Genomic DNA, 57,671 nt, shown 5'->3' with positions numbered 1-57,671 from the left:
CCTGCTGGAGCTGACGCTCCTGCGACTGCGCGCGCTGCAGCTGGATGAAGATCTGGCGCTGCTGGTTCGTCGAGTTGACGACCGACAGCGCGCAACCCATCACGATGATCAGCAGGAAGATATTGAAGCGGCTCATGGCGTGACGCGCTCCGCGATGCGCATCACGGCCGACCGGGCGCGCGGATTCGCGACGACTTCCGCTTCGCTCGGGAATTGACGGCTGATTATCTTGAGCGGCGGGCTCGGGAGGTCGACGGCACGGATCGGCAGGCGACGATCGACCGCGGGCGCACTCGCGTGCGCCTGCATGAATCGCTTGACGATCCGGTCCTCGAGTGAATGAAAGCTGATGACCACCAGCCGCCCCCCTTGCTCCAGCAACGACAATGCCGCGTCTAGTACGACTTGCAGGTCCGCAAGCTCTTGATTGACGTGAATCCGTATAGCCTGAAAGGTGCGGGTTGCCGGATCCTTGCCCTTCTCACGGGTTTTGACGACGTGACCCACGATTTGGGCAAGCTCGCCCGTGGTGTCGAGAGGCCCAAGACGGTCGGACTCTGCCCGGCGAGCAACAAGCGCCTTTGCAATCTGAAAAGCAAACCGTTCTTCCCCATAATCCCGTATCACCTCCGTCAATTCCTGCACCGAAGCCCGCGCGAGCCATTCGGCCGCCGACTCCCCACGCGTCGGATCCATTCGCATGTCCAGCGGACCATCGGCGCGAAAGCTGAAACCGCGCGCCGGATCGTCCACCTGCGGCGAGGACACGCCCAGGTCCAGCAACACACCCGACACCTTCTCGATACCGCGCGCCGCAAGCGCGTCGCGCATCGATGCAAAGCTGTCATGCACGATCGAGAAGCGCGCATCCTCGATGCGCTGCGCCGTCTCGATCGCCCTCGGATCCTTGTCGAACGCGATCAGCCGGCCGCCCTCCGCCAGCCGCGCGAGTACCGCGCGACTGTGGCCGCCGCGCCCGAACGTGCCGTCGACATAAATGCCGTCCGGCCGCGTCACGAGCGACTCGACTGCTTCGTCCAACAGCACGGTCCGATGCTGCAATTCATTTCCCATCGCGGGCGTCTCCGTCACCGCAATCAGAACGTAAAGTTCTTGAGCGCATCGGGCATGCCCTGCGCCATCGCTGCCTGCTCCTTCGCGATGTAGGTCTGCGAATCCCACAGCTCGAAGTGACTACCCATTCCCAACAACATGACTTCCTTTTCCAGTCCGGCTGCCATCCGCAGCTCGGGCGATACGAGAATCCGGCCCGCGCTGTCGAGATCGACATCCATCGCATTGCCGAGAAAAATCCGCCGCCACCAATGGGCGTCCATCGGCAGCGCGGCGATCTTGGCGCGGAATACTTCCCATTCGGGGCGCGGAAACAGCAACAGGCAGCCGTCCGGGTGCTTGGTCACAGTCACCCGTCCTTCTGCCTGTCCTTGCAGCGCTTCGCGATAGCGAGACGGCACCGACATCCGCCCTTTCGCATCGAGCGTCAGCGCCGACGCCCCTTGGAACACTTTCCGCTCTCCCGTTCAGGGCACCGAAGCACCCGCCCAACGCTCAAGAATTTAGCCCGAACAGCCCGCCAAATCACACAAAAATACACTTTCTCACACTGTCTCCCACTTTAGAGGAAGGGTTTGGCACGGTCAAGGGAGCGGCCCGCTTTTTTGACGAATTTTGTTAGTTAGAACAAGGACTTACGCGCACATGCTCATGCCACCCCTCATACCAAAAACCGTTATAAATGAATGGGCTAGGGAAGCTTGTGAAGGTGATACGTGAGAAAGGCGGGCCAGACTGGCGTGCGGACGGGACTTTCGGGGGCGGGAAAACGCGGAAAAAACGGGCGGTATCGGGTTCGGCGGACCGGCGCGGCGTCGTGCGTCGCGCCGGCCCCGGATGTCAGAGATAGTACGCTGTGCGCGTCATGACTTTCGACGCGGCGCGCATCAGCATCCGCGCGGGCAGCGGCAGTTCGATGCCGCCGGCGTCGGTCGCGGCCTTGCCGTGCTTGACCTCGTCGACCCGCATCTGCTCGACGATCGCGCGCGACGCCGTGTCGGTGGCCGGCAACTCGGAAAGGTGGCCGTCGAGGTGGCTTTCGACCTGACGCTCCGTCTCCGCCATGAAGCCGAGGCTGACCTTGTCGCCCAGCGTGCCGGCCGCGACGCCGATCGCGAGCGCGCCGGCATACCACAGCGGGTTGAGCAGGCTCGGACGCGAATCGAGTTCCTTCAGCCGATGCGCGGTCCACGCGAGGTGATCCTCCTCCTCGCGCGCGGCTTCCTCGAACATTGCCTTCGACGACGCCGAGCGCGCGGTCAGCTTCTGCGCCTGATAAAGCGCTTGCGCACAGACCTCGCCGACGTGGTTCACGCGCATCAGCCCGGCGGCATGCGCGCGCTCCGCGGGCGTCAGTTCGCCGACGGTCGGCTCTGCCGGCACGGGCACCGGGCGGCTCATCCGGCTAATGCCGGTCAGCGAGCGCAAGCCGCGATCGAATTCGCTGATCAGTTCATCCAACACCATCCTGTTCTCCTGGCTGCGTGTGCCGCCGCGGGCGGCAAAGGCACGTGCTCCGCTGCGTAACCGACTTGATTATTCAGCGGAAATTGCGGTTAACCCGTGATTTTAACCATTGTTGCATAAAGGAAACATGGCGACCTTGAGCGACGGCATTTCGCTTTGTCCGAAAAATCGGTTTTGCTACATTACGTGCGACTTCTTGCGAAGTTGGTGGGGCCCGTCAACAGAACATAACTATCCGCCCCGCCAAAAAAATTCAGTGATTCTTGGAGATCCGTTAATGAAAAAGTCGCTTCTCGCGCTCGTCGCGCTGGGCGCGTTCGCTGGCGCAGCTCATGCGCAAAGCAGCGTGACGCTTTACGGCATCATCGATGAAGGCTTCATCTTCAACAACAATGCGAAGGGCGGCCATCTGTACGGTCTGTCGAGCGGCGTGATGCAAGGCAGCCGCTTCGGCCTGCGCGGCACCGAAGATCTGGGCGGCGGCCTGAAGGCGGTCTTCGTGCTCGAGAACGGTTTTGACGTCAACTCCGGCAGGCTCGGCCAGGGCGGCCTGATGTTCGGCCGCCAGGCTTACGTCGGCCTGTCGAGCCAGTTCGGTACGGTCACGCTGGGTCGTCAGTACGACTCCGTCGTCGACTTCGTCGGCCCGCTCGAGGCAGGCGACCAGTGGGGCGGCTACATCGCTGCTCACCCGGGCGACCTCGACAACTTCAACAACGCATACCGTGTGAACAACGCGGTCAAGTACACGAGCCCGACCTACGGCGGCTTCTCGTTCGGCGGCATGTACAGCTTCGGCGGTCAGGCCGGCCAGTTCTCGCGGAACCAGGTCTGGTCGCTCGGCGCCGGTTACAACAACGGCCCGCTGGTGTTGGGTGTCGGCTACTTGAACGCACGCACGCCGGCGAACTTCGGCGGCATGTTCAACACCGGCGCGTCGGCTGCCACGACGGCCGTGTCGTCGCCGGTGTACGGCGCGTACGCGAACAGCGCGAACACGTACCAGGTCATCGGTGCGGGCGGCGCATATACGTTCGGCGCGGCGACGATCGGCGCGACGTACTCGAACACGAAGTTCAAGGGCTTCTCGGTGGGTCCGTTCGTGAACCAGACCGCGACGTTCAACAACGGCGAAATCAACTTCAAGTATCAGTTGACCCCGGCGCTGATCGTCGGCGCCGCGTACGACTACACGCAAGGCAGCAAGATCGACGGCAACTCGGCAGCCAAGTACCACCAGGGCTCGCTGGGCGTCGACTACTTCCTGTCGAAGCGCACGGACGTCTACGTGATCGGCGTGTATCAGCATGCATCGGGCAACGCGCTCGACGCAGCAGGCAACGTCGTTCAGGCACATGCTTCGATCAACGGTCTCGACCCGTCGACGACCAGCAACCAGGTCGCAGCTCGCGTCGGCATCCGTCACAAGTTCTAATCAGCTTGCCTGACAAGCCGCAGCATATTGAAGGCGCCTTCGGGCGCCTTTTTCTTTGTGGAGCCGGGAAGCGAAGCGGTGAGCGGGACGGTCGCAGCACATCGCGTTGACTGCAATGTACCGTTTGGGATGCTCCATCGACGCGCACGCCTTAGCCGATTGCTCGCGGAATGCACCGAGCGGCATCTGCGCGCTGGCACCCCCGTTAAGGCGTTCCGTCGGCTGCGACGCGCCCGGTCGAGCGCGCGTCGTTCTGGCAATAGCCGCATCGGTGCGTGGCAGCCCTCATGCCGGCGTCACAAATAAAAACCCGGCACAGGCCGGGCTCGTTGTTCGACTTCGGTGTTACGCGCGTCCGTCGCGCAATTCGCGCCGCAGGATCTTGCCGACGTTCGTCTTCGGCAGCTCCGTGCGGAACTCGACGAGTTTCGGCCGCTTGTAGCCGGTGAGCCGCTCCTTGCAGTACGCGAGGATGTCCTTGTCGGTCAGTGTCGGATCCTTCTTCACGACGAACAGCTTCACGGCTTCGCCCGAGTGCTCGTCCGGCACGCCGACCGCCGCCACCTCGAACACGCCCGGGTGGGACGCCACCACGTCCTCGACCTCGTTCGGATACACGTTGAAGCCGGATACCAGGATCATGTCCTTCTTCCGGTCGACGATCTTCACGTAACCGCGCGCGTCCATCACGCCGACGTCCCCGGTCTTGAAGAAACCGTCCGGGAACATGACCTTCTCGGTTTCATCCGGACGGTTCCAGTAGCCGGCCATGACCTGCGGTCCGCGGATGCAGATCTCACCCGGCTCGCCGAGCGGGACGTCCGCGCCGGCATCGTCGCGGATGGCAACCTCGGTCGACGGCAGCGGCAAGCCGATCGTCCCGCTGTACTCGGTCGCCGTCACGGGATTGCAGGTGGCGACCGGCGACGTTTCGGACAGGCCATACCCTTCGACGATCGCCGTATGGGTCTTCTCATACCAGCGCTTCGCGACGCTTTCCTGGATCGCCATGCCGCCGCCGTTGGCGATCGCGAGCTTCGACAGGTCGAGCTGGTTGAATTCGGGATGGTTCAGCAGCGCGTTGTACAGCGTGTTGACGGCCGGGATCGTCGAGATCTGGTAACCCTTCAGCTCCTTGATCATGCCGCCGATGTCGCGCGGGTTCGGAATCAGGATACCCATACCGCCCGTGCGCATCGTCAGGAACCCGCAGACCGTCAGCGCAAACACGTGATAGAGCGGCAGCGCGACGACCGTCACGAACTGCTTCACGTCGGGGTACTTCTCGTGCGCCGGATGGTGCCACGCGCCGGCCTGCAGCACGTTCGACACGATGTTCCGGTGCAGCAGCGTCGCGCCCTTCGCGACACCCGTCGTGCCGCCCGTGTACTGGAGGAACGCGACGTCGTCGGGGCCGAGCTTCTGCGGCTTGAAGGTCTGGCGCGCGCCTTCCGACAGCGCGGCCTTGAAGCGCGTAAACGACGGAAGCTGCCAGGCCGGCACCATCTTCTTCACGTTGCGCACGACGTAATTGACCACCCAGCCCTTGATGCCCAGCAGGTCGCCCATCGACGCGACCACGACATGCTTGACCGCCGTATTCGCAATGACGGCCTGCAACGTCGACGCGAAGTTCTCGAGGATGACGATCGCCTCCGCCCCGCTGTCCTTCAGCTGATGTTCGAGCTCGCGCGGCGTATAGAGCGGGTTGACGTTGACGACGGTGTAGCCCGCGCGCAGCACCGCGACGATCGCCACGGGATACTGCAGCACGTTCGGCATCATCAGCGCCACGCGCGCGCCGCGCGCCAGACCGCGCGACTGCAGCCATGCGCCGAACTGGCGCGACAGCGCATCGAGCTCGCCGTACGTGATGCTCTTGCCCATGCAGACGAACGCCTTGCGGTTGCGATACTGCTTGAAGCTTTCGTCGAGGAGATCCGGAATGGAGGGGTATGGGGACGCGTCAATTTCGGCTGGAACGCCGGGTGGGTATGATTTCAGCCAAATTTTTTCCATACTGCGCGTCTCCTCACAGATTTTCGAATGGTCGTGCTAAAACGCATCGTAACGGCTCGCAGGTCCCGCGACAACAGGGTTAGATGCTCACTTCCAACTTTCGAGCGATTTCGTCTGATCATATCTCGAAGTTCGGTCAAATCCGCTCAACTTCGACCAGACAATCGTAGAACGTCGCCGAGTTACCGAGATCGGTCAGCGCCTGGCTTGTCACTTCATTCGCGTTGCGCCCATCCGTCGATAGCTTCTTCCACCAGATCGACAGCCCGACGACGAGCCCTGGTCGCGCGCGGTCGGTCACTCTCGCAACTGCCTGCATCGAGCCGCGATCGTTGAAGATGCGTACGACATCGCCCTCCTGGATGCCGCGCGCATCGGCGTCGGCCGGATGCAAGTCGAGGTGCGGCTGGCCTTCCGTGCTGCGCAGGCTGTCCACGTTGACGAACGTGCTGTTCAGGAAGTGCCGCGCCGGCGGCGAAATCATCGCGAGCGGATAGCGGGCGGCGAGTTCAGGCGCGGCCTCCGCCGATTCGAACGGCGGCAGGTAATCGGGCACCGGGTCCATGCCCATCTGTTCGAGTCGCGCGCTATGGAACTCGCATTTGCCGGACGGCGTACGGAAGCCACCGTTCGCGAAAGGCGCGTCCGCCACCTTGAGCTTCAGCCAGCCGGCACGCTTCAACGTATCCCAATTGCTGTCGAGCGCCGGGTCGTCCCAACGGAGGGCGGCCTGCGCGACCTCTTCATCGCTGTGAAACAGCGCGGGCTCGTCGAGCCCCATGCTGCGGGCAATGCCACGAAAGATTTCGGTGTTTGGCCGTGCGTCGCCGACCGGCGGAATCGCCGGCAAATTTGCCATCACATAGGTGTGGCCGTACGACTTGTGGACGTCGAGATGCTCGAGCTGGGTCGTGGCCGGCAACACAATGTCGGCGAAATCGACCGTATCGGTCTTGAAGTGCTCGAGAACGACGGTGAACAGATCTTCGCGCGCGAAGCCCGCCGCTACTCTCGACGAGTCGGGCGCGACGGCGACCGGATTCGAATTGTAGACAATCACCGCTTCGACCTTCGGCCCGAAAGCCGCGTCGCCAGGATTCAGTAACGCATCGCCGATCGTGTTCATGTTGATGCTGCGCGGCAGCTTGTGCGGCCAGCCGGGCATGAGATCGGGGCGTAGCAGCGCCGCGTGATTGACCGGCGCCGATTCCGACGACGACAGCAGCAGGCCCCCTGCCCGGTCGCGCCACGCGCCCGTCAGCGCAGGCAGGCTCGCGACCGCGCGCACGGCATTGCCGCCGCCGCGGACGCGCTGCATCCCGTAATTGAGCCGGATCGCTGCCTTGCGAGTCGCGCCGTAACGACGTGCGAGTTCGATCAGCTCCGACGCTTCGATGCCGCAGATCCGGGCGACACGTTCCGGCGGATAGGACAGGGCTCGCGCCTTGAGTGCCTCGAAGCCGAGCGTATGACGCGCGATGTAGTCGTGATCGAGCAGATCTTCGGTAATCAGCACATGCATCATCCCGAGCGCGAACGCACCATCGGTGCCGGGTTTCAAGGCGATGTGCTGGTGACATTTCTCCGCCGTCAGCGAGCGGTACGGATCGATCGCAACGAGACGGGCACCGCGACGCTTGGCTTCCTGCGCGCGGGTCCAGAAATGCAGGCTCGATGCGATGGGATTGGCGCCCCAGATCAGGATCAGCTCGCTTTCCTCGAAATGCTCGAGATGCATGCCGACGTTTCCGCCGTACGTATAGCGCAGCCCGGCCGCGCCGGCCGCGGAGCAAATGGCCCGCTCGAGCCGCGACGCGCCGATTTTGTGGAAGAAGCGCTGCGCAATGCCTTCACCCTGCACGAGCCCCATCGTTCCCGCATAGCTGTACGGCAGGATCGCCTCCGGCGCGCGCGCTGCGATTTCACCGAGCCGACGGCCGATCTCGTCGAGCGCTTCGCTCCAGCTGATCGGCGCGAATCGCCCTTCTCCCTTCGCACCGACGCGCTTGAGCGGAACGGTAAGACGGTCCGGATGATGAACGCGGTCCGCGTATCGGCTGACTTTCGTACACAACACGCCTTGCGTGGGCGGATGGTCGGGATCGCCCGTGACCTTGATCGCCCGGCCGTTTTCGACGGTCACGCGCATTGCGCAGGTGTCCGGACAATCGTGTGGGCATACGGCCCGAGCTATCTGAGTGGCGGCGTTCATCGTTTCGGATGCGACTGCGTGGAGGGGATTCGCAAATTTTACGTGGACGGGCCGAAGAAGACGTCAATTCGTATGAATTTCCCGTCTATTTTGGAGAAAAGCAGAAGCGGGGGATGGTGGATATCGACGGTTGAGCGGCTTCGAACGGCCGGTGCGGCGGTACGGGTGTAGATGCAACCGTGATGGCGGCTTCGCTGCGCCGGCGCTGATCGCAGGTTTGATCGGAGATAGAGACGAATAGGCCAGTACATTGAGCTGGATCCATCGCGTTTCCGCCGCGCCAATGCAAAAACCCCCGCCTTGTCGGGCGGGGGTTTCTGGCTTAGGGAGCCTGACGATTACCTACTTTCACACGGGAATCCGCACTATCATCGGCGTAGAGTCGTTTCACGGTCCTGTTCGGGATGGGAAGGGGTGGGACCGACTCGCTATGGTCATCAGGCAAAGGGGGTTGTTCTGCTGGCGTGGCCAACAGAACCAATCTTGGAAGAAGCAGTAATTTAGGTTGTGAGCTGTATCTCACACATACGCGGTAGTTCAACCGCAGTACGTCGAGTGCCTGGCACTCGACGCTCGATATCCGTAAGCGCTGAAGCGCTAACGGCTATCGAGACAGACTTGTTATAGGATCAAGCCTTACGGGCAATTAGTATCAGTTAGCTGAACGCATTACTGCGCTTACACACCTGACCTATCAACGTCCTGGTCTCGAACGACCCTTCAAGGGGATCTAGTCCCCAGGGATATCTCATCTTAAGGCGAGTTTCCCGCTTAGATGCTTTCAGCGGTTATCTCTTCCGAACATAGCTACCCGGCGATGCCACTGGCGTGACAACCGGTACACCAGAGGTTCGTCCACTCCGGTCCTCTCGTACTAGGAGCAGCCCCCTTCAAATATCCAACGCCCACGGCAGATAGGGACCAAACTGTCTCACGACGTTTTAAACCCAGCTCACGTACCTCTTTAAATGGCGAACAGCCATACCCTTGGGACCGGCTACAGCCCCAGGATGAGATGAGCCGACATCGAGGTGCCAAACACCGCCGTCGATATGAACTCTTGGGCGGTATCAGCCTGTTATCCCCAGAGTACCTTTTATCCGTTGAGCGATGGCCCTTCCATACAGAACCACCGGATCACTATGACCTGCTTTCGCACCTGCTCGACTTGTCGGTCTCGCAGTTAAGCACGCTTATGCCATTGCACTATCAGCACGATTTCCGACCGTACCTAGCGTACCTTCGTACTCCTCCGTTACGCTTTGGGAGGAGACCGCCCCAGTCAAACTGCCTACCATGCACTGTCCCCGACCCGGATCACGGGCCAAGGTTAGAACCTCAAACAAACCAGGGTGGTATTTCAAGGACGGCTCCACCGAAACTAGCGTTCCGGTTTCATAGCCTCCCACCTATCCTACACAGATCGGTTCAAAGTCCAATGCAAAGCTACAGTAAAGGTTCATGGGGTCTTTCCGTCTAGCCGCGGGTAGATTGCATCATCACAAACACTTCAACTTCGCTGAGTCTCGGGAGGAGACAGTGTGGCCATCGTTACGCCATTCGTGCAGGTCGGAACTTACCCGACAAGGAATTTCGCTACCTTAGGACCGTTATAGTTACGGCCGCCGTTTACCGGGACTTCAATCAAGAGCTTGCACCCCATCATTTAATCTTCCGGCACCGGGCAGGCGTCACACCCTATACGTCCACTTTCGTGTTTGCAGAGTGCTGTGTTTTTATTAAACAGTCGCAGCCACCAGTTTATTGCAACCCCTTCACCCTCTGCGCGCAGGCGCATCAAGCTACAAGGGCGTACCTTATCCCGAAGTTACGGTACCAATTTGCCGAGTTCCTTCTCCCGAGTTCTCTCAAGCGCCTTAGAATACTCATCTCGCCCACCTGTGTCGGTTTGCGGTACGGTCATCATTAGACTGAAGCTTAGAGGCTTTTCTTGGAACCACTTCCAATTGCTTCGCTCCCTAAGGAGCTCGCGCCACACCCTTGAATTACGCACCCGGATTTGCCTAAGTGCCTTCTCCAATGCAGCGACCGGGACTTCCAACACCCGGACAACCTTCCGCGATCCGTCCCCCCATCGCATCTAACAATGGTGCAGGAATATTGACCTGCTTCCCATCAGCTACGCATTTCTGCCTCGCCTTAGGGGCCGACTCACCCTACGCCGATGAACGTTGCGTAGGAAACCTTGGGCTTACGGCGAGGGGGCCTTTCACCCCCTTTATCGCTACTCATGTCAGCATTCGCACTTCCGATACCTCCAGCACGCTTTTCAACGCACCTTCGCAGGCTTACGGAACGCTCTCCTACCATGCGAGCATAGCTCGCATCCGCAGCTTCGGTATATAGCTTAGCCCCGTTACATCTTCCGCGCAGGACGACTCGATCAGTGAGCTATTACGCTTTCTTTAAAGGGTGGCTGCTTCTAAGCCAACCTCCTGACTGTTTTAGCCTTCCCACTTCGTTTCCCACTTAGCTATATTTGGGGACCTTAGCTGGCGGTCTGGGTTGTTTCCCTCTTGACACCGGACGTTAGCACCCGATGTCTGTCTCCCGTGATTGCACTCTTCGGTATTCGGAGTTTGCTATGGCGGGGTAATCTGCAATAGACCCCCCAACCATGACAGTGCTCTACCCCCGAAGGTGAGACACGAGGCACTACCTAAATAGTTTTCGGAGAGAACCAGCTATTTCCAAGTTTGTTTAGCCTTTCACCCCTATCCACAGCTCATCCCCTAACTTTTCAACGTTAGTGGGTTCGGACCTCCAGTACGTGTTACCGCACCTTCATCCTGGCCATGGATAGATCACTTGGTTTCGGGTCTACGCCCAGCAACTGAACGCCCTATTCGGACTCGCTTTCGCTACGCCTGCCCTATACGGTTAAGCTTGCTACTGAACGTAAGTCGCTGACCCATTATACAAAAGGTACGCCGTCACCCCTTACGAGGCTCCGACTGTTTGTATGCATGCGGTTTCAGGATCTATTTCACTCCCCTCCCGGGGTTCTTTTCGCCTTTCCCTCACGGTACTGGTTCACTATCGGTCGATCACGAGTATTTAGCCTTGGAGGATGGTCCCCCCATCTTCAGACAGGATTTCACGTGTCCCGCCCTACTTGTCGTACACTTAGTTCTTTCATACTGTTTTCGCCTACAGGGCTATCACCTGCTATGGCCGCACTTTCCAGAGCGTTCGGCTAACAATACAAATAAAGAGTACAAGGCTCATCCCATTTCGCTCGCCACTACTTTGGGAATCTCGGTTGATTTCTTTTCCTGCGGTTACTTAGATGTTTCAGTTCACCGCGTTCGCTTCGCATGGCCTATGTATTCAGCCATGGATACTCCAAAAGGAGTGGGTTTCCCCATTCGGACATCTACGGATCAAAGCTCGTTTGCCAGCTCCCCGTAGCTTTTCGCAGGCTACCGCGTCCTTCATCGCCTGTGATCGCCAAGGCATCCACCACATGCACTTGTTCGCTTGACCCTATAACGAGTCTGTCTCATCGACAGTCGCTACAGGTTGAGTTCTCGCGTTGTGCCGTATTCCAATTGAGTCAAACATAGAGTTCGAATCATCTTGAGATACATCGATACAATCACAACCCGGATAGTTTCCACGTCCATCTCAAGACGCTTCCGCTATCCAAATTACTTACTTCTTCCAGATTGTTAAAGAACGACAGCCGATATCTGTTGATATCACTCTGACTGGCTCAATCGCCAATGCAAAATTCTCGGTTCAGTGTCTGAACCAAGCCCTTAGCGTTGGTGATTGGTGGAGGCAGACGGGATCGAACCGACGACCCCCTGCTTGCAAAGCAGGTGCTCTCCCAGCTGAGCTATGCCCCCATGTACAGATGACCTCAGGTTTCAGCCTAGCGGTAGAGGTACTCGTAAGCGCTGAAGCGCTAACGACCACCGACACGTCAGACAATGGTGGGTCTGGTTGGATTCGAACCAACGACCCCCGCCTTATCAAGACGGTGCTCTAACCGACTGAGCTACAGACCCCTGAGTCTGTCTTTAATTTACAGCCGATAAGCGTGAGCGCTCAATTTTGCGAGAAGCTCTGGAAAGGAGGTGATCCAGCCGCACCTTCCGATACGGCTACCTTGTTACGACTTCACCCCAGTCATGAATCCTACCGTGGTGACCGTCCTCCTTGCGGTTAGACTAGCCACTTCTGGTAAAACCCACTCCCATGGTGTGACGGGCGGTGTGTACAAGACCCGGGAACGTATTCACCGCGGCATGCTGATCCGCGATTACTAGCGATTCCAGCTTCATGCACTCGAGTTGCAGAGTGCAATCCGGACTACGATCGGTTTTCTGGGATTAGCTCCCCCTCGCGGGTTGGCAACCCTCTGTTCCGACCATTGTATGACGTGTGAAGCCCTACCCATAAGGGCCATGAGGACTTGACGTCATCCCCACCTTCCTCCGGTTTGTCACCGGCAGTCTCCTTAGAGTGCTCTTGCGTAGCAACTAAGGACAAGGGTTGCGCTCGTTGCGGGACTTAACCCAACATCTCACGACACGAGCTGACGACAGCCATGCAGCACCTGTGCGCCGGTTCTCTTTCGAGCACTCCCACCTCTCAGCAGGATTCCGACCATGTCAAGGGTAGGTAAGGTTTTTCGCGTTGCATCGAATTAATCCACATCATCCACCGCTTGTGCGGGTCCCCGTCAATTCCTTTGAGTTTTAATCTTGCGACCGTACTCCCCAGGCGGTCAACTTCACGCGTTAGCTACGTTACTAAGGAAATGAATCCCCAACAACTAGTTGACATCGTTTAGGGCGTGGACTACCAGGGTATCTAATCCTGTTTGCTCCCCACGCTTTCGTGCATGAGCGTCAGTATTGGCCCAGGGGGCTGCCTTCGCCATCGGTATTCCTCCACATCTCTACGCATTTCACTGCTACACGTGGAATTCTACCCCCCTCTGCCATACTCTAGCCTGCCAGTCACCAATGCAGTTCCCAGGTTGAGCCCGGGGATTTCACATCGGTCTTAGCAAACCGCCTGCGCACGCTTTACGCCCAGTAATTCCGATTAACGCTCGCACCCTACGTATTACCGCGGCTGCTGGCACGTAGTTAGCCGGTGCTTATTCTTCCGGTACCGTCATCCCCCGGCTATATTAGAACCAAGGATTTCTTTCCGGACAAAAGTGCTTTACAACCCGAAGGCCTTCTTCACACACGCGGCATTGCTGGATCAGGCTTTCGCCCATTGTCCAAAATTCCCCACTGCTGCCTCCCGTAGGAGTCTGGGCCGTGTCTCAGTCCCAGTGTGGCTGGTCGTCCTCTCAGACCAGCTACTGATCGTCGCCTTGGTAGGCCTTTACCCCACCAACTAGCTAATCAGCCATCGGCCAACCCTATAGCGCGAGGCCCGAAGGTCCCCCGCTTTCATCCGTAGATCGTATGCGGTATTAATCCGGCTTTCGCCGGGCTATCCCCCACTACAGGACATGTTCCGATGTATTACTCACCCGTTCGCCACTCGCCACCAGGTGCAAGCACCCGTGCTGCCGTTCGACTTGCATGTGTAAGGCATGCCGCCAGCGTTCAATCTGAGCCAGGATCAAACTCTTCAGTTTAAACCTGTTACTGTTTTCGGTTCGGTTAAGAACCGGTCGCTCACTCAAAGCTGACAGGAATATGAATCACTTCATAAACCTGACTTACTTTAGTGTGAGACTCTTGATACTTTCGCTATCTGATCCGAGGATCAGCTCGCTGCCATCAAGCGCCCACACTTATCGGCTGTTAATTTTTAAAGAGCATTTCTGCGAGAAACCTTCTGTTTCCCAGCAGCGCTGCGTTTTCAGCAGCAGAGAAGCGAGATTATGAACCGTCTTTCTTCGCTCGTCAACAACTTTCTGAACTGCTTCGTTGCGACGGCGAGGGGCTCAACTTCGTGTGCGCCAGGGCTTCTACAACCTTCCCCGTCAGCACCGCGTCCCTTCCTTCCCGCACCGCGTTTCCGTTAGCGCGAAAGAGGCGTGATTCTAAGCACCCGCCCCTGCCTATGCAACCCCTTTGTGAAAATATTTTGAAAAAGCCCTCGTGCGCTGCCGCGCACGGGGGCTTGGGGTCCGTTGCACCAGAAGATCCTGCCGGCGACCGACACCCGTCGCCACCGGATCAGCGGTTCTTGAATACCGGCTTCCGCTTCTCGACGAATGCCGCCATCCCTTCCTTCTGATCTTCGGTCGCGAACAGCGAATGGAACAGCCGACGCTCGAAATGAACGCCCTCGGCCAGCGTCGTCTCATACGCACGGTTCACCGACTCCTTGACCATCATGACCGCCGGCAGCGAAAACTCGGCGATCGTCGTCGCCGCGGCAATCGCTTCGTCGAGCAACTTGTCGGCCGGCAGCACGCGCGAAACGAGCCCGGCCCGCTCAGCCTCGGCCGCATCCATGAAGCGCGCGGTCAGGCACATGTCCATCGCCTTCGCCTTCGACACCGCGCGCGGCAGGCGCTGCGTGCCGCCCGCACCCGGCATCACGCCCAGCTTGATTTCGGGCTGGCCGAACTTGGCTGTATCCGCCGCGAAGATGATGTCGCACATCATCGCGAGCTCGCAGCCGCCGCCGAGCGCGAACCCCGCCACGGCAGCAATGATCGGCTTGCGGATCTCGCGGACCGTCTCCCAGTTACGCGTGATGTAGTCGCCGCGGTACACATCCATATAGGAATAGGTCGCCATCATGCCGATGTCGGCCCCGGCCGCGAACGCCTTCTCGCTCCCCGTCACGACGATCGCGCCGATCTCGTCGTCCGCGTCGAACGCTTTCAGCGCAGCGCCCAACTCATCCATCAACGCATCGTTCAGCGCATTGAGCGCCTTCGGGCGGTTGAGCGTGACCAGCCCGACACGCCCCCGGGTCTCCACCAGGATGTTCTCGTAAGACATCTATTTCTCCTCGATCAATGAAATGAGAAACGCCTCGCACACGCGAATAGATTGATGCTACCATTCTCCGACCAACCGGTCGGTTAATTAATCGATCCGATCCCTCTCAACGTCCATCAGGCTGCCGTCATGACCCATGCACTGTTCACGAAGCACGAAGACACGCTGAAACACGCCCTCGCCGCCATCGAGAGCCGCGGGTACTGGAGCCCGTTCGCGGAGATGCCGAGTCCCAAAGTGTACGGGGAAAGCGCCAACGCCGATGGCGAAGCGGCGTTCAAAGCACACCTCGGCAACACGTTCGTGCTCGACCAGCCGGCGTCCGCCGGGACCGTGGGCGCGGAGCAGTCGCCGTACGGGATCGCACTCGGCGTCCGCTATCCGAAATCGACGCCCGACGAGCTGATTGCAGCGGCCGCAGCTGCCCAGCGGGCATGGCGCGAAGCCGGCCCGAGCGCGTGGATCGGCGTCAGCCTCGAAATCCTTGCGCGGCTGAACCGTGCAAGCTTCGAGATTGCCTACAGCGTGATGCACACCACGGGCCAGGCGTTCATGATGGCGTTCCAGGCCGGCGGCCCGCATGCGCAGGATCGCGCACTCGAAGCAGTCGCCTATGCGTGGGACGAACTGCGTCGCATCCCTGCCGATGCGCACTGGGAAAAGCCGCAAGGCAAGAACCCGCCGCTCGCGATGCACAAGCGCTATACGATCGTCCCGCGCGGCACCGGCCTCGTGCTCGGCTGCTGCACGTTCCCGACGTGGAACGGCTACCCCGGCCTGTTCGCCGACCTGGCGACCGGCAACACGGTGATCGTCAAACCGCACCCGGGTGCGATCCTGCCGCTTGCGATCACGGTTCGCATCGCCCGCGACGTGCTGCGCGAGGCAGGCTTCGATCCGAACGTCATCACGCTCCTCGCAACCGAACCGAACGACGGCGCCCTCGTCCAGGACCTCGCGCTGCGTCCTGAAATCAAGCTGATCGACTTCACGGGCAGCACGCAAAACGGCACGTGGCTCGAACGCCATGCCCATCAGGCCCAGGTGTATACGGAGAAGGCCGGCGTCAACCAGATCGTGATCGACTCGACCGACGACCTGAAGGCCGCGGCGAAGAACATCGCGTTCTCGCTGGCGCTGTACTCCGGCCAGATGTGCACCGCGCCGCAGAACATCTACGTGCCGCGCGACGGCATCCGGACCGCGGACGGCCACGCAAGCTTCGACGAAGTCGCGCAGGCGATCGCCGTGTCCGTGCAGAAGCTGACCGGCGACCCGGCTCGCTCGGTCGAACTGATCGGCGCGATCCAGAACGACGGCGTGACCGCGCGCATCGGCGATGCCCGCAAGCTCGGCCGCGTGCTCGCCGACAGCCAGACGCTCCAGCACCCGGCGTTCGCCGACGCGCGCGTGCGCACGCCGCTGGTGCTGCAGCTCGACGTGGCCGACCGCGCGAAATTCACGCAGGAGTGGTTCGGCCCGATCTCGTTCGTGATCGCGACCGACTCGACCGCCCAGTCGCTCGATCTCGCCGGCGAAATCGCCGCGGAGCATGGCGCGCTGACGCTCTCCGTCTACAGCACCGACGAGAAGATCCTCGACGCCGCGCACGATGCGGCGGTGCGTGGCGGCGTCGCACTATCGATCAACCTGACGGGTGGTGTGTTCGTCAACCAGTCGGCCGCGTTCTCCGACTTCCACGGCACCGGTGCGAACCCGGCCGCAAACGCGGCGCTGGCCGACCCGGCGTTCGTCGCCAACCGGTTCCGCGTGGTGCAAAGCCGCGTCCATGTTGCGCCGAAGGCAGTGCCCGCGGAAGTCAGCCAGACTGCATAACCCGAATGGCCGACGTGCAAACGCCGCCACATTCCCTACCATGAACGAATCCGCCACCCGGCGGGTTCGTTGCACATCGACATATCCATGACCGACGCCTACATCTGCGATGCGATTCGCACACCCATCGGCCGCTACGGCGGCGCCCTGAAAGACGTTCGTGCCGACGATCTCGGCGCGGTGCCGCTCAAGGCGCTGATCGAACGCAACCGGAACGTCGACTGGTCGGCGATCGACGACGTGATCTATGGCTGCGCGAACCAGGCCGGCGAAGACAACCGCAACGTCGCGCGCATGTCCGCGCTGCTCGCGGGCTTGCCGACCGCCGTGCCGGGCACGACGCTGAACCGGTTATGCGGCTCGGGCATGGACGCCGTCGGCACGGCCGCGCGCGCGATCAAGGCGGGCGAGGCACGCTTGATGATCGCGGGCGGCGTCGAAAGCATGACGCGCGCGCCGTTCGTGATGGGCAAGGCCGCCAGCGCATTCGCGCGCCAGGCTGCGATTTTCGACACGACGATCGGCTGGCGTTTCATTAATCCGCTGATGAAACAGCAATACGGCGTCGATTCGATGCCCGAGACGGCCGAGAACGTCGCGGTCGACTACAACATCAGCCGCGCCGACCAGGATCTATTCGCGCTGCGCAGCCAGCAGAAGGCCGCGCGTGCGCAGCAGGACGGCACGCTCGCCGCCGAAATCGTCCCCGTCACGATTGCGCAGAAAAAAGGCGACGCGCTCGTCGTATCGCTCGACGAGCATCCGCGCGAAACATCGCTCGAAGCGCTCGCGAAGCTGAAGGGCGTCGTGCGTCCCGACGGCTCGGTCACGGCCGGCAACGCGTCAGGCGTCAACGACGGCGCATGCGCACTGCTGCTCGCCAACGCGGAAGCCGCCGATCAATATGGGCTGCGCCGCCGCGCGCGTGTCGTCGGCATGGCGAGCGCCGGCGTCGAGCCGCGCGTGATGGGTATCGGCCCGGCGCCGGCCACGCAGAAACTGTTGCGCCAGCTCGGCATGACGATCGACCAGTTCGACGTGATCGAGCTGAACGAAGCGTTCGCGTCGCAGGGTCTCGCGGTGCTGCGCATGCTCGGTGTCGCCGACGACGATCCGCGCGTGAACCCCAACGGCGGTGCGATCGCGCTCGGCCATCCGCTCGGCGCATCGGGTGCGCGGCTCGTGACCACGGCGCTTCACCAACTCGAGCGTACGGGCGGCCGCTTTGCGCTCTGTACGATGTGCATCGGCGTCGGCCAGGGCATCGCGATCGCGATCGAACGCGTGTAACCGACGCGCCGCGCGCCTATAACGAAGTCATGAAGGAGACTCTGCATGTCATATCAGGCGATCCAGCTGGATATCGATCAGGCGGCCCGCGTGGCCGCGATCACCCTCAACCGTCCGGACAAGCTGAACAGCTTCACGCGGGCGATGCACCGCGAACTGCAGTCGGCGCTCGATGAAGTCGACGCGAGCGGCGCGCGTGCGCTGATCCTGACGGGTGCGGGGCGCGGCTTCTGCGCGGGCCAGGATCTGGCCGACCTCGACTTCACGCCAGGCGCGTCCACCGACCTCGGCACGCTGATCGACGAGCATTTCAATCCGCTGATCCGCCGCCTGCAACGCATGCCGATTCCGGTGATCGCCGCCGTCAACGGCACGGCGGCCGGCGCCGGCGCGAATCTCGCGCTCGCATGCGACATCGTATTTGCCGCGCGCTCGAGCAGTTTCATCCAGGCCTTCGTCAAGATCGGGCTCGTACCCGATTCGGGCGGCACCTGGTTCCTGCCGCAACGCGTCGGCATGGCCCGCGCGCTCGGGCTCGCCCTGACCGGCGACAAGCTCGGGGCCGAACAGGCCGAACAATGGGGCTTGATCTGGCGCGCGATCGACGACGATGCGCTCGCCGCGTCGGCCCGTCAGGTCGCCAACCAGCTCGCGCAGCAGCCGACGCTCGCGATCGCATCGATCAAGCAGGCGATGCGCGACAGCATGACGAATACGCTCGACCAGCAGCTCGACCTCGAGCGCGACCTGCAGCGCAAGCTCGGCCAGTCGGCCGACTACGCGGAAGGCGTACAGGCGTTCATCGAGAAGCGCGCGCCGCGCTTCGAGGGGCGTTGACATGACCACGTCCACCGACACGCTCGCCCCCGATGCGCTCGCCCGTGCGACGGCGCAGGCCATGTACGATGCGGACGCCTGCAGCCGCGCGTTCGGCATGGAAATCGCCGAAGTGCGCGCCGGCTACGCTCGCCTGCAAATGCGCGTACGGCCGGAATTCCTGAACGGACACCAGACCTGCCACGGCGGCATCATCTTCACCCTCGCCGATTCGACGTTCGCGTTCGCGTGCAACTCGTACAACCTGAATACCGTCGCGGCGGGCTGCTCGATCGAATACCTGCGCCCTGTATACGGCAATGACCAGCTGACGGCCGAGGCGATCGAACAGACGCGCAACGGCCGGTACGGCATCTACGACATCCGCGTCACGAACCAGACAGGCGAAACGGTCGCCATGTTTCGCGGCAAATCGGCCCAAATCAAGGGCACGGTCCTCCCGGAAGACCGCTGACGCGCACGGCTCGCTCATAACAATCACTGGAGACACGCATGACCACCCCGCTACCGCTCGAGCCGATCGAGACCGCCTCACGCGACGAGTTGACCGCGCTGCAACTCGAACGCCTGAAATGGTCGCTCCGGCATGCGTATGAGCACTCCCCCGTCTATCGCCGCAAATTCGACGAAGCGGGCGTGCATCCCGACGACCTGAAAACGCTCGCGGATCTGTCGCGCTTCCCGTTCACGACCAAGAGCGACCTACGCGACAGCTATCCATTCGGGATGTTCGCGGTGCCGCAGGATCAGATCTCGCGCATTCACGCGTCGTCGGGCACGACCGGCAAGCCGACCGTCGTCGGCTACACGGCGCGCGACATCGACACGTGGGCGAATCTCGTCGCGCGCTCGATCCGCGCGGCCGGCGCGCGCCGCGGCGACAAGGTTCACGTCAGCTACGGCTACGGGCTATTCACGGGCGGGCTCGGCGCGCACTACGGCGCCGAACGCGCGGGGCTGACGGTGATCCCGTTCGGCGGCGGCCAGACCGAGAAGCAGGTGCAGCTGATCCAGGATTTCCGCCCCGACATCATCATGGTGACGCCGAGCTACATGCTGTCGATCGCCGACGAGATCGAGCGCCAGGGCCTCGATCCCGCGCAAAGCTCGCTGCGCATCGGCATCTTCGGCGCGGAACCGTGGACCAACGACATGCGCGTGGCCATCGAGCAGCGCATGGGCATCGATGCGGTCGATATCTACGGGCTGTCCGAAGTGATGGGTCCGGGCGTCGCGTCGGAATGCGTCGAGACCAAGGACGGCCCGACCATCTGGGAAGACTACTTCTATCCGGAAATCATCGATCCCGAGACCGGCGAAGTACTGCCGGACGGCGAACTCGGCGAGCTGGTGTTCACGTCGCTGACGAAGGAAGCGCTGCCGATCGTCCGCTACCGGACACGCGACCTCACGCGTCTGCTGCCCGGCACCGCGCGCACGATGCGCCGGATGGAAAAAATCACCGGGCGTTCGGACGACATGATGATCGTGCGGGGCGTCAACGTCTTTCCGACGCAAATCGAGGAACAACTGCTGAAGCAGCGCGCGCTCGCGCCGCACTATCAGATCGTGCTGACGAAGGAAGGGCCGCTCGACGTGCTGACGCTCAACGTCGAGCCGTGTCCCGAAACGGCCCCCGACACCGCGGCGATCCATGCGGCCAGGCAAGCGCTCGCGCACGACATCAAGTCGCTGATCGGCGTGACGGCCGTGATCAACGTGCTGCCCGTGAACGGGATCGAGCGCTCGGTCGGCAAGGCGCGCCGCGTGATCGACAAGCGCAAGGGCTGACACCCGCCGCGGCCCCATCGCCTCGCGAAGCAGGAATCGCTTGCACAAAAAAACAGTCCGACCGGCCACCAAACCGATCGGGCTGTTTCGTTCGATGCCCGGCTACACGTGCACGCCGGCACCGCCGCGCATCACGAATTCGGGAACAGCAGCCACATCCGGCCGGTCTGCTTCATCCGCCCGGCCTGATCGCCGGCGTCGTCGCCGAGCCCCCAGAAATAGTCGGCCCGCACGCCGCCCCGGATCGCGGAGCCCGTATCCTGCGCGAACACGAGCCGGTTCATCGGCGTATTCGTCAACGGACGCGTGGTCTGCAGGAACACGGGCGTGCCGAGCGGGATCGACGACGGATCGACCGCGATCGAACGCTCGGGCGTGAGCGGCACGCCGAGCGCGCCGATCGGGCCGTCCGCGCCGCCGTGCGGCGCATCTTCCTTGGTCGGCATGTCACGGAAGAACACGAAGCGCGGATTCGTGTCGAGCAACGCGTCGACGCGAGTCGGGTTCGCCTTCGCCCACGCCTTGATGCCCTGCATCGTCGCCTGTGCAGGCGTCAACTCGCCGCGATCGAGCAGCCACTTGCCGATCGAACGGTACGGCTGGTTGTTGGTCCCGCCGAAACCGACCCGCATCACCGAGCCGTCGTCGAGCAGCACGCGTCCGGAACCCTGCACCTGCAGGAAGAACGCCTCGATCGGATCGTCGACCCACACGAGTTCGTTGCCGTTCAGGATGCCGGCGCGCTCGAGCTGCGCGCGAGCGGGCAGCGCGGCGCCGGCGCGATAGCCTGCCGGCCAGCGGTACAGCGCGTACTGGTAAGGACCGCGACGCACGCGCGAGCCGTGCAGCAGCGGCTCGTAATAGCCGGTCACGAGCCCGTCGAGCGTGCCGTCGGTGTTCGCCAGCTGGAACGGCGTGAAATACGTTTCGAAGAATGCACGCGCGCCGCTAACGTCGAGTTCGTCGAGGCGATCGGCCGCCGCGCACGCGCGCTGCCACGCCGGCTGGCGCGCGAGCCGCACGCAGTTCTGCCGCAGCGCGGCCGCCGCGCCGATCAGCGAATCGTCCTGCCAGCCGGGCACCTGCTGCCAGGCGACCGGCGTCAGCCGCTTCGCGGCGATCTGCCCCGGCACGATCGCCGTGCCGGTCGGCGGCTTGAGCGTCGACGTCCGCGTCGGCGCGCCGCCGCACGCGGCAAGCAGTGCGGCCGTCGCGGCCGCCGCAATCCAGCCGGCCAGCCGGGGCCCAAACCACATACAATGTCCGTTCTTGATGGAAACCGCCATGTCAGATTTTCTCGACCAATATCCGATGCTCATCTTCGCGCTCGAAGCTTTCGTAGCGCTCGCCCTGCTGATCTTCATCGTCGTGTGGACGTCGTCGGGCAGGAAGAAGCACGCCCGCGGCAACGACCGCCAGCCGCGCTGACCGCCCTCGCACGCTCAATGCAGCGTGCGCGGCATGTGCAGCGCAAATTCCTCGACCGGCGCCTCGAACCGCTCGCCGTCCTCCGCCACGCAGAAGTACGCGCCGCGCATCGTGCCGACCGGCGTCGCGATCACTGCCCAGCTCGTGTATTCGAAGTGTTCGCCCGGCTGCAGCAGCGGCTGGTGCCCGACGACGCCGAGCCCCTTCACTTCCTGCACGTGGTTCTCGCTGTCCGTGATGATCCAGTGACGCGCGATCAGCTGCGCCGCGACCTGCCCGGTATTGCGGATGGTCAGCGTGTACGCGAATGCGTATTGACGTCGATCGGGGTCGGATTGTTCCGGCAGGTAGCTGGTTTTCACCGAAACGGTGAACTGATACTGACTCATGATGTTTCCGCTGTAGGTAAGCGCCCGCGCCGATTCGAGCGGCCGGGCCGCGGGCGCGCCGCATTGGTTCGGCATTCTATGCGCAATCGGGCCGCCACCGCACGGCCTGTCGCCGCGCAGCGGGTCGCCGGACGGTAGAATGACGGTTTTGCGCCGCAGCGTCCCCGCTCCCCTGTCATGACTCAATTTCGCATCGCTCCCAGCATCCTGTCGGCCGACTTTGCACGGCTCGGCGAAGAAGTCCGCAACGTGGTCGCCGCCGGCGCCGACTGGATTCACTTCGACGTGATGGACAACCATTATGTGCCGAACCTGACGATCGGCCCGCTCGTGTGCGAGGCGATCCGCCCGCACGTGCAGGTGCCGATCGACGTGCACCTGATGGTGCGCCCGGTCGACCGGATCGTGCCCGATTTCGCGAAAGCCGGCGCGAACCTGATCAGTTTCCACCCGGAAGGCTCGGACCACATCGATCGTACCCTGTCGCTGATCCGCGATCACGGCTGCAAGGCCGGCCTCGTGTTCAATCCGGCCACGCCGCTGAACTATCTCGACCACGTGATGGACCGCCTCGACTTCGTGCTGCTGATGTCGGTGAACCCCGGCTTCGGCGGCCAGTCGTTCATTCCGGAAACGCTGAACAAGCTGCGCGAGGCCCGTGCCCGCATCGACGCGTACACCGAGCGCACCGGCCGCGAGATCCTGCTCGAGGTGGACGGCGGCGTGAAGGCCGACAACATCGCGGAAATCGCGGCAGCCGGCGCGGACACCTTCGTCGCGGGTTCGGCGATCTTCGGCAAGCCCGACTACCGCACGGTGATCGACGAGATGCGCGCCGCGCTCGCGACCGTCGAGCGGAGCTGACGCCGTGGCCGATTCCTCGCTGGCGGGCCGGGCACCGGCCGAAGCCGACGGCCCGATCCGTTTCGCGGCGCCGCGCATCGACGCGGCGCTGATCGACCTCGACGGCACGATGGTCGATACGGCCGACGATTTCACGGCCGGGCTGAACGGCATGCTCGCGCAGCTCGGCGCGCCGGCCACGTCGCGCGACGAGGTGATCGGTTACGTCGGCAAGGGCTCCGAGCATCTGATCCAGAGCGTGCTGAAGCCGCGCTTCACGCCCGACCAAGCGCACGCGCGCTTCGACGACGCGCTCGCGATCTATCAGACCGAATACGCAAAGATCAACGGCCGTCACACGCGCCTCTATCCCGAGGTCGCGGCCGGCCTCGACGCGTTGCGCGCGGCCGGCATCCGGCTCGCGTGCGTGACGAACAAGCCGCACCGCTTCGCGGTCGAGCTGCTCGAGCAATACGGGTTGATCGATCGCTTCGGCATCGTGCTCGGCGGCGACAGCGTCGCGCGCAAGAAGCCTGATCCCCTGCCGATGCTGGCGGCCTGCGACGCGCTCGGCGTCGCGCCGGACGCGGCGGTCGCGATCGGCGACTCGGAAAACGACGCGCTGGCGGGCCGTGCGGCCGGCATGGCGACGCTGACGGTGCCGTACGGGTACAACCACGGCAAAGCTATACAAACGATAAATTCGGATGGTATAGTCGATTCGTTGCTGGTCGCAGCACGCGCGATCACCGCGCACAACGCCGGCCGGCCAACCATCTGATTATTTCTTCCATCCGCATGTTTCTGAATAAAAAACGGAGTCTGAGCAGCATCGACCGGGGAGCCTGGCCCTGGCGTCGCTGGTCGCGCTAACCTCTTCGATGAGGTACGCTGAGGCACGTCTTCAGCGCCGTTTTTTATCTCGCTGCGCATCCGCGCGCCGATCGTCGCACCACCTCGAGTTCCACCGCGCCCGAACGCTTGCGTTCAGGATCGGCCGCAGGCTCGCGACGCTCACGCCCGGAATGCCGGCCGGCAACAGGCACTTCTCGATCGACCGCCCTTTCGCCGACGGCAGCCCGCGCAGCGTCAAGTGATCCCTGGCGCACACCGCCGCTCGTCCCGAACAGGACCGGAACATGACCGAACTCGAATTCCAATCGCTCGCGAACGAAGGCTACAACCGTATCCCGCTGATCGCGGAAGCGCTCGCCGACCTCGAAACACCGCTGTCCCTCTACCTGAAGCTGGCCCAGCCTGAACGTGCGGGCGCCAACTCGTTCCTGCTCGAGTCGGTGGTCGGCGGCGAACGCTTCGGCCGCTATTCGTTCATCGGCCTGCCTGCACGCACGCTGGTGCGCACCCGCAACGGCGTGTCCGAAGTGGTGCGCGACGGCGAGGTCGTCGAGACCCACGACGGCGACCCGTTCGAATTCATCGAGTCGTTCCAGGCGCGCTTCAAGGTCGCGCAGCGCCCGGGCCTGCCGCGCTTCTGCGGCGGCCTCGCCGGCTATTTCGGCTACGACGCGGTGCGCTACATCGAGAAGAAGCTCGCGAACACCGCGCCGCGCGACGATCTCGGCCTGCCCGACATCCAGCTGCTGCTCACCGAAGAAGTCGCGGTGATCGACAACCTCGCCGGCAAGCTCTACCTGATCATCTATGCGGATCCGGCCCAGCCCGAGGCCTATACGAAGGCGAAGCAGCGCCTGCGCGAGCTGAAGCAGCGCCTGCGCACGACCGTGCAGCCGCCCGTCACGTCGGCGAGCGTGCGCACCGAGACGTTCCGCGAATTCAAGAAGGAAGACTATCTGGCCGCCGTGCGCCAGGCGAAGGAATACATCGCGGCCGGCGAACTGATGCAGATCCAGGTCGGCCAGCGGCTGACGAAGCCGTACCGCGACAATCCGTTGTCGCTGTATCGCGCGCTGCGCTCGCTGAATCCGTCGCCGTACATGTATTACTACAACTTCGGCGATTTCCACGTGGTCGGCGCGTCGCCGGAAATCCTGGTGCGCCAGGAAAAGCGCGGCGAAGACCAGATCGTCACGATCCGTCCGCTCGCCGGCACGCGCCCGCGCGGCAATACGCCCGAACGCGACGCGGAACTCGCGACCGAACTGCTGAACGATCCGAAGGAAATCGCCGAGCACGTAATGCTGATCGACCTCGCGCGCAACGACGTCGGCCGCATCGCGCAGATCGGCTCGGTGCAGGTCACCGACAAGATGGTGATCGAGAAGTACTCGCACGTGCAGCACATCGTCAGCTCGGTCGAAGGCAAGCTGAAGCCCGGCATGACGAACTACGACGTGCTGCGCGCGACGTTCCCGGCCGGCACGCTGTCCGGCGCGCCGAAGGTGCGCGCGATGGAACTGATCGACGAGCTCGAGCCGGTCAAGCGCGGGCTGTACGGCGGTGCCGTCGGCTACCTGTCGTTCTCCGGCGAGATGGATCTCGCGATCGCGATCCGCACGGGCCTGATTCACAACGGCAACCTGTATGTGCAGGCGGCGGCCGGCGTCGTCGCCGACTCGGTGCCCGAATCCGAATGGCAAGAGACCGAAAACAAGGCGCGCGCGGTGCTGCGTGCGGCCGAACAGGTCCAGGACGGCCTCGATAGCGACTTCTGACCGGAGACTGACCATGCTGCTCATGATCGACAACTACGACTCGTTCACCTACAACCTGGTCCAGTATTTCGGCGAACTGGGCGAGGACGTGCACACGTACCGCAACGACGAAATCACGCTCGACGACATCGCGCGGCTGAACCCCGACGCCATCTGCCTGTCGCCCGGCCCGAGCAACCCGCAGCACGCGGGCATCACGCTCGACGTGCTGCGCGAATTCGCGGGCAAGAAGCCGATTCTCGGCGTCTGCCTCGGCCACCAGGCGATCGGCGAAGCATTCGGCGGCCGCGTTGTGCGCGCGAAGACCATCATGCACGGCAAGGTGAGCCGGATCGAAACCGACTGCCGCGGCGTGTTCGCCGACCTGCCGAAGCATTTCGACGTCACGCGCTACCACTCGCTCGCGATCGAACGCGAGTCGCTGCCCGACTGCCTCGAGGTGTCCGCGTGGACCGACGACGGCGAGATCATGGGCGTGCGCCACAAGACGCTGCCGATCGAGGGCGTGCAGTTCCACCCGGAATCGATCCTCTCCGAGCACGGCCATGCGCTGCTCGAGAATTTCCTGAAGCAGAATCGCGCAGCGGCCCACGCGGCCGCGCCGGCCGCCTGACGGGAGACGCACGATGACGATTACCCCGCAGGAAGCGCTGCAGCGCACGATCGAGCACCGCGAAATCTTCCACGACGAAATGCTGCATCTGATGCGGCTCATCATGCGCGGCGACATGTCGCCCGTGATGGCGGCCGCGATCATCACCGGGCTGCGCGTGAAGAAGGAGACGATCGGCGAGATCGCCGCCGCCGCGACCGTGATGCGCGAATTCGCGAATCACGTCGAGGTGCAGGACAACTCGAACTTCGTCGACATCGTCGGCACGGGCGGCGACGGCTCGCACACGTTCAACATCTCGACCGCGTCGATGTTCATCGCGGCAGCGGCCGGCGCGAAGGTCGCGAAGCACGGCAACCGCGGCGTGTCGAGCAAGTCCGGCAGCGCCGACGTGCTCGACGCGCTCGGCGTGAACATCGACCTGCAGCCCGACCAGGTTGCCGCGTCGATCGCCGAAACCGGCATGGGCTTCATGTTCGCGCCGAACCACCACCCGGCGATGAAGAACATCGCGGCCGTGCGCCGCGAGCTCGGCGTGCGGACGATCTTCAACATTCTCGGCCCGCTGACCAATCCGGCCGGCGCGCCGAACCAGCTGATGGGCGTGTTCCACCCCGACCTCGTCGGCATCCAGGTGCGCGTGATGCAACGTCTCGGCGCGCAGCACGTGCTGGTGGTGTATGGCAAGGACGGGATGGATGAAGTGTCGCTCGGCGCCGCGACGCTCGTCGGCGAATTGCGCGACGGCAAGGTGCACGAATACGAGATCCATCCGGAAGACTTCGGCCTGCAGATGGTGTCGAACCGCACGCTGAAGGTGGAAAATGCCGAGGAATCGCGCACGATGCTGCTCGGCGCGCTGGACAACCAGCCGGGCGTCGCACGCGAAATCGTTACACTGAACGCGGGCACCGCGCTCTACGCGGCCAATATCGCCGAATCGATCGCGGACGGCATCCAGCTCGCCCGCGAAGCGATCGCGAGCGGCAAGGCGCGCGCGAAGGTCGACGAACTCGTGCGCTTCACGCAGCAGTTCAAGCGCTGACTCCCCTTACGAATCAAGCAGGAACCCACATGAGCGACATTCTCGACCGAATCATCGCCGTCAAGCGCGAAGAAATCGCGGCGGCCATGCGCAGCGCGCCGCTCGAGGCACTGAAGCTGGAAGCATCGGCGCGTGACCTGCGCGACTTCGTCGGCGCACTGCGCGCGAAGCAGGCGGCCGGCCACGCGGCGGTGATCGCCGAAGTGAAGAAGGCGAGCCCGTCGAAGGGCGTGCTGCGCGAGCATTTCGTGCCGGCCGACATCGCGCGCTCGTATGCGGCACATGGCGCCGCGTGCCTGTCGGTGCTGACCGACGAGCAGTTCTTCCAGGGCAGCGTCCGCTACCTCGAGGAAGCGCGCGCGGCCTGCACGCTGCCGGTGCTGCGCAAGGACTTCATCGTCGACGCGTACCAGATCCTCGAAGCACGCGCGATGGGCGCCGACGCGATCCTGCTGATCGCGGCCGCGCTCGACACGCCGCTGATGCAGGATCTCGAGGCGTATGCGCACTCGCTCGGCCTCGCGGTGCTGGTCGAAGTCCACGACCGCGACGAGATGGAACAGGCGCTGACGCTGAAGACACCGCTGCTCGGCATCAACAACCGCAACCTGCGCACGTTCGAGACGTCGATCCAGACCACGCTCGACATGCTCGACATGATTCCGCCGGAACGCATCGTCGTGACCGAGTCTGGGATCCTGTCGCGCACCGACGTCGACACGATGCGCGCGGCGAACGTGAACGCGTTCCTCGTCGGCGAAGCGTTCATGCGCGCCGACCAGCCGGGCGAGGAACTCGCGCGGATGTTCTTCTGATGGCGATCGAAACGGAAATCAAGCTCGCGCTGCCGGCCGGTCAGGCCGATGCCGCCCGGCGCTTTTTCGAGACGCTGACTGGCGAAGCCGGCGACGTCATCACGCTCGCGAACGTCTACTACGACACGCCCGATCTCGCGCTGGCCCGTTCGAAGAGCGCGGTGCGCGTGCGCCGCACGCCGCATGGCTGGCTGCAGACCTTCAAGACCGTCGGCAGCGCGCAAGACGGCCTGCATAGTCGCCATGAATGGGAGTTGCCCGTTGCCGGCGATGCGCTCGAAATCGACGCGCTCGTCGCCGCGTGCGACGTGCCGGACGCTGCCGCCGCACTGCGCGACGCGGCGCCGGCGCTGCACGCACTGTTCCGGACGGATTTTTCGCGTACGCTGTGGCGCATCGCAATCGGCGGCGCAACCGTCGAGGCCGCGGTCGACGTCGGCGAGATCGTCGTCCAGACGGAAAACGATACGCGCCGCGAACCGATCAGCGAAATCGAACTCGAACTGATCGACGGCCCGGAAGCGGCGCTCGCGACGCTCGCCGCCGAACTGCAGCAGGCGCTGCCGGGCCTCGCCCCCGAAAACATCAGCAAGGCGCAGCGCGGCTACCGGCTGCGCGCGCAATAAACACGCATCACGCATGGCAACCCGCAAGACTCTCCGCACGCCGCAGCAGGCGTCGCTGTTCGACGATCCCGTGCCGGAAACGGCGCAGGACGATGTTTCCGCTACGGCGCCCGCGCCGGCCGCAGCCGGGCGCAAACCCGCGAGGAAGGCCGCGGCAACCGCCCCGGTTTCCGCCGCGCCGCAGCCCGCGCGCCCCGTTGTCGCGAACATTCCTCACCTCGCCGCGCAGTTCGACGCGCTGCCGGCCGCGTGGCGCGACGTGTTGAAACCGTTCACCGACAGCGACGCATATGCGCCGCTGTGCCGCTTCGTCGACGACGAGCGCGCGGCCGGCAAGACGGTCTACCCGACCGACGTGTTCCGCGCGCTGCGCCTGACGAGCCCGGACGACGTGAAGATCGTGATCCTCGGCCAGGACCCTTACCACGGTGACGATCGCGGCACACCGCAGGCGCACGGCCTCGCGTTCTCGGTGCCGCCGGCCGTCCGCACGCCGCCGTCGCTGCGCAACATCTTCAAGGAAATTGCCGCGAATTTCGGCCACGACACGCCGCGTCACGGCTGCCTCGACACGTGGGCGCGCCAGGGCGTGCTGCTGCTCAACACCGTGCTGACGGTCGAGCGCGGCGCGGCTGCGAGCCACGCGAAGCGCGGCTGGGAGCAATGCACGGACACGCTGATCCACGAACTGGCCAATCGCCATCGCGGGCTCGTGTTCATGCTGTGGGGCGCGCACGCGCAGGCCAAGCGCGCGCTGTTCGATGCGAGCGCCCACTGCGTTCTCGAGGCGCCGCATCCGTCACCGCTGTCCGCGCACCGCGGCTTCCTCGGTTGCCGCCACTTCGCGCTCGCGAACGACTATCTCGTCGAAGCGGGCCGCGAGCCGGTCGACTGGCGCCTGCCTGAAGTGGCCGAAACGCTCGCGTAATCGCGTTCCTCTTTTACCCGCACCACGCAAAACGCCGCGCCCTTTCGGGACGCGGCGTTCTTTCATCCGGCGACGCAACGCGGGTGCGATGCACCCGCGCGGGCCTTACGCGGCAGCGATCGCTTCGCGTGCGCTGGCGAGTGCCGCGCTCTGCGAATCCGGCCCGAGGTTCAGGCCTTCCGCGTGGATGAAGCTCACGTCGGTCAAGCCGATGAAGCCGAGGAACGTGCGCAGGTACGGCGTATGGCTGTCATTCGGGGTACCGAGGTACTTGCCGCCGCGTGCCGTCACCACGTAAACCTTCTTGCCCTTGATCAACCCTTCCGGACCGTTCTCGGTGTAGCGGAACGTGACGCCTGCGCGGGCGATCCAGTCGAAATACGCCTTCAGTTGCGACGAGACGCCAAAGTTGTACATCGGCGCACCGATCACGATGATGTCGGCGGCTTGCAGTTCGGCGATCAGCGCATCGCTCTTCGCGACGATCGCATTCTGTTCCGCGCTGCGCTGGTCGGCCGGCGTGAAGAATGCGCCGAGTACCGATTCGTCGAGGTGCGGCAGACCGTCGGCCAGCAGGTCGCGAACCACGACGTTGGCGCCGGCGTTCGATTGTTGCAGCTTTGCCGTCAGTTCGTTGGCCAGCAGCGTGGATTGCGCACCTTGCGAGCGCGCCGCGGAATTGATTTGCAGAATGGTCGTCATGTCAGGCTCCAGTTGGGCTGCGCTTCGGTAGCGCGAGTGACGCCATTGTGCGTGGCCGCATCGTCGTGAAAAAGCGGCTCAGGGGCGACGGATTGTTGCACCAGCAGAACAATCGATGGTCGCGCCCCTAAAGCCGCTCGTGCAGGATCAGCCCTTGAGCCAGATTTCCCGGGACTTGCGTGCGGCGGCCGGTTTCGCGTCCGCTGTAAGCCGGTAGCGCATGATCTCAGGCCCGTCCAGCTTCAGCTTCGCGGTCCGCAGCTCGTCGCGGCGGAATGCGTGCACCTCGACCTTGTCGCCCGGCCGGTAGCGCGCGAGCAGCGTGTCGAGATTCGTGCCGGTGACGCGCAGCCCGTCGAGCGCGATCAGCGTGTCGCCGGCCGACAGCCCCGCGCGATGCGCGCCGCCGCCCTCGTACACCGCCGCCAGCGTGCAGTCCGCGCCGCCGCGCAGGCGCGCGCCGATCGTCGGTTTCGCGGCCGCGCCAGCCGCGACCTCGGGCGCGAGCGTCACGCCGAACGGCGCGAGCAGTTCGGCGAGCGGCAGGTCGCGCGTGCCGTGCACGGCGTCGGCGAACAGTCGGCCGAGGGCCACGCCCGTCGCTTCCTCGATCAGCGCCTCGACCTCGTTTTCCTCGACGCCCGCCTGCTTGCCACGATAGAACTCACGGCCGTAGCGCTGCCACAGCAGACGCATCACGTCGTCCAGCGACTTGCGGTCGCGCGTCTGTGCGCGGATCGCGAGATCGAACGCGAGCGCGACGAGCGAACCCTTCGTGTAATAGCTGACGATCGCGTTGGTCGCGTTCTCGTCCTGGCGGTAATACTTGATCCACGCGTCGAACGAGCTGTCCGCGACGCTTTGCTTCAGGCGCCCCGTGCCGCGCAGCACGCCGCCGACGGTACGGCCGAGCGCCGCGAAATAGTCGTCCTGCGACATCAGCCCGCTGCGCACGAGCATCAGGTCGTCGTAATACGACGTGAAGCCCTCGAACAGCCACAGCAGCGACGTGTAGTTCTCCCGCGCGAGGTCGTACGGCACGAACGCGGCCGGCTTGATGCGCTTCACGTTCCACGTGTGGAAATACTCGTGGCTGCACAGGCCGAGATAGGTGCGATAGCCTTCCGTCGTTTCCGACCGGCCCTTCACCGGCAGATCGGTGCGGTTGCAGATCAGCGCGGTCGACGCACGGTGCTCGAGGCCGCCGTAGCCGTCGCTGACCGCGAGCGTCATGAACACGTAGCGGTCCATCGGCGCCTTCTTCGATTTCGGCTCGAACAGCGCGATCTGCGCTTCGCACACGCGCTTCAGGTCGGCGCGCAGCCGCTCCATGTCGAGCTGCGTCACGCGCCCGGCGATCACGATGTCGTGCGGCACGCCGTGCGCGTCGAACGTCGCGAGCGCGAATTCGCCGATCGTCACCGGATGGTCGGTGAGTTCGTCATAGTTCGCGGCCCGATATGCGCCGAACCCGTAACGCCTGGTGCCGCGCGCCTCGGGCAGCGACGTGCCGACGCGCCACGTGCGGAACGCCGCGCCCGCCGGTTTCGCGATGTCGACTTCGCACGGTGCATCCTCGCGACCGGCGACGCTCAGGAACACGGCCGTGGCGTTGAAGAAGCCGCCCGATTCGTCGAGATACGCGGAGCGGACCGACAGATCCCACGCGTACACGTCGTAGCGCAGCGTCAGCGTGCCGTTCACCGGCGCGGCCTGCCACGTGTTCTTGTCGGTTTTTGCGATCCGCACCTTGCGGCCCGCGTCGTTGAACGCGGCGAGCGTCACGATGTTGCGCGCGAATTCGCGCACGAGGTAGCTGCCGGGAATCCATACCGGCAGCGAGAAGCGCTGGCCTTCGGGATCGGGATCGGTGACCGTCACCGACACTTCGAACAGGTGCGCGGCAAGATCTTTCGGGGCAATCGAATAACGGATCGGCTGGGTCATCGTGGCAATCGGTCGGAAATCGGACGGAATATGGCGGCGGAAACGAAGAGAGGCGCCGGCAGATACCACGGGCGCCCCTCGCTGGCCGGGCCATGCGGCCCGGCGTGCCGGTCGGTTACTTGCTCGACGCGAGCGCCTGGTTCAGCTGATCGGCCGACACCGCGCCCGGCAGGCGACGGCCGTCGGGCAGGAAGATCGTCGGCGTGCCCGTGACGTTCATCCCGCGGCCGAGCGCGAGGTTCTTGTCGAGCGCGCTCGTATCGCAGTTGCCGGCGCCGGACGGTGCGCGATGGTCGAGCATCCAGCCCTCCCAGCTTTTCGCGCGGTCGGTCGCGCACCAGATCGCCTTCGACTTCGTGGTCGAATCGGGCGACAGCACCGGGTACAGGAACGTGTAGACGGTCACGTTGTCGACCGACTGAAGCGTCGTCTCGAGCCGCTTGCAGTACGGGCAGTTCGGATCGGAGAACACCGCGATCTTGCGTGCGCCGTTGCCCTTGACGACCTTGATCGCGTTCGCGAGCGGCAGGCTCGCGAAGTCGATCTTGTTCAGGTCGGACAGGCGCGCGTCGGTCAGATTCTTGTGCGTCTTGGTGTCGACGAGGTCGCCGAGCAGCACGTAGTCGCCGGCTGCATCGCTATAGATGATCTGCGTGCCGAGGTTGACTTCATACAGGCCCGCGACCGGCGATTTCGACACGCTCTTGATCGGCGCGTCGCTGCCCAGACGCGCTTGCAGCGTGGCTTTCAACTTGTCGGTGGTCTGGTCGGCCTGCGCGGTGCAGCCAAGCGTCGCCATCGTGACGGCCAGCGCCAGCGACGCGATGCGGATCGTTTTTTTCATCCTGTTGTTCCTTCAGCTCAATCGGAGTGCACGTCACAGTGTACGCCGTAACGGAGCCCTGTCCGACAGGCCGGGCGCGCGAAGGTTCGATCAGCCGAGCGCGGCCGATACGAGCCAGCGCTTCACGAGCGGCTGCGCGCCGACGAACGCCATGCCCGCGTTGCGCACCGCCTTCGCGAACGAGCCGGGCACCGCGAACAGCCGCTGCAGCCCGTCGGTCGCGACCATCAGCGCGCGGATGTCCTCGCGGCGCGAACGCTCGTAGCGGCGCAGCAGCACCGTGTCGCCGAGGTTGCGGAAGGATTCCTTGTTCGCGATCGCATCGGCGAGCGCCGCGACGTCGCGCAAGCCGAGATTCATCCCCTGCCCCGCGAGCGGGTGGATCAGGTGTGCGGCATCGCCGACGAGCGCGACGCGCGGGGCGATCAGCTTGTCGACGGTCTGCAGCGCGAGCGGGAAACCGGCGGCCGGCGTCACGCATTCGAGCGTGCCGAGCTGCCCGTGCGATACGCGCTCGACTTCGGCCGCGAGTTGCGCGGGATCGAGCGCGAGCAGTTCGTCCGCGTGCGCGGTGTGCGCGGACCACACGAGCGACACGTGACCATCCGGCAGCGGCAGCAGCGCGATGATCTCGCCGTCGCGGAACCATTGGGTGGCGGTCTCGCGGTGCGGAAGCGATGCCTTGAAGTTCGCGACGACGCCCGTCTGACGGTAATCGCGCCGCTCGATCCTCGCCCCCATCTGGGAACGCACCCAGGAATGCGCGCCGTCCGCGCCGACCACGAGGTCCGCTTCGAGCACTTGCCCCGACGACAGCGTGAGCACGGCTGCATCGTCGCGCACGTCGAAGCCTTGCGCGCGCGCATCGAACCACGTGAGGTTCGGCTGGAACCGCAGCGCGGCGTCGAGCGACGTCTCGATCAGCGACGATTCGGCGATCCAGGCGAGTTGCGGAACGGACGCCTGGTAGGCGGAGAAATGCAGTTCCGCATGCGCGTCGCCGTACACCCGCATGTCGTAGACCGGCGCGAGCCGGCCATGGTCGAGCGCCTGCCAGACCCGCAGCCGCTCCAGCAATGCCTGCGAGCTGGACGACAGCGCGTAGATGCGCGTGTCGAACGCGAGATCGGCGGGGCGCGGCGCCGCCGGCTGGGCGAGCAAGGCGGTCTTGTAGCCGGACTGGGTCAGCGCGAGCGCGGCCGTCTTGCCGACGAGCCCGCCGCCGACCACGGCGACGTCGAAGGTGTGGTGGGCAGTCATGGCGGGCATTATAGCCGCGGGGCCAATCCCTTACGCGGCCGGACTTTGCGGGAAATCAGCAGAATCGCGGGCCGGCCCGGCGGCGCGGCGGCCCGTCGCATCGGGCGTTCGGGGGAAGGCCGGAAACCGGGGCGTCGGCACGGTACAATAGCGGCTTCGAACATCGGCCCGCCGCATCGCAGGCGCCGGCCGTCCCTATTTTTCCCGCGCCGCCGCGCTTTGTCCGGCCGCGCCGCCTCACCGGTCCGAAGGATTCCATGAGCCTCAAATGCGGCATCGTCGGCTTGCCCAACGTCGGCAAGTCCACCCTGTTCAACGCGCTGACCAAGGCCGGCATCGCCGCCGAGAACTACCCGTTCTGCACGATCGAGCCGAACGTCGGCATCGTCGAAGTGCCCGACACGCGCCTGAAGGCGCTGTCCGAAATCGTGAAGCCCGAGCGCGTCGTGCCGGCCGTCGTCGAATTCGTCGACATCGCCGGCCTCGTCGCGGGCGCGAGCAAGGGTGAAGGCCTCGGCAACCAGTTCCTCGCGAACATCCGCGAAACCGATGCGATCACGCACGTCGTGCGCTGCTTCGAGGACGACAACGTCATCCACGTCGCCGGCAAGGTCAGCCCGATCGACGACATCGAAGTGATCAACACCGAGCTCGCGCTCGCCGACCTCGCCACCGTCGAGAAGGCCCTCACGCGCTACTCGAAGGCCGCGAAGTCGGGCAACGACAAGGAAGCGGTGAAGCTCGCCGCAGTGCTCGAGAAGGTGCGCGCGCACCTCGACCAGGGCAAGGCCGTGCGCGGCCTCGATCTGTCGGACGAAGAGCAGGCGCTGCTCAAGCCGTTCTGCCTGATCACCGCGAAGCCGGCGATGTACGTCGCGAACGTGAAGGACGACGGCTTCGAGAACAACCCGCACCTCGATGCGGTGCGCAAGTACGCGGAAAGCGAGAATTCGCCGGTGGTCGCGGTGTGTGCGGCGATCGAAGCGGAAATCGCCGATCTCGACGATGCGGACAAGGAAGCGTTCCTCGCCGACATGGGCATGGAAGAGCCGGGCCTCGACCGCGTGATTCGTGCGGGCTTCAAGCTGCTCGGCCTGCAGACCTACTTCACCGCGGGCGTGAAGGAAGTGCGCGCGTGGACGATCCACATCGGCGACACGGCGCCGCAAGCGGCCGGCGTGATCCACACCGACTTCGAGCGCGGCTTCATTCGCGCGCAGACGATCGCGTTCGACGACTTTGTTTCCTACAAGGGCGAACAGGGTGCGAAGGAAGCCGGCAAGATGCGCGCGGAAGGGAAGGAATATGTCGTGCACGACGGGGATGTGATGAACTTCCTGTTCAACGTCTGAACGTTGCGTGATCGCTTCAGAGAAAAGCCCGCTCATGCGGGCTTTTTTCTTTTCGGCACACCGGCCGCGTCGTAACAGGCTCGTCGGGTTTCGATCCGGCTATGCCAGCGGCATGCTGACTACTCGACGCTGTCGCATTGGATTGCGCGAACCGACGCGTGCTCGATACGGTTGCGCGGATGGTATTTCGACCAGACAAACTGACTGAAATAGCTTTCCGCCACCTCCGTCCATGTCCGGAGCCCGTCGTCTTCCTTCAGTACATGTCTGGCGTTGACCAGCAACCAGGAAATCACGGCCTGACTGTCGCGACACTTCGCGCATTCTCCTGACGTACAACAGCGCGCAAGCGAGGCAAAATCGGCGCGATACGCATTGAAGCTCGGTAGTGCGGGCCACCCTGATGCGAAACGATCCACGTTTTGCGGATGATCCTCACTGACGCTCGGACAACTCGCAGCATTGAATACTCCCCAAGCGGTCTCGCCCCGCATCAGGGCAGCCAGATAATAGGGATGGCTTGCAATGGTTTCAGGGTATTTCGCCTTCAAGTCGAGCAGCACGTCCAGCAACTGCTCCTCCCCCCGCCGCCGCAGCGGACCTTCAATGTCGTAGGGGCTGTAGTAATTGAACAGCAACCGATTCCCATTATCTCGAATCTTGCGCACCGTTTCCTCGATGTACGCAATACCGTCAATCGTCACTGCGTAGACAAAACCCGCACGCTCGTCGTCGCGATAGTTTGCCAATGCCTTGCCGAACAAGCCGGTGAAGCGCTTTCCGTTCGGGCCGATCGCACGCAATTCGTCGTCGAGTGGCCCACCGCCAAATACGGAAATCGCGATGGTGATGTCCTCGAAACCTTCATACGGGATTCTTCGAAGCCCGTTCGTCGATACGGATACCTTCGGCATGTGTTTCCGGAACATCCGTATCCGATCGAGATGCAATGCGGGCTCGCCGCCGATCAACAGCGGCGCATTGATCCCGCGCGCAGCCTCCTCCCTCACACGCTGCTCAAAGCGAAGCGCATCGTTCAACTCGTGTGATGCCGTATCGAATTCGTTCTCGAAAAACCAGCACCCTTTGCAACGAAGGTTGCATTGATTCGTGAGATGGTAAAGCGACGCACGCGTCTCCTTCGCCTCGTTTCTGACGGCCTTGAAGCGCGATTTCATTTCACTTGAATCATCCATCGTGGTCTCCTGATGAGAGGGTGAAAGCGACACGTGCTGTCAGCGCAGCAATCCCCTGGTGAGTTCCGGCCACAGCGACGAATGCTCGCGCCGGAACATGCCGACGTGCCCGATTGCTCGGCCGTCGGGGTTGTCGGGATGGATGAAGTGGACGTCGGACTTCGCTCTCGGCAGCAGGCGCAGCCAGTCTGCGATATTGGCTGGCGTGGCAAGGGGGTCGTCGGTTGCGGCCACAACGATGACGGGAGCGGTAAATTCGTCGTAGTAGTGGCGCGCCACCCCTGATCCGAATTCGTTTGCCACATATCCCGGCCGACTGCACCATCGGGCCCACTGAATTCCGACGCGCGGCGGCAGATCGTCACCCCAGCCGAGTGCTTTAGCCGGAACGTACCCGAGCAAACGAATGGAAAGCGGCACATACATATGCGCAAGCAGCAAGGCCGCGAAACGTTTTGGCCAGCGAATGTTGCCGACATAGCCGGAAGACGCGGAGATTGCGCACAACGAACGAACCGACGCATGATTCGGCATCAGGCCGACCAGTTGTGCGCCTGCGCTATGTCCGATCAAATGTGCGCCGCGCGCACCGGTTTCGCCAAGGAGCCAGTCGAGCGCCGCCGGCATGTCGAGTTGCCCCCAGTCCTGTTTCCGCGCACGGGAATCGCGGACGTGACCGGTATCGAGCGACGCGCCGATCCCTCGGTAATCGAATACGAACGTCGAATGACCGGCTTTGCTCAGCCAATCCGCGAACGGGAAGTAAAAAGACTGCCGGATTCCTGTCGCAGGGCAGATGAGCACGGGGGAACGATCGCCGTCGGCCGCCGGGAAATAGGTGCCGTTGAGCCGGAATCCGTCGTGGGCGGAGAAAGCGATGCTGACGCGAGTTGTCGAACGCCCAGTCATTGTTTCGACTTCGACACGGTCGACGAATGAAAAAGCGTATCGCTCGCGCAATTGGATATCAGGCCCTGCCCGATAATGCCGACCATCGACAAGGCGCCCCAAATTGATTCATTCATCGATTCACCTCGGTAATCGAAGCGATCAATGTAAGAGCAAGTCTTTGTCGATGAAATCAGACGAGTTCGATTATTACGCGCTAATTACGGCTTGCTTCTCGTCTCTCACAACGTGTCACACGTTACCTTCAGCCGCCGCATTGGATAAAAAAACGGCCCGACCGGAAAATTACCGATCGGGCCATGTTTCGCGACGCGGGCTTTCCGCCCGCCATCACTTCACTCCATCACATCGCCGACACGCGCCGCCCTTCACTGACCCGCGCATCACGCCCCCGCTTGTTCAGCCACGCGGCAAACAGCACGATCAACGCCAGCACGGCCGTCGCCCCCACTTCCATCCGGTGTTCCTCGCTGACGAACATCACGGTCAGCGTACCGCAAATGAACAGGATCACCGCCCACGTGAGCCACGGGAACAGCCACATCCGCAGCGGCAGGTCGGCGCCGCCCGATTCGAGCGTCTTGCGCATCCGCAGCTGCGAGATCGCGATCACGAGATACACGAGCAGCGCGATCGCGCCCGACGTCGCCAGCAGGAAGCCGAACACCTGTTCCGGCATCAGGTAGTTGGCGATCACGGTCAGGAAACCGAACGCCGTCGATGCGAGCACGGCCGCACGCGGCGTGCCGGTCGAATCGGTGCGGTGCAGGAACGCGGGCGCGTCCTTGCGCCGGGACAGCGAGAACAGCATCCGCGACGCGGTGTACAGCGCGGAATTCAGGCAACTCGCGACCGACACGAGCACGATCACGTCGATGATCGCCTTTGCGTTCGGCACGCCGATCAGCTCCATCGCACGCTGATACGAGCCGTGCTTCGGCAGCAGCGGATCGTTCCACGGCACGATCGCCGCGACGACGAGGATCGAGCCGAGATAGAACAGCGTGATCCGCCAGATCACCGAATTCGTCGCACGCACGATCTGGCGTTGCGGGTTATCCGATTCGGCGGCCGCGATCGTCACGATCTCGGTGCCGAGGAACGAGAACATCGTCGTCAGCATCGCCGCGAGCACCGCGCCGGCGCCATGCGGCATGAAGCCGTCATGCGCAAACAGGTTCGACACGCCCGACACGGCCGGCGCAGGCACGATGCCGACGATCGCCGCACCGCCGATGCACAGGAACACGACGATCGCGACGACCTTGATCAGCGCGAACCAGAATTCGAATTCGCCGTAGTTCTTGACCGAGAAGAGATTGGTGATCGTCAGCAGCAGCGTGATGCCGAGCGCGAAGATCCAGGTCGCGACGCCGGGGAACCACGCATTGAGAATGGTCGCGGCGGCCGTCGCCTCGATCGGGATCACGAGCACCCAGAACCACCAGTACAGCCAGCCGATGGTGAAGCCTGCCCAGTGGCCGATCGCGCGATCGGCATAGGTCGAGAACGAACCGCTGTCCGGATGCGCGACGGCCATCTCGCCGAGCATGCGCATCACCAGCACGACCAGCATGCCCGCGATCGCATACGCGAGGATCGAAGCCGGGCCGGCCTCGGCGATCGCGTGGCCGGAGCCGACGAACAAGCCCGCGCCGATGACGCCGGCAATCGACATCATCGTCACGTGACGCTGCTTCAGGCCCGTGCCGAGGCCTGTGTTGCTTCCACTCATATGTCTCTCTCCAAAAAACGATTCCGGTACGACCGGGGGTCTCGTGAAGGCGGCGCGGGGAGTTGTCGTTGTTGAACCCGGCAGCCCGCCGCGCGTGCGCGGCATGCGGGCAAGGAAGCCGGATCGAGCCTGTTTCGGTCGGTGCGCGACGCAGTCTGCGAAGCTGCGGGTGCGATGCGGCACGCGGGGATGCCGGCGCATCGCGTGCGCCCTTTCCGTCGGCTGTCGGTCAGCCGCCTTCGAAGCGAACGAGTGTAAGCATCAAACGGTTCTTCACTAAGAACCAATTGAAGAATTTCGATGGAACCACTTGTTGCATCGATGTGAATCGATGCAACGGTTGGTCCGGTTAGGCGTCCCTCGGCGCGCCCGCCGGGATCAGGCAATCGAAGGCGAGGCTGCCCCCCCGGCGTGGCGGCGGACCGATCCGCCGAAGAGCCCGTTTGCCGCGCACCGGCCCCGCGCCGGACGCTCAGTTCGCGCCGCCTGGCGCTTCGTCCCGCCATTTGGCCGGCACGATCGCCTGCCATTCTCGCAGAAGGAGATTTTTCACGGCGTCGGGATGCGCGGCCGACAGGCGCACCAGCACGATGGGCCAGCCCGCGTAGTGGTCGGTCACGTAATACACGTCGGGCTCCGATTCGATCAGCCACGCGCGCTCGTCGGGGCCGACGCCTTTCACGACGAGCGTGTCGCCGTCCTCGCGCAGGCGCGCGAGCATCTTGCCCTTCACCTTGAGTGCGGGCGTGCCGTACGACGTGCCCTCCTCGACACCGCGCCATGCCAGCGCGATCCGTCGAACTTCGTCGAATGTCACGATGCGCCTCCGTCCGTCGATGATCGACGCCCCGCACACCGTAGCGGAAATCGTGGATGACGCCTAGCCGCAAGCGCGTGGCCGCGCGGCCGGCCACGTGTGCCTAGCGGCCGGCCGCGCGCGCCATCAGCGGCGCGCGCCCAGTGGTGGCGACGATCGCGAACGCGATCGCATTGGCGGCCGCGCTGGCCAGGATCGGCACGAGATAACCGCCGCCCGCGTCATAGATGAAACCGGCCGCGGCGGGCCCGATCAGCGTGCCGAACGCAACGCTCGTGTACAGCACGCCTATGATCGCGCTCACGTTGCGGCCGCCGAAGTAGTCCATTACGACGGCGGGCAGCACGGCGACCCAGCCGCCGTAGAACACGCCGAACACGAGTGCGAACGCGGCGAGCGTCGCGACGCTCCCGGCACCGGCCCATGCAACGAGCGCGACGGCCATGCCCGCGAACATCGCGAGCAGCGACGCGCGGCGGCCGAAGCGATCGGCGAGGCCGCCGAGGAAGAACCGTCCTGCCGTGCTGCCGACGCCGATCGCGCCGAGCAGCAGCACGGCCGTCGACGGCGCGACGCCATGATCGAGCGCGTACGGCACGAGGTGCACGAACGGCACGAAGACGCCGAACGAGCACACGAGACACGCCGCGTAGAGGCTCGCGAACGGCCGCGACGCGACGGCCTCGCGCACGGTCGCACCGGCCGGCACCGCTGACGCGGCACCGGGCAGCGCATCGCCCGCTTGCTTACGCGCCACATCGCCGTCGGGCAGCAAGCCGCGCCCGCGCGGGTCGTTCTCGATCAGCAGCGACATGCCCGCGCCCACCACCACCGCGATCGCCGCCAACGTGACATACGCGCCTCGCCAGCCGACGTGCGCGATCAGCGCGGACGCGAGCGGCGGCATCACCAGCGTGCCGACGCCGATCCCTGCGACCGCGAGCCCCGACGCGAAGCCGCGCCGCCGCACGAACCAGCGTTGCACGGCACCGACGGCCGGCACATACGCGCAGCCGACGCCGAAGCCGACACCCAGCCCGTACGCGACATAGACCTGCAGCAGCGTATGCGCGGCACCGGCTGCGGCGAGACCGGCGGCCGTCAGCAACATGCCGGCGACGGCGAGCCGTCGGGAGCCGAAGCGATCGGCAAGCGGGCCGCTGACGATGCCGAAGCCGAAATAGAGGAAGCCGGCCAGCGAGAACACGAGCGAGATCTGCCCGCGCGACGCGGCGAAATCCCGCTGCAGCGATTCGACGAACGCGCTGAACGTGTACGCACTGCCGAAGCCGACGAACGTGACGGCGAACGCGGCCGCCACCACATACCAGCCGTAGAAGACGCGCGATGCGCGCGGGCCGCTCATGACGATGCTCCTCCCGGGTTCCGCCGGACGCCGCGCGGCGCCCGGATTGCCTGATGGATATAGTTGAACTATGTTGATCGCCTCGATCGCCGCAAGTCGGTCGCGGCGAATGCGATCCGATGCGACAACGGTACTCGCGCGTACTCATTGCCTCAAACGATATTTCATCGGCCTTTCGCTTTAGAAAAACTGAATGAACCGTTCCCGCCTGCCGCCCCTCAACGCGCTGCGTGCGTTCGAGGCGGCGGCCCGCCACCTGTCGGTGAAATCCGCGGCGCAAGAGCTGTCGGTCACGCCCGGCGCGGTGAGCCAGATGATCCGCACGCTCGAGCGCCACCTCGGCGTGCAGCTGTTCGAGCGCGTGAACCGCGGCATCCTGCTGACCGCCGCGGGCCGCGACTACCTGCCGCCCGTGCGCAACGCGTTCCGGCAGATCGCCGACGCGTCGCAGCGCGTGTCGGGGGCCGCCGACAGCGGCGTGCTGACGGTGAGCGTCACGCCGTTTTTCGCGTCCGCGTGGCTCGTGCCGCGCCTCGCGCAGTTCCGCGACGCGTGCCCGGACATCGACCTGCAGATCGTCACGAGCCATGCACTCGCCGATTTCTCGCGCGACGGCGTCGACGTCGCGATCCGCCACGGTCTCGGCCGTTACATCGGCTTGTGCAGCGAACGGCTGCTGACGGTGGAGATCGTCGCGCTGGCGGCACCGGCCCTCGTCGCGCGGCTGGGCATGCCGGCCACGCCCGCCGACCTGGCCGGATGGCCGCATCTGCACGACGCGGAGCGCAAGGGCTGGCACATCTGGTTCGACGCGCAGCGGATCGACGATTTCGGTCCGCCGCGCGGCCCCGCGTTCGACGATTCCGGCCTGTTGCTGCAGGCGATCCTCGCCGGCCAGGGCGCGGGCCTGCTGCCGGCGGCGATGGTGCGCACCGAGCTCGCGAGCGGCCGGCTCGTGCAGCTTGCCGACATCGCGTGGCTCGACGACTTCGCGTACTACCTCGTCTATCCGCCGCATCACGCGGAACGCACGAAAGTCGCAGCGTTCCGCCGCTGGATTCTCGCGGCCGCGCAAGCCGACGGCGCGGCATCGATGACCGGCGCGGCGTAGCGTCGTCGCACCTCGGCGCAGCGGCACCGATCTTCGGCCGATCGGCTAACATGCGGCCCGGGATCGACAGCAGATAACAACATCCGGAGAGAGACCATGCCTGCCCAGCTCCGCCGCGCGATGCGCATCGCGACCCTGTCCGCCGCGCTGTTCGCCGCGTGCGCCGCCGTGCCGCCTGCGGCGCACGCGTATCGCGCGCCACCCGGCTACGGCTACAGCAACGAAGCCGACCTCGACCGGCACGACACGTACCGCAATCGCGACGGCGACACCGTCCATGCGCCGGCCCATTCGAAATCGGGCCGCGTGCCCGAGGGCGCGAGCGCGCGCTGCCGCGACGGCACGTACAGCTTCAGCCGCCATCGGCGCGGCACCTGTTCGGGGCACGGCGGCGTCGCCGCGTGGCTGTGAACGCGGGTCGGCCGAATGGCCGGCGCGGTGCCAGCGGCAGCCGGCGGCGAAGTACAATACGCGCTCGCGCCGCCAACCCGCGGCGACACCGCCACGCCCCGCGCGGCACGCTCCGTACCGAATCACCCGACGCCACGCAGGCCCATGCGCCGCGAGGCAGTCTCAACCCATTCTGACTTTCACACCCAAATGGCCCAATACGTTTTCACGATGAACCGGGTCGGCAAGATCGTGCCGCCCAAGCGCCAGATCCTGAAGGACATCTCGCTGTCGTTCTTTCCCGGCGCCAAGATCGGCGTGCTCGGCCTGAATGGCTCGGGCAAATCGACGCTGATCCGCATCATGGCGGGCGTCGACAAGGACATCGAAGGCGAAGCGACGCCGATGCCGAACCTGAACATCGGCTACCTGCCGCAGGAACCGCAGCTCGACCCGACGAAGACGGTGCGCGAAGCCGTCGAGGAAGGCCTCGGCGACCTGTTCCAGGCGAACAAGAAGCTCGAGGAAATCTACGCCGCGTATGCGGAGCCGGACGCCGACTTCGACGCGCTCGCGGCCGAGCAGGCGAAATACGAAGCGATCCTCGCGTCGAGCGACGGCGGCAGCCCTGAGCAGCAGCTCGAAGTGGCCGCCGACGCACTGCGCCTGCCGGCGTGGGACGCGAAGATCGAGCACCTGTCGGGCGGCGAAAAGCGCCGCGTCGCGCTGTGCAAGCTGCTGCTCGAGAAGCCGGACATGCTGCTGCTCGACGAGCCGACCAACCACCTCGATGCCGAATCGGTCGACTGGCTCGAGCAGTTCCTGGTGCGCTTCCCGGGCACCGTCGTCGCCGTCACGCACGATCGCTACTTCCTCGACAACGCAGCCGAGTGGATTCTCGAACTCGACCGCGGCCACGGCATTCCGTGGAAGGGCAACTACAGCAGCTGGCTCGACCAGAAGGAAGAGCGCCTGAAGCAGGAAGAAGCATCGGAATCGGCGCGCCAGAAGGCGATCAAGAAGGAACTGGAGTGGGTGCGCCAGAACCCGAAGGGCCGCCAGGCGAAGTCGAAGGCGCGTATCGCGCGCTTCGAGGAGCTGAATAGCCAGGAATACCAGAAGCGCAACGAAACGCAGGAAATCTTCATCCCGGTCGGCGACCGCCTCGGCAATGAAGTGATCGAGTTCAAGAACGTCAGCAAGGCGTTCGGCGACCGCCTGCTGATCGACAACCTGAACCTGAAGATCCCCGCCGGCGCGATCGTCGGCATCATCGGCCCGAACGGCGCCGGCAAGTCGACGCTGTTCCGGATGCTGACCGGCAAGGAACAGCCGGATTCGGGCGAAGTCGTGATGGGCCCGACCGTGAAGCTCGCGTACGTCGACCAGAGCCGCGACGCGCTCGATGGCTCGAAGACGGTGTTCGAGGAAATCTCGGGCGGCGCCGACGTGCTGACGGTCGGCAAGTACGAAACGCCGTCGCGTGCGTACATCGGCCGCTTCAACTTCAAGGGCGGCGACCAGCAGAAGATCGTCGGCAACCTGTCCGGCGGCGAACGCGGCCGCCTGCACCTCGCGAAGACCCTGATCTGCGGCGGCAACGTGCTGCTGCTCGACGAACCGTCGAACGACCTCGACGTCGAAACGCTGCGCGCGCTGGAAGACGCGCTGCTCGAGTTCGCCGGCTCGGTGATGGTGATCTCGCACGATCGCTGGTTCCTCGACCGGATCGCGACGCACATCCTCGCGTTCGAAGGCGATTCGCAGGTCACGTTCTTCGACGGCAACTACCAGGAATACGAAGCCGACAAGCGTGCACGCCTCGGCGAAGAAGCCGCGAAGCCGAAGCGCCTGCGCTACAAGCCGATCAGCCGCTGAACGGCGCGGCCCGGGCACCCGGCACTGCGGCGACGCGGGGCCGGTGCCGAAAGCGGCCGCCGCCGGATCGGCAAAACGAAAAAGCGGGCCGCTGGCCCGCTTTTTTTGTCCGGCTGCGGTTCGGCCGCCTACGCGAGCGCGCCCAGTTCGCGCAGGCGCGCCTCGGTCGCGGCCGCGCTCGTGTGATGAATGCCATGCCAGCCGAGCGCCGTCGCGGCCGCCGCGTTGTTCGCGTTGTCGTCGATGAACACGAGCTCGTGCGGCGCGATGCCCGGCAGATGCGGATCGATTCGCGCATGCATTTCGCGATAGATCGCCGGATCGGGTTTCACGAGCTTCACGCGGCCCGACACGACGATGTCCTTGAAGCGCCGCAGCACCGGGAAGTTGTCCCATGCATACGGAAAGGTCTGCGCGGACCAGTTGGTCAACCCGAAGAGCGGCATCCCTTGCGCGTCGAGGCGGTCGACGAGCGCGGCGCCGTCGTCGAGCACGCCGCCGATCATCTCGTGCCAGCGTGCGTAGAACGCGCGGATCAGCGCCTCGTGCTCCGGAAACTTCGTGACGAGCTCGCTCGTTCCGTCGTCGATCGTCTGGCCGCCGTCCTGGCGGATCACCCAGTCCATCGCGCACACGTGCGTGAGGAACCAGCGACGCTCGGTTTCGTCCGGAATCAGTTGCCGGTACAGATATTCCGGGCTCCAGTCGATCAGCACGCCGCCGAAATCGAACACCACGGCCTTGATCGTCATGCGAACTCCGTTGCAAGCACGTCCGCGAGCGGACGCGGCCGCACCGCGTTACCCGACAGCGTATTGTTTTCCCACACGAAGTGATGATGCGCGACGATCTGCGCGGCCGACAGGTGCGTGCGCTCGTTCGTCGTGTGCAGATCGGAGACGACGGTCGTCCGGTAGCCGAGCAGTGCCGCGCGGCGGGCGGCCGAATCGACGCAGAACTCGGTCGCATAGCCGCAGATCAGCACCGAACGGACACCGTGGCTGTCGAGCTGCGCGGCGAGCGGCGTGTCGTGGAACGAATCGCTCACCTGCTTGCGGATGCGCCAGTCGGCGCCTCCGACGATCAAGTCCTCATGCAGTTCCCAGCCGGGCGTGCCGGGCACGATGTCGTCGTCCGCATCGCCGTCGTGCTGCACGAAGCACACGGGCGCGTTGGCCGCGCGCGCCGCTGCCGTCAGCCGGTTGATGCCCGTTACGACGTCGTCGAGCCGGTACGCGGGCCGCGCCCGCTGCACCAGCCCGCGCTGCATGTCGATCACGATCACTGCGGTGTCTGCCATCGGTTGCCCTCTCGGTCAAGGTCCGGCCGTCGTGCGGCCGGTATCGCGTATTGCGTCAGATCGGCTGCGTGCGCGCGTCGAGCCACGCCTTCGCGTCGCCGCTCACGTGCCGGCCGACACGCTCGCGGACGGTCGCGTGATACGCGTTCAGCCACGCGCGCTCTTCTTCATGCAGCATCTCGACGAGCACGCAGCGCGTGTCGATCGGGCACAACGTGAGCGTCTCGAACGCGAGGAAGTCGCCGAACTCGGTCTGCCCGCCCGCGCGGTTCACGACCAGGTTCTCGATCCGGATGCCCCATTTGCCGGGCCGATACACGCCCGGCTCGATCGACGTGATCATCCCTTCTTCCATCGCCGTGTGCGGCTCAGCCGGCGCGTAGTGCGAGATGACCTGCGGGCCCTCGTGCACGTTCAGGAAGTAGCCGACGCCGTGGCCGGTGCCGTGGCCGTAGTCGAGCCCGGCCGCCCACATCGGCGCGCGCGCGATCGCATCGAGCATCGGCGAGCGGATGCCGCGCGGAAAGCGTGCGCGCGACAGCGCCATCATCGACCTCAGCACGATCGTGAAATCGCGTCGCTGCAGGTCGCTGAGCGTGCCGACCGGCACGACGCGCGTGATGTCGGTGGTGCCGGTCGTGTACTGGCCGCCCGAATCGACGAGCAGCAGGCCGTCACCGGCGATCGTCGCGTGCGACTCGGGCGTTGCACGATAGTGCGGCATCGCGCCGTTCGCGTTGAAGCCGGCGATCGTGGCGAAGCTCGGCGACACGTAGCCGGGGCGCCGTGCGCGCGCGGCCGTTAGCTTCTCGTCGATCGTCAGCTCGGTGACGGTCTCGCGGTTCACCGCCTGCTCGAACCACGCGAAGAATTCGGCAAGCGCGGCGCCGTCGTGCTCCATCGTCACGCGCACGTGCTCGATCTCGGCGGATGTCTTGCGCGACTTCGCGAACGTCGACGGGTTCACCGCCTCGATCAGCTTCACGCCGGCCGGCACGGCCTCGAGCGTGCCGAACGTCACACGGCGCGGATCGATCAGCAGCGTCGCGCCGTCGGGCAGCGCCGCGAGCGACGCGTGCACTGCATCGTATGCGCGGACCTCGACACCGTCCCGCGCGAGCGACGCGGCCAGCGCCGGCGACACCTTGCCGTCGGCGACGAACAGCGTCGCGCGATCGGCACCGATCAGCGCGTGCGCGACGAACACGGGGTTGAAGTTGACGTCGGCGCCGCGCAGGTTGAACAGCCACGCGAGATCGTCGAGCGTCGACACGAAATGCCATTGCGCGCCCTGCGCGTGCATCGCGCGGCGCACTTCGGCGAGCTTGCTCGCGCGCGTCGTGTCGGCCTGCGGCGCGAGATGCTCGAACACCGCGTCACCCGGCAGCCCCGGGCGCTCCGGCCAGATCGCGTCGAGCAGGTCGAGGTCGGTGCGCAGCGCGATGCCGCGCGCGCTCAGCGCGGCCGTCAGCGCGCGTGCCGCCGTGACGCCGAGCACGGCGCCGTCGACGCCGACCGTCGCACCGGCCGGCACGTTCTGCGCGAGCCAGTCGACGTGGGGTGCGCTCTGCTGGCCGCCCGTCATCTTCATCAGCTGGACGCCCGTGCCGGCGAGTTCGGCCTCGGCCTGCACCCAGTAACGGCTGTCGACCCACAAGCCCGCGAAATCGGCGGTCACGACCAGCGTGCCGACCGAGCCCGTGAAACCGGACAGCCAGCGGCGCGCCTGCCAGCGCTCGGGCAGGTACTCGGACAGGTGCGGATCGGCGGACGGCACGAGATAGGCGGCCAGATCCTCGCGGACCATCGCGCCGCGCAGCAGCGCGAGGCGGGCCGGCACCGGCGAGACTTCGGGGAGACGGGCATTCATGATTTCACCTGAGCGCTTTCGCGACGTGCCGACAGGGCGACCGTCACGGCTACGGCGAGGAACGCGACGCCGGTGCAGACCGGCCATTCGAGCGTTTCGCCATCGTAAAACAGTCCAGAGAGGTTGCCGGCCATGCGCGCGGCGGCGGCCCCCGCGATGCCGACCAGCACCACGATCCACCATGCCGGCCGGCCCGTGCGCCGCATCGGATGCAGCCACCGGCCGAACAGCCCGACGGCCGCTCCCAGGACAAGGATTCCAAACCAGTTCATTCGACGCCTTCTATAAATTCAGATTCGTCCCATAGGCGTGAACGTTGCCAGCGGCTAGCATCGATTCATCCATCGAACCCGAGATCAGCCGGGCGCCGCGAACATTCGAGTGTAGGGGCCGACCCGACGTTATGGCAAGCGCGCACCGGCAGCCGTATTGAAGAAATCCTCATGCGAATCGCCCTGATCGAGCCGGAGGCACGTCATGCTGCGCTCCTGAACCGCCTGCTCTTCGCCGGCGGTCATGTGTGCCACGCGTTTCCGTCCAGCGCGGCATTCTTCGAGTGGCTCGCCACCGATACCTGCGACATGCTGATCACCGGCAACTGGGCCGGCGATCAGCCCGCGGAGGAAGTCATTCCGCGCGCGCAGGCGATCCTGCCCGGGCTGCCGGCCATCGCCGTGATGCAGTTGCCGCGCGAAAGCGAGGTCGTGTCGTGCCTGCACGCGGGCGCCGACGACTGCCTCGTGCGCCCCGTGAGCGGGCCCGAGCTGCTTGCACGGGTCAATGCGCTGAGTCGGCGCGCCGGCGTCCGGCGGCCGCCGAATCGCTCCCGCGAAATGTTCGGAGAATACGCATTCGATGCGACCCACAGCCTCGTGCGCTTCGGCGACGCGGTCGTCGCACTCACGCCGAAGGAGTTCCGCTTCGCGCAGCTGCTGTTCGCGAATCTGTCCCGGCCCGTGTCGCGCGCCCATATCCTCGAAACCGTCTGGGCCCGCCGGCGCGACATGAAGTCGCGCACGCTCGACACCCATGCGTCACGGCTGCGCAGCAAGCTGCAGCTGCTTCCGGAGCACGGCTACCGGCTTCTGCCGCTCTACGGCTACGGCTATCAGCTCGACCGCGTACCGATCGAGCCCCCAAATTCGAGGCCACGCCACGCTGATGCCCGGTATGCCGCGAGTGAGGAAATCGCCGAAACGCTATAATATGGGGCTAAACGATAGCCCGCGATATGCAACTCCTCACGATCGGAATCAACCACCACACTGCGCCTGTCGCTCTGCGCGAACGCGTGGCGTTTCCGCTCGAGCAAATCAAGCCGGCTCTCGTCACGTTCAAGAACGTGTTCCTCGGCCCGCACGCGCCCAATGCGCCGGAAGCGGCGATCCTCTCCACCTGCAACCGCACCGAACTCTATTGCGCGACCGACGATCGGGCCGCGCGCGAGGGAGCGATTCGCTGGTTGTCGGAGTACCACCGCATTTCGGTCGACGAACTCGCGCCGCACGTCTACGCGTTGCCGCAGTCGGAAGCGGTCCGGCACGCATTCCGCGTCGCGTCGGGCCTCGATTCGATGGTGCTCGGCGAAACGCAGATTCTGGGCCAGATGAAGGACGCGGTGCGCACCGCGACGGAAGCCGGCGCACTCGGCACCTATCTGAACCAGCTGTTCCAGCGCACGTTCGCCGTCGCGAAGGAAGTGCGCGGCACGACCGAGATCGGCGCGCAGTCGGTGTCGATGGCCGCCGCCGCGGTGCGTCTCGCGCAGCGCATCTTCGAAACGGTGTCGGATCAGCGCGTGCTGTTCATCGGCGCCGGCGAAATGATCGAGCTGTGCGCGACCCACTTCGCCGCGCAAAGCCCGCGCGAGCTCGTGATCGCGAACCGCACGGCCGAACGCGGCCAGCGGCTCGCCGAACGCTTCAACGGCCGCGCGATGCCGCTGTCGGACCTGCCCACGCGGATGCACGAGTTCGACATCATCGTGTCGTGCACCGCGTCGACGCTGCCGATCATCGGCCTCGGCGCGGTCGAGCGCGCGGTGAAGGCGCGCCGCCACCGGCCGATCTTCATGGTCGACCTCGCGGTGCCGCGCGACATCGAGCCGGAAGTCGGCAAGCTGAAGGACGTATTCCTCTACACCGTCGACGATCTCGGCGCGATCGTGCGCGAAGGCAACGCATCGCGTCAGGCCGCGGTCGCGCAGGCCGAGACGATCATCGAGACGCGGGTCCAGAATTTCATGCAATGGCTCGACACGCGCAGCGTCGTGCCGGTGATTCGTCACATGCATACGCAGGCCGACGCGCTGCGCCGCGCGGAAGTCGAGAAAGCGCAGAAGCTGCTCGCACGCGGCGACGATCCGGCCGCCGTCCTCGAAGCGCTGTCGCAGGCGCTCACCAACAAGCTGATCCACGGCCCGACGAGCGCGCTCAACCGCGTGAACGGCGCCGATCGCGATTCGCTGATCGACCTGATGCGCGGCTTCTACCAGCACGCGCCGCGCTCGAACGACCAGTCCGGCCACTAGCGCCGCCCGGTTGCCCTGCCGCCGGCCGCGAGCCGGCCTATCCTTTCCGAATACCCCTTTTGCCCGGGAGCGCCGCTCCACACCATGAAGACGAGCATGCAACGCAAGCTCGACCAGCTGTCTACCCGGCTGGCCGAACTGAACGACCTGTTGAGCCGCGAAAACGTCACGGCCGACCTCGACCAGTACCGCAGGCTCACGCGCGAACACGCGGAACTCGGCCCGGTCGTCGAGCAGTACGCGCTGTGGCGCCAGTCGCGCAACGACGAGACGGCTGCACAGGAACTGCTCGCCGATGCATCGATGCGCGATTTCGCCGAAGACGAAATCCGCAGCGCACGTGAGCGCATGGTCCGTCTCGAAGCCGAATTGCAGAAGATGCTGCTGCCGAAGGACCCCAACGACGATCGCAACATCTTCCTCGAAATCCGCGCGGGCGCCGGCGGCGACGAATCGGCGCTGTTCGCAGGCGATCTGCTGCGCATGTACCTGCGCTTCGCGGAGCGCCAGCGCTGGCAGGTCGAGATGATGTCGGAAAGCGCGTCGGATCTCGGCGGCTACAAGGAAGTAATCGTGCGAATCGCCGGCCAGGGCGCGTACTCGCGCCTGAAGTTCGAGTCGGGCGGCCATCGCGTGCAACGCGTGCCGGCCACCGAAACGCAGGGGCGCATCCACACGTCCGCCTGCACGGTCGCGGTGATGCCGGAAGCCGACGAGATCGGCGAGGTCGAGATCAATCCGGCCGACCTGCGGATCGACACGTTCCGCGCGTCGGGCGCGGGTGGCCAGCACATCAACAAGACCGATTCGGCGGTGCGCGTCACGCACATCCCGACCGGGATCGTCGTCGAGTGCCAGGACGACCGTTCGCAGCACAAGAACAAGGATCGCGCACTGAAGGTGCTCGCCGCGCGCATCAAGGACAAGCAGTATCACGAGCAGCACGCGAAGGAAGCAGCGACGCGCAAGAGCCTGATCGGCTCGGGCGACCGCTCGGAACGGATCCGCACGTACAACTTCCCGCAAGGCCGGATGACGGACCACCGGATCAACCTGACGCTGTACCGGCTCGAGGCGCTGATGGACGGCGATCTCGACGAACTGATCGGCGCGCTCGTCACCGAGCACCAGGCTGAACTGCTCGCGTCGCTCGGCGACACCGACTGAGGCCGCGATGCCCGACACCACCGCCGACGATCTGCTGCGCGCGTCGCCGCTCGACGCGGTCGATGCGCGCGTGCTGCTCGCGCACGCGCTCGGCTGGACCCGCACGCAGCTGATCACGCGCGGCGACGCCCCGCTCGAGCCCGCGTCGATCGAGCGCTACCGCGCGCTCGAAGCGCGCCGCGTGGCCGGCGAGCCGGTCGCGCAGCTCGTCGGGATGCGCGAATTCTTCGGCCGGCCGTTCGATGTGACGCCCGACGTGCTGATTCCGCGCCCGGAAACCGAACTGCTCGTCGAAGCCGCGCTCGACGCGATCGACGGTCGGCCGCATCCGGCCGTGCTCGATCTCGGCACCGGCAGCGGCGCGATCGCCGTGTCGATCGCCGCGGAACGGCCCGACGCACGCGTATGGGCGCTCGACCGGTCGCCGGCCGCGCTCGACGTCGCCCGGCGCAACGCGGACAAGCTGCTCGACGCGCGCCGCCCCGGCGGCCCGCTGCACTGGCTGCAGAGCGACTGGTATGCGGCGCTCGATCCGGCGCTCGCGTTCGACACGATCGTCAGCAACCCACCGTACATCGCGCAGCACGATCCGCACCTCGCGCAGGGCGACCTGCGTTTCGAGCCGCGCGGCGCGCTCACCGACGACGCCGACGGCCTGAGCGCGATCCGCACGATCGTCGCAGGCGCCGGCGCTTTCCTGAAACCGGGCGGCACGCTCTGGATCGAGCATGGCTACGACCAGGCCGAAGCCGTGCGCGCGCTACTCGTGTCGCGCGGCTTCGTCGCGGTCGAATCGCTCGCCGATCTGGCCGCGATCGAACGCACGACCGGCGGCCGCCGGCCCGGCTGATGGCCGGCCCGCCCGGTTGAAATCCGCTATCATTTCGATCTAACGCCCCGCAAACGCAAGGTCAGTCATGGACACCCAACAACGTATCAAGCAAATCGTCGACGAAAACCAGGTCGTGCTCTTCATGAAGGGCAACGCGCAATTCCCGATGTGCGGCTTCTCGGGCCGCGCCGTGCAGGTGCTGAAAGCCTGCGGCGTCGACCAGTTCAAGACGGTCAACGTGCTGGAAGACGACGAAATCCGCCAGGGCATCAAGGAATTCTCGAACTGGCCGACCATCCCGCAGCTGTACGTGAAGGGTGAATTCGTCGGCGGCTCGGACATCATGATGGAGATGTACCAGTCGGGCGAACTGCAGCAATTGTTCGCCGCCGCGTAACGTCCCCTTCCCGATGGCATCTCCCAGCGCGCCGCCACGCCGGCTGATCGTTGCGATCACCGGCGCCACCGGCGCGGTCTACGGCGTGCGGCTGCTCGAATTGCTGCGCGCCGCCGGCGGCGTCGAAACGCATCTGCTCGTTTCGAACGCCGGCTGGCTCAATATCCAGCATGAACTGAAGCTGACAAAGGCCGAGGTCGAAAGCCGTGCGGATGTCGTGCATTCGGTGCGCGATGTCGGCGCGACGATCGCGTCGGGCTCGTTCGCGACCGACGGAATGGTGATCGCACCCTGCTCGATGAAGACGCTTGCGAGCGTCGCGCACGGGCTGTCGGACAATCTGATCACGCGCGCGGCCGACGTCACGCTGAAGGAACGCCGCCGTCTCGTGCTGATGGTGCGCGAAACGCCGTTCAACCTCGCGCATCTGCGCAACATGACCGCCGTGACCGAAATGGGCGGCATCGTGTTCCCGCCGCTGCCCGCGTTCTACGCGATGCCGAAGACGATCGAGGAACTCGTCGACCAGACCGTCACGCGCGTCCTCGACCTGTTCGCGCTCAGTGCACCGATGACGACGCCGTGGGCCGGCATCCGGCCCGCGCAGTAAGCGGCTCGACTTGGCGCTTGTGCGCCGTTCCTCATGCATCTTCGCCGATTCAGCCGGCTTCCCGGCTCGATCCAGCCACTCCAAGCTCCCGCCTACCCTTGCGCACGCGGAAGCACCCGCATTAACAACCAGCACGATTCAATTAAATTCCTCGCGGCTAATTTATCAATACGTGGTGCGCGCCTATAGTCAGAGGCAAACCCTTTTGCAGGCTCCCCACCATGAACCGCTTGCCTTCGCTTTACCTGTCCCACGGCGCGCCGACGCTGCCGATCGACCCGACGCTGCCGTCCGGCGCGTTCACGCACCTCGGTGCCGAATTGCCGCGCCCGCGCGCGGTGCTGATGCTGTCCGCCCACTGGGGCACGCAGCAGCCGGTCGCGAGCGTGGCCGCGCATCCTGAAACGATCCACGACTTCCATGGCTTCCCGCGTGCGCTGTACGAGATCCGCTATCCGGCCCCGGGCGCGCCCGAGGTCGCCGAGCGGGCGGCCGCGCTGCTAAATGCGGCCGGCATCGCGACCGCGACGACCGAGCACGGCCTCGATCACGGCGCGTGGGTGCCGATGCTGCTGATGTTCCCGGAAGCCGACGTGCCGGTCGCGCAATTGTCGATTCAGCCGCGCGCGGACGCCGCCCATCACTTCGCGCTCGGTCGCGCGCTGCGGCCGCTGCGCGACGAAGGCGTGATGGTGATCGGCTCGGGTCAGATCACGCACAACCTGCGCGCCGCGGATTTCGGCGCGGCGCCCGAGGATGCGGACCCGCGCGTCGCGGAGTTCACCGACTGGTTCGAGGCGAAGCTCGCCGCGCGCGATGTCGACGCGCTGCTCGACTATCGCCGCCAGGCGCCGCACGCGGCGCTGATGCATCCGACCGACGAGCACCTGCTGCCGGTGTTCACCGCGCTGGGTGCGGCCGACGACGATTACCGGCTCGGCATCCAGTCGCTCGGCACGTATCAACGCGTGCTCGCGATGACGAACTACGTGTTCTCGAGCGCGGCCGCCTGAGTCCAACGGAACCGGCACAACCGGCGCGCCCCAAACAAAAAGCCCGCCCGAGCATCGCTCGGACGGGCTTTTATGCGCTTTCCGCCACCGCCGATTCCGGTGGCAGGTCAGGCCTCAGACACCGACCCCTTCGAGGATCTCGTCGTGCGCTTCGCGCTCGTCGAGATATTGCGTCCGGTAGCCCGTGTTCACGCCCCAGAAGTAGAACACCAGCGAGATCGCCGCGACGATCACCATGTCCCAGCCGTACGGCATCAGACCATGGCCGCCGAACTCCTTGCTGCCGATCAGCGACAGCACGGCCATCGTCGGCAGGTACGCGACCAGCCACCATGCGGCCTTCAGGTCGGCGCCCCAGCCGCTCCAGCCGGACTTGGCCTGGAAGAAGAAGTACACCGGCAGCGCGACGATCATCAGCAGGATGATTTCGCCGGTCAGCGGCCACTTCGCCCAGTACAGGATCAACGACGCGCAGACGAACGCGAACGGCGCGATCAGCTTCATCAGCGGAATCGACAGCGGACGCTCGATGTCGGTCGCCGCGCGGCGCAACGCCATCAGGCTGATCGGGCCGGTCAGGTACGAAATCACCGTCGCCACCGAGATCACCGCCGCGAGCGAGCTCCAGCCGCGGAAGAAGAACAGGAAGACGAACGACACGAGCAGGTTGAACCACATCGCCTGGCGCGGCACGCCGTAGATGGGGTGCACGTTGCCGAACATCTTCGGCATCGTGTTGTTGCGCTCCATCGCGTAGATCATCCGGGTGGTCGTCGCCATGTAGGTCGTGCCGGTACCGCTCGGGCTGACGAACGCGTCGACATACAGCAGGATCGCGAGCCAGTTCAGGTTCAGCGCGATCGCGAGTTCCGCGAACGGCGACGAGAAGTTGAAGTGCTCCCAGCCCTTCGCGACGTCGACCGGATTCACCGAGCCGATGTAGGCCATCTGCAGCAGCACATAGATCACGAGTGCGAGCAGGATCGACGTGATCACCGCGAACGGCACGCTGCGCGACGGATCGCGCGCTTCGCCGGCCAGGTTCACCGGGCTCTGGAAGCCGTTGAACGCGAACACGATGCCGCTCGTCGAGACCGCGGTCAGCACGGCCGACCAGCCGTACGGCGCGAAGCTCGCGTTCGATGCGGTGCCGAGGTTCTCCGAGTGGAAGCTCGCGAGCATCAGGCCGAGGATCGTGAGGCCGGGGATCAGGAACTTGAAGATAGTGATCGCGGTGTTTGCCCGCGCGAAGGCCTTGACGCCCCAGTAGTTCAGCATGAAATAGATGACCACCAGCACGGCCGACAGCAGCAGGCCTGGTGTCGTCAACTCGCCGTTCACGAACAACGCGTGCGCCCATGGATACGGCCACGTGCTCATGTACTGGATCGACGCTTCCGCCTCGATCGGAATCACCGAGACGATCGCGATCCAGTTCGCCCATGCGCTGATGAAGCCCACCAGCGAACCGTGCGAGTAGCGCGCATAGCGCACCATGCCGCCGGACTCGGGGAACATCGCGCCCAGTTCGGCGTACGTGAGGGCAATCGCGAGAATCACGACCGCGCCGATGATCCATGCGCAGATCGCCGCCGGACCGGCGATCTTCGCGGCCTTCCAGGCGCCGAACAGCCAGCCCGAGCCGATAATCGAACCCAGGCCCGTCAGCATCAGTGCAAACGGGCCGATGTTCCGTTGAATAGAACTCTTCACATCCTCTCCTGTGTCTCAAAAAGCGTGGTCGGCCAGCTGTCCGGGATCGGCTCGGACAGCACCGCGCGCGTCATTTTGGGGGAAGGGATTACCCGATCAGGGCAACCCCTCCAGCGGCGCGTAGTTTAACGGTTGCACCTGCAAGATGGCGCCAAAATCGATCGTCCCCTACAAAAAATTCGCGTCGTTTGCAAGGTTTGTAAACCTGAACTCCGCAATAACCCTGAGTGTATGGAAATCCGGTTGACCGCGTGAGCGATTAGCCGTATAAACAACGTTGCAGGATTTCAAGCGGCGAGTGAATTGGTTCTTTCGTAGTTCGCCCATCAACGGTACTCCGGTTGGTCCTATTACCCCCTTCCTTGATTTTCCGCACCCCATGGGCCTCGGCCCCGTTTTATCTTTTTAGGAATAAGTAACATGGCAACCGGTACCGTCAAGTGGTTCAATGACGCAAAGGGCTTCGGCTTCATTACCCCGGAAGGCGGCGGCGACGAT

Annotated in this window: 50 protein-coding genes, 2 tRNA genes and 3 rRNA genes (2 of these 55 cut by a window edge); 27 read left to right on the top strand and 28 right to left on the bottom strand. The window is 64.6% G+C overall.

From position 1 onward, the window contains the following. From ftsL to coq7, 4 genes are all read right to left on the bottom strand, one after another. Window positions 1-136 carry the 5' end (the start) of a cell division protein FtsL gene (ftsL, locus tag BAMB_RS02340; RefSeq protein WP_011655887.1) on the bottom strand. It extends 206 nt beyond the left edge of the window, so only the first 136 of its 342 coding nucleotides appear in the window; it begins with the start codon at window positions 134-136; its stop codon lies off the left edge, out of view. Beyond that, window positions 133-1,074: a 16S rRNA (cytosine(1402)-N(4))-methyltransferase RsmH gene (rsmH, locus tag BAMB_RS02335; protein ID WP_011655886.1), complete on the bottom strand. Its 942-nt coding sequence runs from the start codon at window positions 1,072-1,074 to the stop codon at window positions 133-135. The genes ftsL and rsmH overlap by 4 nt, the downstream gene beginning before the upstream one ends. A gap of 23 nt (window positions 1,075-1,097) precedes the next feature. Further along, the gene (gene mraZ, locus BAMB_RS02330) at window positions 1,098-1,526 is read right to left on the bottom strand and encodes a division/cell wall cluster transcriptional repressor MraZ (protein WP_006752433.1); all 429 of its coding nucleotides are present in this window, start codon (window positions 1,524-1,526) and stop codon (window positions 1,098-1,100) included. 388 nt (window positions 1,527-1,914) lie between these two features. Continuing rightward, window positions 1,915-2,541 (bottom strand): 2-polyprenyl-3-methyl-6-methoxy-1,4-benzoquinone monooxygenase, encoded by a 627-nt coding sequence (coq7, locus tag BAMB_RS02325; protein WP_011655885.1) that lies wholly within the window; start codon window positions 2,539-2,541, stop codon window positions 1,915-1,917. Window positions 2,542-2,818: 277 nt separating this feature from the next. On the opposite strand from coq7, the gene BAMB_RS02320 reads away from it, so the two are divergent. Next, entirely contained in the window at window positions 2,819-3,976 is a 1,158-nt protein-coding gene (locus tag BAMB_RS02320; RefSeq protein ID WP_011655884.1) for a porin, read from the top strand. A gap of 345 nt (window positions 3,977-4,321) precedes the next feature. Here the strand turns inward: BAMB_RS02320 and BAMB_RS02315 are convergent, their stop codons facing one another. The 8 genes from BAMB_RS02315 to BAMB_RS02280 all read right to left on the bottom strand — a co-directional run bounded on the left by BAMB_RS02315 (window position 4,322) and on the right by BAMB_RS02280 (window position 15,160). After that, window positions 4,322-5,995, bottom strand: a complete 1,674-nt coding sequence (locus BAMB_RS02315; protein WP_011655883.1) for a long-chain fatty acid--CoA ligase — start codon at window positions 5,993-5,995, stop codon at window positions 4,322-4,324. Window positions 5,996-6,131: 136 nt separating this feature from the next. Beyond that, window positions 6,132-8,207 carry a molybdopterin-containing oxidoreductase family protein gene (locus tag BAMB_RS02310; RefSeq protein WP_011655882.1) on the bottom strand — a complete coding sequence of 692 codons (2,076 nt, stop codon included), beginning with the start codon at window positions 8,205-8,207 and terminating at the stop codon, window positions 6,132-6,134. Window positions 8,208-8,536: 329 nt separating this feature from the next. Beyond that, window positions 8,537-8,649 (bottom strand): 5S ribosomal RNA (gene rrf, locus BAMB_RS02305). Between the two features lie 183 nt (window positions 8,650-8,832). Then, a 23S ribosomal RNA gene (locus tag BAMB_RS02300) occupies window positions 8,833-11,714 on the bottom strand. 289 nt (window positions 11,715-12,003) lie between these two features. Further along, window positions 12,004-12,079 (bottom strand) — tRNA-Ala (locus BAMB_RS02295). An 85-nt stretch (window positions 12,080-12,164) separates the two neighbouring features. Continuing rightward, window positions 12,165-12,241: transfer RNA gene (locus tag BAMB_RS02290), tRNA-Ile, on the bottom strand. Window positions 12,242-12,303: 62 nt separating this feature from the next. Further along, a 16S ribosomal RNA gene (locus tag BAMB_RS02285) occupies window positions 12,304-13,836 on the bottom strand. The 16S, 23S and 5S rRNA genes sit together here with 2 tRNA genes alongside, the layout of an rRNA operon. 547 nt (window positions 13,837-14,383) lie before the next feature. Then, the gene (locus BAMB_RS02280) at window positions 14,384-15,160 is read right to left on the bottom strand and encodes an enoyl-CoA hydratase (protein WP_006762438.1); all 777 of its coding nucleotides are present in this window, start codon (window positions 15,158-15,160) and stop codon (window positions 14,384-14,386) included. A 129-nt stretch (window positions 15,161-15,289) separates the two neighbouring features. On the opposite strand from BAMB_RS02280, the gene paaN reads away from it, so the two are divergent. The 5 genes from paaN (at window position 15,290) to paaK (ending at window position 20,914) form a co-directional block, all read left to right on the top strand. After that, window positions 15,290-16,996, top strand: a complete 1,707-nt coding sequence (gene paaN / locus BAMB_RS02275; RefSeq protein WP_011655881.1) for a phenylacetic acid degradation protein PaaN — start codon at window positions 15,290-15,292, stop codon at window positions 16,994-16,996. Between the two features lie 87 nt (window positions 16,997-17,083). Further along, window positions 17,084-18,286 (top strand): 3-oxoadipyl-CoA thiolase, encoded by a 1,203-nt coding sequence (gene pcaF / locus BAMB_RS02270; RefSeq protein WP_011655880.1) that lies wholly within the window; start codon window positions 17,084-17,086, stop codon window positions 18,284-18,286. 45 nt (window positions 18,287-18,331) lie between these two features. Continuing rightward, window positions 18,332-19,123, top strand: coding sequence for a 2-(1,2-epoxy-1,2-dihydrophenyl)acetyl-CoA isomerase PaaG (paaG, locus tag BAMB_RS02265; protein WP_011655879.1), 792 nt, complete (start codon window positions 18,332-18,334; stop codon window positions 19,121-19,123). A gap of 1 nt (window position 19,124) precedes the next feature. Continuing rightward, entirely contained in the window at window positions 19,125-19,577 is a 453-nt protein-coding gene (gene paaI / locus BAMB_RS02260; protein ID WP_011655878.1) for a hydroxyphenylacetyl-CoA thioesterase PaaI, read from the top strand. Between the two features lie 38 nt (window positions 19,578-19,615). Beyond that, the gene (paaK, locus tag BAMB_RS02255) at window positions 19,616-20,914 is read left to right on the top strand and encodes a phenylacetate--CoA ligase PaaK (protein ID WP_011655877.1); all 1,299 of its coding nucleotides are present in this window, start codon (window positions 19,616-19,618) and stop codon (window positions 20,912-20,914) included. A 131-nt stretch (window positions 20,915-21,045) separates the two neighbouring features. Here paaK and mltA read toward each other — a convergent pair whose 3' ends face one another. Further along, a complete protein-coding gene (mltA, locus tag BAMB_RS02250) occupies window positions 21,046-22,170 on the bottom strand; it encodes a murein transglycosylase A (RefSeq protein WP_227739460.1) in 1,125 nt (374 codons plus the stop codon). Window positions 22,171-22,198: 28 nt separating this feature from the next. Here mltA and BAMB_RS35790 point away from each other — a divergent pair, with 28 nt between their 5' ends. Then, entirely contained in the window at window positions 22,199-22,342 is a 144-nt protein-coding gene (locus tag BAMB_RS35790) for a hypothetical protein (protein WP_006758475.1), read from the top strand. 14 nt (window positions 22,343-22,356) lie between these two features. On the opposite strand, the gene apaG is transcribed toward BAMB_RS35790, so the two are convergent. After that, the gene (gene apaG / locus BAMB_RS02245; RefSeq protein WP_011655875.1) at window positions 22,357-22,731 is read right to left on the bottom strand and encodes a Co2+/Mg2+ efflux protein ApaG; all 375 of its coding nucleotides are present in this window, start codon (window positions 22,729-22,731) and stop codon (window positions 22,357-22,359) included. Window positions 22,732-22,908: 177 nt separating this feature from the next. Between apaG and rpe the strand changes: the two genes are divergently transcribed. From rpe to BAMB_RS02200, 8 genes are all read left to right on the top strand, one after another. Then, window positions 22,909-23,595: a ribulose-phosphate 3-epimerase gene (gene rpe, locus BAMB_RS02240; RefSeq protein ID WP_006752695.1), complete on the top strand. Its 687-nt coding sequence runs from the start codon at window positions 22,909-22,911 to the stop codon at window positions 23,593-23,595. Between the two features lie 4 nt (window positions 23,596-23,599). Continuing rightward, window positions 23,600-24,355, top strand: coding sequence for a phosphoglycolate phosphatase (locus tag BAMB_RS02235; RefSeq protein WP_011655874.1), 756 nt, complete (start codon window positions 23,600-23,602; stop codon window positions 24,353-24,355). 358 nt (window positions 24,356-24,713) lie between these two features. Next, on the top strand, window positions 24,714-26,207 hold the full coding sequence (trpE, locus tag BAMB_RS02225; protein WP_011655873.1) for an anthranilate synthase component I: 1,494 nt from the start codon (window positions 24,714-24,716) through the stop codon (window positions 26,205-26,207). Window positions 26,208-26,220: 13 nt separating this feature from the next. Continuing rightward, window positions 26,221-26,820: an aminodeoxychorismate/anthranilate synthase component II gene (locus tag BAMB_RS02220; protein WP_011655872.1), complete on the top strand. Its 600-nt coding sequence runs from the start codon at window positions 26,221-26,223 to the stop codon at window positions 26,818-26,820. 13 nt (window positions 26,821-26,833) lie between these two features. After that, entirely contained in the window at window positions 26,834-27,865 is a 1,032-nt protein-coding gene (gene trpD / locus BAMB_RS02215) for an anthranilate phosphoribosyltransferase (protein WP_011655871.1), read from the top strand. Window positions 27,866-27,894: 29 nt separating this feature from the next. After that, window positions 27,895-28,680, top strand: coding sequence for an indole-3-glycerol phosphate synthase TrpC (gene trpC / locus BAMB_RS02210; protein ID WP_011655870.1), 786 nt, complete (start codon window positions 27,895-27,897; stop codon window positions 28,678-28,680). After that, window positions 28,680-29,306: a CYTH domain-containing protein gene (locus BAMB_RS02205; RefSeq protein ID WP_011655869.1), complete on the top strand. Its 627-nt coding sequence runs from the start codon at window positions 28,680-28,682 to the stop codon at window positions 29,304-29,306. The genes trpC and BAMB_RS02205 overlap by 1 nt, the downstream gene beginning before the upstream one ends. Window positions 29,307-29,319: 13 nt before the next feature. Then, window positions 29,320-30,234, top strand: a complete 915-nt coding sequence (locus tag BAMB_RS02200; protein WP_011655868.1) for a uracil-DNA glycosylase — start codon at window positions 29,320-29,322, stop codon at window positions 30,232-30,234. A gap of 105 nt (window positions 30,235-30,339) precedes the next feature. Here the strand turns inward: BAMB_RS02200 and BAMB_RS02195 are convergent, their stop codons facing one another. From BAMB_RS02195 to BAMB_RS02180, 4 genes are all read right to left on the bottom strand, one after another. Next, the gene (locus BAMB_RS02195) at window positions 30,340-30,936 is read right to left on the bottom strand and encodes an FMN-dependent NADH-azoreductase (protein ID WP_011655867.1); all 597 of its coding nucleotides are present in this window, start codon (window positions 30,934-30,936) and stop codon (window positions 30,340-30,342) included. A gap of 147 nt (window positions 30,937-31,083) precedes the next feature. Continuing rightward, window positions 31,084-32,883: a M61 family metallopeptidase gene (locus BAMB_RS02190; protein WP_041491079.1), complete on the bottom strand. Its 1,800-nt coding sequence runs from the start codon at window positions 32,881-32,883 to the stop codon at window positions 31,084-31,086. Between the two features lie 115 nt (window positions 32,884-32,998). After that, window positions 32,999-33,727, bottom strand: a complete 729-nt coding sequence (locus BAMB_RS02185) for a DsbC family protein (RefSeq protein WP_006752685.1) — start codon at window positions 33,725-33,727, stop codon at window positions 32,999-33,001. Window positions 33,728-33,817: 90 nt separating this feature from the next. Beyond that, window positions 33,818-34,996 (bottom strand): UbiH/UbiF family hydroxylase, encoded by a 1,179-nt coding sequence (locus tag BAMB_RS02180; RefSeq protein ID WP_011655865.1) that lies wholly within the window; start codon window positions 34,994-34,996, stop codon window positions 33,818-33,820. Window positions 34,997-35,244: 248 nt separating this feature from the next. On the opposite strand from BAMB_RS02180, the gene ychF reads away from it, so the two are divergent. Continuing rightward, entirely contained in the window at window positions 35,245-36,339 is a 1,095-nt protein-coding gene (gene ychF / locus BAMB_RS02175; protein ID WP_011655864.1) for a redox-regulated ATPase YchF, read from the top strand. Window positions 36,340-36,458: 119 nt separating this feature from the next. Here ychF and BAMB_RS02170 read toward each other — a convergent pair whose 3' ends face one another. The 5 genes from BAMB_RS02170 to BAMB_RS02150 form a co-directional block, all read right to left on the bottom strand. After that, the gene (locus BAMB_RS02170; RefSeq protein WP_011655863.1) at window positions 36,459-37,535 is read right to left on the bottom strand and encodes a radical SAM protein; all 1,077 of its coding nucleotides are present in this window, start codon (window positions 37,533-37,535) and stop codon (window positions 36,459-36,461) included. Window positions 37,536-37,574: 39 nt separating this feature from the next. After that, a complete protein-coding gene (locus tag BAMB_RS02165; RefSeq protein WP_227739461.1) occupies window positions 37,575-38,495 on the bottom strand; it encodes an alpha/beta hydrolase family protein in 921 nt (306 codons plus the stop codon). A 292-nt stretch (window positions 38,496-38,787) separates the two neighbouring features. Next, a complete protein-coding gene (gene gabP, locus BAMB_RS02160) occupies window positions 38,788-40,179 on the bottom strand; it encodes a GABA permease (RefSeq protein WP_011655861.1) in 1,392 nt (463 codons plus the stop codon). A gap of 472 nt (window positions 40,180-40,651) precedes the next feature. Then, a complete protein-coding gene (locus tag BAMB_RS02155) occupies window positions 40,652-40,996 on the bottom strand; it encodes an MmcQ/YjbR family DNA-binding protein (protein ID WP_011655860.1) in 345 nt (114 codons plus the stop codon). Between the two features lie 103 nt (window positions 40,997-41,099). Next, window positions 41,100-42,362: an MFS transporter gene (locus tag BAMB_RS02150; protein WP_011655859.1), complete on the bottom strand. Its 1,263-nt coding sequence runs from the start codon at window positions 42,360-42,362 to the stop codon at window positions 41,100-41,102. A 193-nt stretch (window positions 42,363-42,555) separates the two neighbouring features. Here BAMB_RS02150 and gcvA point away from each other — a divergent pair, with 193 nt between their 5' ends. The 3 genes from gcvA to ettA all read left to right on the top strand — a co-directional run bounded on the left by gcvA (window position 42,556) and on the right by ettA (window position 45,741). Continuing rightward, the gene (gene gcvA / locus BAMB_RS02145; RefSeq protein ID WP_011655858.1) at window positions 42,556-43,473 is read left to right on the top strand and encodes a transcriptional regulator GcvA; all 918 of its coding nucleotides are present in this window, start codon (window positions 42,556-42,558) and stop codon (window positions 43,471-43,473) included. A gap of 96 nt (window positions 43,474-43,569) precedes the next feature. Then, a complete protein-coding gene (locus BAMB_RS02140; protein WP_011655857.1) occupies window positions 43,570-43,884 on the top strand; it encodes a DUF3761 domain-containing protein in 315 nt (104 codons plus the stop codon). A gap of 189 nt (window positions 43,885-44,073) precedes the next feature. Continuing rightward, entirely contained in the window at window positions 44,074-45,741 is a 1,668-nt protein-coding gene (gene ettA / locus BAMB_RS02135) for an energy-dependent translational throttle protein EttA (protein WP_011655856.1), read from the top strand. A gap of 128 nt (window positions 45,742-45,869) precedes the next feature. Here the strand turns inward: ettA and BAMB_RS02130 are convergent, their stop codons facing one another. The 4 genes from BAMB_RS02130 to BAMB_RS02115 are packed head-to-tail and all read right to left on the bottom strand — an operon-like array spanning window position 45,870 to window position 49,183. Continuing rightward, on the bottom strand, window positions 45,870-46,493 hold the full coding sequence (locus BAMB_RS02130; protein WP_011655855.1) for an HAD family hydrolase: 624 nt from the start codon (window positions 46,491-46,493) through the stop codon (window positions 45,870-45,872). Then, window positions 46,490-47,041 carry a cysteine hydrolase family protein gene (locus tag BAMB_RS02125; protein WP_011655854.1) on the bottom strand — a complete coding sequence of 184 codons (552 nt, stop codon included), beginning with the start codon at window positions 47,039-47,041 and terminating at the stop codon, window positions 46,490-46,492. Before BAMB_RS02125 ends, BAMB_RS02130 begins: the two co-directional genes overlap by 4 nt. A gap of 55 nt (window positions 47,042-47,096) precedes the next feature. After that, on the bottom strand, window positions 47,097-48,911 hold the full coding sequence (locus BAMB_RS02120) for an aminopeptidase P family protein (RefSeq protein WP_011655853.1): 1,815 nt from the start codon (window positions 48,909-48,911) through the stop codon (window positions 47,097-47,099). Beyond that, window positions 48,908-49,183: a hypothetical protein gene (locus tag BAMB_RS02115; protein ID WP_006755625.1), complete on the bottom strand. Its 276-nt coding sequence runs from the start codon at window positions 49,181-49,183 to the stop codon at window positions 48,908-48,910. The genes BAMB_RS02120 and BAMB_RS02115 overlap by 4 nt, the downstream gene beginning before the upstream one ends. Window positions 49,184-49,354: 171 nt before the next feature. On the opposite strand from BAMB_RS02115, the gene BAMB_RS02110 reads away from it, so the two are divergent. From BAMB_RS02110 to BAMB_RS02080, 7 genes are all read left to right on the top strand, one after another. Further along, complete coding sequence (locus BAMB_RS02110; RefSeq protein ID WP_011655852.1) at window positions 49,355-50,116, top strand: response regulator transcription factor; 762 nt, start codon at window positions 49,355-49,357, stop codon at window positions 50,114-50,116. Window positions 50,117-50,142: 26 nt separating this feature from the next. Next, the gene (gene hemA, locus BAMB_RS02105; protein ID WP_011655851.1) at window positions 50,143-51,441 is read left to right on the top strand and encodes a glutamyl-tRNA reductase; all 1,299 of its coding nucleotides are present in this window, start codon (window positions 50,143-50,145) and stop codon (window positions 51,439-51,441) included. A gap of 84 nt (window positions 51,442-51,525) precedes the next feature. Then, a complete protein-coding gene (prfA, locus tag BAMB_RS02100) occupies window positions 51,526-52,608 on the top strand; it encodes a peptide chain release factor 1 (protein ID WP_006755622.1) in 1,083 nt (360 codons plus the stop codon). A gap of 7 nt (window positions 52,609-52,615) precedes the next feature. Next, the gene (prmC, locus tag BAMB_RS02095; protein WP_011655850.1) at window positions 52,616-53,458 is read left to right on the top strand and encodes a peptide chain release factor N(5)-glutamine methyltransferase; all 843 of its coding nucleotides are present in this window, start codon (window positions 52,616-52,618) and stop codon (window positions 53,456-53,458) included. Between the two features lie 67 nt (window positions 53,459-53,525). Continuing rightward, on the top strand, window positions 53,526-53,837 hold the full coding sequence (grxD, locus tag BAMB_RS02090) for a Grx4 family monothiol glutaredoxin (protein WP_006753626.1): 312 nt from the start codon (window positions 53,526-53,528) through the stop codon (window positions 53,835-53,837). 13 nt (window positions 53,838-53,850) lie between these two features. Then, window positions 53,851-54,447, top strand: coding sequence for a UbiX family flavin prenyltransferase (locus BAMB_RS02085; RefSeq protein WP_011655849.1), 597 nt, complete (start codon window positions 53,851-53,853; stop codon window positions 54,445-54,447). Between the two features lie 221 nt (window positions 54,448-54,668). Continuing rightward, the gene (locus BAMB_RS02080) at window positions 54,669-55,460 is read left to right on the top strand and encodes a DODA-type extradiol aromatic ring-opening family dioxygenase (RefSeq protein ID WP_011655848.1); all 792 of its coding nucleotides are present in this window, start codon (window positions 54,669-54,671) and stop codon (window positions 55,458-55,460) included. A 114-nt stretch (window positions 55,461-55,574) separates the two neighbouring features. Here the strand turns inward: BAMB_RS02080 and BAMB_RS02075 are convergent, their stop codons facing one another. Further along, window positions 55,575-57,173: an APC family permease gene (locus BAMB_RS02075; protein WP_011655847.1), complete on the bottom strand. Its 1,599-nt coding sequence runs from the start codon at window positions 57,171-57,173 to the stop codon at window positions 55,575-55,577. A gap of 420 nt (window positions 57,174-57,593) precedes the next feature. On the opposite strand from BAMB_RS02075, the gene BAMB_RS02070 reads away from it, so the two are divergent. Next, a protein-coding gene (locus BAMB_RS02070) for a cold-shock protein (protein WP_006477070.1) crosses the window boundary here: on the top strand, window positions 57,594-57,671 show its 5' portion. The gene runs 126 nt beyond the window's last position; only the first 78 of its 204 coding nucleotides appear in the window; the start codon lies at window positions 57,594-57,596; the stop codon falls past the right edge of the window.

It is taken from the genome of Burkholderia ambifaria AMMD, from assembly GCF_000203915.1.
In the GTDB taxonomy this organism is placed as follows: domain Bacteria; phylum Pseudomonadota; class Gammaproteobacteria; order Burkholderiales; family Burkholderiaceae; genus Burkholderia; species Burkholderia ambifaria.
Note: the sequence above shows the minus strand (reverse complement) of the source record. Positions and strands in the feature narration are given on the sequence as shown.

Coding starts and splice junctions, on each gene's coding strand:
- mltA (WP_227739460.1), bottom strand. CDS start 22,170: ATGTGGTTTGGGCCCCGGCTGGCCGGCTGGATTGCGGCGGCCGCGACG.
- grxD (WP_006753626.1), top strand. CDS start 53,526: ATGGACACCCAACAACGTATCAAGCAAATCGTCGACGAAAACCAGGTC.
- BAMB_RS02180 (WP_011655865.1), bottom strand. CDS start 34,996: ATGCCCGCCATGACTGCCCACCACACCTTCGACGTCGCCGTGGTCGGC.
- BAMB_RS02125 (WP_011655854.1), bottom strand. CDS start 47,041: ATGGCAGACACCGCAGTGATCGTGATCGACATGCAGCGCGGGCTGGTG.
- ettA (WP_011655856.1), top strand. CDS start 44,074: ATGGCCCAATACGTTTTCACGATGAACCGGGTCGGCAAGATCGTGCCG.
- prfA (WP_006755622.1), top strand. CDS start 51,526: ATGAAGACGAGCATGCAACGCAAGCTCGACCAGCTGTCTACCCGGCTG.
- trpC (WP_011655870.1), top strand. CDS start 27,895: ATGAGCGACATTCTCGACCGAATCATCGCCGTCAAGCGCGAAGAAATC.
- paaI (WP_011655878.1), top strand. CDS start 19,125: ATGACCACGTCCACCGACACGCTCGCCCCCGATGCGCTCGCCCGTGCG.
- BAMB_RS02130 (WP_011655855.1), bottom strand. CDS start 46,493: ATGACGATCAAGGCCGTGGTGTTCGATTTCGGCGGCGTGCTGATCGAC.
- BAMB_RS02280 (WP_006762438.1), bottom strand. CDS start 15,160: ATGTCTTACGAGAACATCCTGGTGGAGACCCGGGGGCGTGTCGGGCTG.
- trpD (WP_011655871.1), top strand. CDS start 26,834: ATGACGATTACCCCGCAGGAAGCGCTGCAGCGCACGATCGAGCACCGC.
- BAMB_RS02150 (WP_011655859.1), bottom strand. CDS start 42,362: ATGAGCGGCCCGCGCGCATCGCGCGTCTTCTACGGCTGGTATGTGGTG.
- BAMB_RS02200 (WP_011655868.1), top strand. CDS start 29,320: ATGGCAACCCGCAAGACTCTCCGCACGCCGCAGCAGGCGTCGCTGTTC.
- paaK (WP_011655877.1), top strand. CDS start 19,616: ATGACCACCCCGCTACCGCTCGAGCCGATCGAGACCGCCTCACGCGAC.
- prmC (WP_011655850.1), top strand. CDS start 52,616: ATGCCCGACACCACCGCCGACGATCTGCTGCGCGCGTCGCCGCTCGAC.
- pcaF (WP_011655880.1), top strand. CDS start 17,084: ATGACCGACGCCTACATCTGCGATGCGATTCGCACACCCATCGGCCGC.
- BAMB_RS02220 (WP_011655872.1), top strand. CDS start 26,221: ATGCTGCTCATGATCGACAACTACGACTCGTTCACCTACAACCTGGTC.
- BAMB_RS02120 (WP_011655853.1), bottom strand. CDS start 48,911: ATGAATGCCCGTCTCCCCGAAGTCTCGCCGGTGCCGGCCCGCCTCGCG.
- gcvA (WP_011655858.1), top strand. CDS start 42,556: ATGAACCGTTCCCGCCTGCCGCCCCTCAACGCGCTGCGTGCGTTCGAG.
- BAMB_RS02315 (WP_011655883.1), bottom strand. CDS start 5,995: ATGGAAAAAATTTGGCTGAAATCATACCCACCCGGCGTTCCAGCCGAA.
- BAMB_RS02140 (WP_011655857.1), top strand. CDS start 43,570: ATGCCTGCCCAGCTCCGCCGCGCGATGCGCATCGCGACCCTGTCCGCC.
- BAMB_RS02185 (WP_006752685.1), bottom strand. CDS start 33,727: ATGAAAAAAACGATCCGCATCGCGTCGCTGGCGCTGGCCGTCACGATG.
- gabP (WP_011655861.1), bottom strand. CDS start 40,179: ATGAGTGGAAGCAACACAGGCCTCGGCACGGGCCTGAAGCAGCGTCAC.
- BAMB_RS02085 (WP_011655849.1), top strand. CDS start 53,851: ATGGCATCTCCCAGCGCGCCGCCACGCCGGCTGATCGTTGCGATCACC.
- apaG (WP_011655875.1), bottom strand. CDS start 22,731: ATGAGTCAGTATCAGTTCACCGTTTCGGTGAAAACCAGCTACCTGCCG.
- BAMB_RS02205 (WP_011655869.1), top strand. CDS start 28,680: ATGGCGATCGAAACGGAAATCAAGCTCGCGCTGCCGGCCGGTCAGGCC.
- BAMB_RS02115 (WP_006755625.1), bottom strand. CDS start 49,183: ATGAACTGGTTTGGAATCCTTGTCCTGGGAGCGGCCGTCGGGCTGTTC.
- BAMB_RS02170 (WP_011655863.1), bottom strand. CDS start 37,535: ATGGATGATTCAAGTGAAATGAAATCGCGCTTCAAGGCCGTCAGAAAC.
- BAMB_RS02190 (WP_041491079.1), bottom strand. CDS start 32,883: ATGACCCAGCCGATCCGTTATTCGATTGCCCCGAAAGATCTTGCCGCG.
- rsmH (WP_011655886.1), bottom strand. CDS start 1,074: ATGGGAAATGAATTGCAGCATCGGACCGTGCTGTTGGACGAAGCAGTC.
- coq7 (WP_011655885.1), bottom strand. CDS start 2,541: ATGGTGTTGGATGAACTGATCAGCGAATTCGATCGCGGCTTGCGCTCG.
- trpE (WP_011655873.1), top strand. CDS start 24,714: ATGACCGAACTCGAATTCCAATCGCTCGCGAACGAAGGCTACAACCGT.
- BAMB_RS02310 (WP_011655882.1), bottom strand. CDS start 8,207: ATGAACGCCGCCACTCAGATAGCTCGGGCCGTATGCCCACACGATTGT.
- BAMB_RS02110 (WP_011655852.1), top strand. CDS start 49,355: ATGCGAATCGCCCTGATCGAGCCGGAGGCACGTCATGCTGCGCTCCTG.
- BAMB_RS35790 (WP_006758475.1), top strand. CDS start 22,199: ATGTCAGATTTTCTCGACCAATATCCGATGCTCATCTTCGCGCTCGAA.
- BAMB_RS02080 (WP_011655848.1), top strand. CDS start 54,669: ATGAACCGCTTGCCTTCGCTTTACCTGTCCCACGGCGCGCCGACGCTG.
- BAMB_RS02195 (WP_011655867.1), bottom strand. CDS start 30,936: ATGACGACCATTCTGCAAATCAATTCCGCGGCGCGCTCGCAAGGTGCG.
- rpe (WP_006752695.1), top strand. CDS start 22,909: ATGACTCAATTTCGCATCGCTCCCAGCATCCTGTCGGCCGACTTTGCA.
- BAMB_RS02320 (WP_011655884.1), top strand. CDS start 2,819: ATGAAAAAGTCGCTTCTCGCGCTCGTCGCGCTGGGCGCGTTCGCTGGC.
- paaN (WP_011655881.1), top strand. CDS start 15,290: ATGACCCATGCACTGTTCACGAAGCACGAAGACACGCTGAAACACGCC.
- ychF (WP_011655864.1), top strand. CDS start 35,245: ATGAGCCTCAAATGCGGCATCGTCGGCTTGCCCAACGTCGGCAAGTCC.
- paaG (WP_011655879.1), top strand. CDS start 18,332: ATGTCATATCAGGCGATCCAGCTGGATATCGATCAGGCGGCCCGCGTG.
- hemA (WP_011655851.1), top strand. CDS start 50,143: ATGCAACTCCTCACGATCGGAATCAACCACCACACTGCGCCTGTCGCT.